At 60.4% G+C, this 56,392-nt stretch carries 52 protein-coding genes (1 of these 52 cut by a window edge); 25 read left to right on the top strand and 27 right to left on the bottom strand.

From position 1 onward, the window contains the following. Nucleotides 1-1,198, bottom strand: the 5' portion of a protein-coding gene (locus EK369_RS14850) for an acyl-CoA carboxylase subunit beta (RefSeq protein WP_127115060.1). 335 nt of this gene lie to the left of the window's left edge; the window shows 1,198 of its 1,533 coding nt (coding positions 1-1,198); the start codon lies at nt 1,196-1,198; its stop codon lies off the left edge, out of view. Nucleotides 1,199-1,384: 186 nt separating this feature from the next. Here EK369_RS14850 and EK369_RS14845 point away from each other — a divergent pair, with 186 nt between their 5' ends. The 3 genes from EK369_RS14845 to EK369_RS14835 all read left to right on the top strand — a co-directional run bounded on the left by EK369_RS14845 (nt 1,385) and on the right by EK369_RS14835 (nt 4,935). Next, nucleotides 1,385-2,599, top strand: a complete 1,215-nt coding sequence (locus EK369_RS14845; protein WP_127115059.1) for a multidrug effflux MFS transporter — start codon at nt 1,385-1,387, stop codon at nt 2,597-2,599. A 75-nt stretch (nt 2,600-2,674) separates the two neighbouring features. Then, nucleotides 2,675-4,075 (top strand): helix-turn-helix domain-containing protein, encoded by a 1,401-nt coding sequence (locus EK369_RS14840; RefSeq protein WP_127115058.1) that lies wholly within the window; start codon nt 2,675-2,677, stop codon nt 4,073-4,075. Nucleotides 4,076-4,119: 44 nt separating this feature from the next. Continuing rightward, entirely contained in the window at nt 4,120-4,935 is an 816-nt protein-coding gene (locus EK369_RS14835) for an alpha/beta hydrolase (RefSeq protein ID WP_127115057.1), read from the top strand. On the opposite strand, the gene EK369_RS14830 is transcribed toward EK369_RS14835, so the two are convergent. Beyond that, nucleotides 4,914-5,156, bottom strand: a complete 243-nt coding sequence (locus tag EK369_RS14830; RefSeq protein ID WP_127115056.1) for an HP1242/YdcH family protein — start codon at nt 5,154-5,156, stop codon at nt 4,914-4,916. The genes EK369_RS14835 and EK369_RS14830 overlap by 22 nt on opposite strands. A 98-nt stretch (nt 5,157-5,254) precedes the next feature. After that, nucleotides 5,255-6,913: a choline dehydrogenase gene (betA, locus tag EK369_RS14825; RefSeq protein ID WP_127115055.1), complete on the bottom strand. Its 1,659-nt coding sequence runs from the start codon at nt 6,911-6,913 to the stop codon at nt 5,255-5,257. A 270-nt stretch (nt 6,914-7,183) separates the two neighbouring features. On the opposite strand from betA, the gene betI reads away from it, so the two are divergent. Next, nucleotides 7,184-7,768 carry a choline-binding transcriptional repressor BetI gene (gene betI / locus EK369_RS14820; protein WP_127115054.1) on the top strand — a complete coding sequence of 195 codons (585 nt, stop codon included), beginning with the start codon at nt 7,184-7,186 and terminating at the stop codon, nt 7,766-7,768. 2 nt (nt 7,769-7,770) lie between these two features. Here betI and EK369_RS14815 read toward each other — a convergent pair whose 3' ends face one another. Both EK369_RS14815 and EK369_RS14810 read right to left on the bottom strand, forming a co-directional pair. After that, nucleotides 7,771-8,676 (bottom strand): DMT family transporter, encoded by a 906-nt coding sequence (locus EK369_RS14815; RefSeq protein WP_127115053.1) that lies wholly within the window; start codon nt 8,674-8,676, stop codon nt 7,771-7,773. 143 nt (nt 8,677-8,819) lie between these two features. After that, the gene (locus EK369_RS14810; protein ID WP_127115052.1) at nt 8,820-9,419 is read right to left on the bottom strand and encodes a LysE/ArgO family amino acid transporter; all 600 of its coding nucleotides are present in this window, start codon (nt 9,417-9,419) and stop codon (nt 8,820-8,822) included. 86 nt (nt 9,420-9,505) lie between these two features. On the opposite strand from EK369_RS14810, the gene EK369_RS14805 reads away from it, so the two are divergent. Beyond that, a complete protein-coding gene (locus EK369_RS14805) occupies nt 9,506-10,390 on the top strand; it encodes a LysR family transcriptional regulator ArgP (RefSeq protein ID WP_127115051.1) in 885 nt (294 codons plus the stop codon). Here EK369_RS14805 and EK369_RS14800 read toward each other — a convergent pair. From EK369_RS14800 to EK369_RS14790, 3 genes are all read right to left on the bottom strand, one after another. Next, nucleotides 10,380-11,585 (bottom strand): oxidoreductase, encoded by a 1,206-nt coding sequence (locus EK369_RS14800; RefSeq protein ID WP_235871435.1) that lies wholly within the window; start codon nt 11,583-11,585, stop codon nt 10,380-10,382. The two genes, EK369_RS14805 and EK369_RS14800, sit on opposite strands and share 11 nt — an antisense overlap. A gap of 73 nt (nt 11,586-11,658) precedes the next feature. After that, on the bottom strand, nt 11,659-11,961 hold the full coding sequence (locus tag EK369_RS14795; RefSeq protein ID WP_127115050.1) for an ArsR/SmtB family transcription factor: 303 nt from the start codon (nt 11,959-11,961) through the stop codon (nt 11,659-11,661). Between the two features lie 144 nt (nt 11,962-12,105). Then, nucleotides 12,106-12,846, bottom strand: coding sequence for a YebC/PmpR family DNA-binding transcriptional regulator (locus EK369_RS14790; RefSeq protein WP_127115049.1), 741 nt, complete (start codon nt 12,844-12,846; stop codon nt 12,106-12,108). Between the two features lie 169 nt (nt 12,847-13,015). Here EK369_RS14790 and EK369_RS14785 point away from each other — a divergent pair, with 169 nt between their 5' ends. Beyond that, complete coding sequence (locus EK369_RS14785; RefSeq protein ID WP_127115048.1) at nt 13,016-13,966, top strand: glutathione S-transferase family protein; 951 nt, start codon at nt 13,016-13,018, stop codon at nt 13,964-13,966. 266 nt (nt 13,967-14,232) lie between these two features. Continuing rightward, entirely contained in the window at nt 14,233-16,005 is a 1,773-nt protein-coding gene (locus EK369_RS14780; protein WP_127115047.1) for an SLC13 family permease, read from the top strand. Between the two features lie 119 nt (nt 16,006-16,124). Here EK369_RS14780 and EK369_RS14775 read toward each other — a convergent pair whose 3' ends face one another. Both EK369_RS14775 and EK369_RS14770 read right to left on the bottom strand, forming a co-directional pair. Continuing rightward, nucleotides 16,125-17,138, bottom strand: a complete 1,014-nt coding sequence (locus tag EK369_RS14775; protein WP_127115046.1) for a type I glyceraldehyde-3-phosphate dehydrogenase — start codon at nt 17,136-17,138, stop codon at nt 16,125-16,127. Nucleotides 17,139-17,310: 172 nt separating this feature from the next. Then, nucleotides 17,311-17,973 carry an SOS response-associated peptidase gene (locus EK369_RS14770; RefSeq protein ID WP_127115045.1) on the bottom strand — a complete coding sequence of 221 codons (663 nt, stop codon included), beginning with the start codon at nt 17,971-17,973 and terminating at the stop codon, nt 17,311-17,313. A gap of 237 nt (nt 17,974-18,210) precedes the next feature. Here EK369_RS14770 and EK369_RS14765 point away from each other — a divergent pair, with 237 nt between their 5' ends. Next, the gene (locus EK369_RS14765; RefSeq protein ID WP_127115044.1) at nt 18,211-19,962 is read left to right on the top strand and encodes a tetratricopeptide repeat-containing sulfotransferase family protein; all 1,752 of its coding nucleotides are present in this window, start codon (nt 18,211-18,213) and stop codon (nt 19,960-19,962) included. On the opposite strand, the gene EK369_RS14760 is transcribed toward EK369_RS14765, so the two are convergent. Together EK369_RS14760 and EK369_RS14755 are read right to left on the bottom strand one after the other, a co-directional pair. Next, entirely contained in the window at nt 19,959-20,264 is a 306-nt protein-coding gene (locus EK369_RS14760; protein WP_127115043.1) for a DnaJ family domain-containing protein, read from the bottom strand. The two genes, EK369_RS14765 and EK369_RS14760, sit on opposite strands and share 4 nt — an antisense overlap. A 63-nt stretch (nt 20,265-20,327) precedes the next feature. Continuing rightward, nucleotides 20,328-21,902: a bifunctional metallophosphatase/5'-nucleotidase gene (locus EK369_RS14755; RefSeq protein ID WP_127115042.1), complete on the bottom strand. Its 1,575-nt coding sequence runs from the start codon at nt 21,900-21,902 to the stop codon at nt 20,328-20,330. Nucleotides 21,903-22,014: 112 nt separating this feature from the next. Here EK369_RS14755 and EK369_RS14750 point away from each other — a divergent pair, with 112 nt between their 5' ends. The 3 genes from EK369_RS14750 to arsC are packed head-to-tail and all read left to right on the top strand — an operon-like array spanning nt 22,015 to nt 23,746. Beyond that, nucleotides 22,015-22,356, top strand: a complete 342-nt coding sequence (locus EK369_RS14750) for a DUF952 domain-containing protein (protein WP_127115041.1) — start codon at nt 22,015-22,017, stop codon at nt 22,354-22,356. Continuing rightward, entirely contained in the window at nt 22,353-23,411 is a 1,059-nt protein-coding gene (locus EK369_RS14745; RefSeq protein ID WP_127115040.1) for a quinone-dependent dihydroorotate dehydrogenase, read from the top strand. The genes EK369_RS14750 and EK369_RS14745 overlap by 4 nt, the downstream gene beginning before the upstream one ends. After that, nucleotides 23,408-23,746: an arsenate reductase (glutaredoxin) gene (arsC, locus tag EK369_RS14740; protein ID WP_206198099.1), complete on the top strand. Its 339-nt coding sequence runs from the start codon at nt 23,408-23,410 to the stop codon at nt 23,744-23,746. The genes EK369_RS14745 and arsC overlap by 4 nt, the downstream gene beginning before the upstream one ends. 141 nt (nt 23,747-23,887) lie before the next feature. On the opposite strand, the gene EK369_RS14735 is transcribed toward arsC, so the two are convergent. From EK369_RS14735 to EK369_RS14725, 3 genes are read right to left on the bottom strand one after another with little or no spacing between them, the layout of a single operon-like run. Continuing rightward, a complete protein-coding gene (locus EK369_RS14735) occupies nt 23,888-25,225 on the bottom strand; it encodes an MATE family efflux transporter (RefSeq protein WP_127115038.1) in 1,338 nt (445 codons plus the stop codon). Continuing rightward, on the bottom strand, nt 25,218-25,730 hold the full coding sequence (locus EK369_RS14730) for a PaaI family thioesterase (RefSeq protein ID WP_127115037.1): 513 nt from the start codon (nt 25,728-25,730) through the stop codon (nt 25,218-25,220). Before EK369_RS14730 ends, EK369_RS14735 begins: the two co-directional genes overlap by 8 nt. Then, nucleotides 25,727-26,152 carry a PaaI family thioesterase gene (locus tag EK369_RS14725; protein ID WP_127115036.1) on the bottom strand — a complete coding sequence of 142 codons (426 nt, stop codon included), beginning with the start codon at nt 26,150-26,152 and terminating at the stop codon, nt 25,727-25,729. The genes EK369_RS14730 and EK369_RS14725 overlap by 4 nt, the downstream gene beginning before the upstream one ends. 116 nt (nt 26,153-26,268) lie before the next feature. On the opposite strand from EK369_RS14725, the gene EK369_RS14720 reads away from it, so the two are divergent. Continuing rightward, a complete protein-coding gene (locus EK369_RS14720) occupies nt 26,269-26,652 on the top strand; it encodes a MerR family transcriptional regulator (protein ID WP_127115035.1) in 384 nt (127 codons plus the stop codon). A 66-nt stretch (nt 26,653-26,718) separates the two neighbouring features. Here EK369_RS14720 and EK369_RS14715 read toward each other — a convergent pair whose 3' ends face one another. Continuing rightward, entirely contained in the window at nt 26,719-27,015 is a 297-nt protein-coding gene (locus EK369_RS14715; protein WP_127115034.1) for an antibiotic biosynthesis monooxygenase family protein, read from the bottom strand. Nucleotides 27,016-27,351: 336 nt separating this feature from the next. On the opposite strand from EK369_RS14715, the gene EK369_RS14710 reads away from it, so the two are divergent. The 7 genes from EK369_RS14710 to EK369_RS14680 all read left to right on the top strand — a co-directional run bounded on the left by EK369_RS14710 (nt 27,352) and on the right by EK369_RS14680 (nt 35,301). After that, the gene (locus EK369_RS14710; protein WP_127115033.1) at nt 27,352-27,753 is read left to right on the top strand and encodes a MerR family transcriptional regulator; all 402 of its coding nucleotides are present in this window, start codon (nt 27,352-27,354) and stop codon (nt 27,751-27,753) included. Between the two features lie 15 nt (nt 27,754-27,768). Next, entirely contained in the window at nt 27,769-29,544 is a 1,776-nt protein-coding gene (locus EK369_RS14705) for an acyl-CoA dehydrogenase C-terminal domain-containing protein (protein ID WP_127115032.1), read from the top strand. 38 nt (nt 29,545-29,582) lie between these two features. Beyond that, nucleotides 29,583-29,795, top strand: a complete 213-nt coding sequence (locus EK369_RS14700; protein WP_127115031.1) for a hypothetical protein — start codon at nt 29,583-29,585, stop codon at nt 29,793-29,795. Nucleotides 29,796-29,817: 22 nt separating this feature from the next. Next, nucleotides 29,818-30,957, top strand: a complete 1,140-nt coding sequence (locus EK369_RS14695; protein ID WP_127115030.1) for an acyl-CoA dehydrogenase family protein — start codon at nt 29,818-29,820, stop codon at nt 30,955-30,957. 275 nt (nt 30,958-31,232) lie between these two features. Further along, nucleotides 31,233-31,871, top strand: a complete 639-nt coding sequence (locus EK369_RS14690) for a glutathione S-transferase family protein (protein WP_127115029.1) — start codon at nt 31,233-31,235, stop codon at nt 31,869-31,871. A 13-nt stretch (nt 31,872-31,884) separates the two neighbouring features. Next, on the top strand, nt 31,885-33,096 hold the full coding sequence (locus EK369_RS14685; RefSeq protein WP_127115028.1) for an acetyl-CoA C-acetyltransferase: 1,212 nt from the start codon (nt 31,885-31,887) through the stop codon (nt 33,094-33,096). 12 nt (nt 33,097-33,108) lie between these two features. Further along, nucleotides 33,109-35,301 (top strand): 3-hydroxyacyl-CoA dehydrogenase NAD-binding domain-containing protein, encoded by a 2,193-nt coding sequence (locus tag EK369_RS14680; RefSeq protein WP_127115027.1) that lies wholly within the window; start codon nt 33,109-33,111, stop codon nt 35,299-35,301. A gap of 179 nt (nt 35,302-35,480) precedes the next feature. Here the strand turns inward: EK369_RS14680 and EK369_RS14675 are convergent, their stop codons facing one another. From EK369_RS14675 to EK369_RS14665, 3 genes are all read right to left on the bottom strand, one after another. Continuing rightward, nucleotides 35,481-36,167, bottom strand: a complete 687-nt coding sequence (locus EK369_RS14675) for a Hint domain-containing protein (RefSeq protein WP_127115026.1) — start codon at nt 36,165-36,167, stop codon at nt 35,481-35,483. Nucleotides 36,168-36,413: 246 nt separating this feature from the next. After that, nucleotides 36,414-37,067: a Hint domain-containing protein gene (locus EK369_RS14670; protein ID WP_127115025.1), complete on the bottom strand. Its 654-nt coding sequence runs from the start codon at nt 37,065-37,067 to the stop codon at nt 36,414-36,416. A gap of 223 nt (nt 37,068-37,290) precedes the next feature. Further along, entirely contained in the window at nt 37,291-38,187 is an 897-nt protein-coding gene (locus EK369_RS14665) for a DMT family transporter (protein WP_127115024.1), read from the bottom strand. Between the two features lie 111 nt (nt 38,188-38,298). Between EK369_RS14665 and EK369_RS14660 the strand changes: the two genes are divergently transcribed. After that, on the top strand, nt 38,299-39,927 hold the full coding sequence (locus tag EK369_RS14660; RefSeq protein ID WP_127115023.1) for an AMP-binding protein: 1,629 nt from the start codon (nt 38,299-38,301) through the stop codon (nt 39,925-39,927). Nucleotides 39,928-40,242: 315 nt separating this feature from the next. Then, nucleotides 40,243-41,253 (top strand): hypothetical protein, encoded by a 1,011-nt coding sequence (locus tag EK369_RS14655; protein ID WP_127115022.1) that lies wholly within the window; start codon nt 40,243-40,245, stop codon nt 41,251-41,253. A gap of 26 nt (nt 41,254-41,279) precedes the next feature. Here the strand turns inward: EK369_RS14655 and EK369_RS22000 are convergent, their stop codons facing one another. Continuing rightward, nucleotides 41,280-42,716 carry an SPOR domain-containing protein gene (locus EK369_RS22000; RefSeq protein WP_206198098.1) on the bottom strand — a complete coding sequence of 479 codons (1,437 nt, stop codon included), beginning with the start codon at nt 42,714-42,716 and terminating at the stop codon, nt 41,280-41,282. 305 nt (nt 42,717-43,021) lie between these two features. Continuing rightward, nucleotides 43,022-43,867, bottom strand: a complete 846-nt coding sequence (locus tag EK369_RS14640; protein WP_127115020.1) for a DUF6920 family protein — start codon at nt 43,865-43,867, stop codon at nt 43,022-43,024. Between the two features lie 137 nt (nt 43,868-44,004). Here EK369_RS14640 and EK369_RS14635 point away from each other — a divergent pair, with 137 nt between their 5' ends. Further along, a complete protein-coding gene (locus EK369_RS14635) occupies nt 44,005-44,619 on the top strand; it encodes a TetR/AcrR family transcriptional regulator (protein ID WP_127115019.1) in 615 nt (204 codons plus the stop codon). 65 nt (nt 44,620-44,684) lie between these two features. On the opposite strand, the gene upp is transcribed toward EK369_RS14635, so the two are convergent. The 5 genes from upp to EK369_RS14610 are packed head-to-tail and all read right to left on the bottom strand — an operon-like array spanning nt 44,685 to nt 49,209. Then, nucleotides 44,685-45,317 carry a uracil phosphoribosyltransferase gene (upp, locus tag EK369_RS14630; RefSeq protein WP_127115018.1) on the bottom strand — a complete coding sequence of 211 codons (633 nt, stop codon included), beginning with the start codon at nt 45,315-45,317 and terminating at the stop codon, nt 44,685-44,687. Beyond that, the gene (locus EK369_RS14625; RefSeq protein WP_127115017.1) at nt 45,314-46,300 is read right to left on the bottom strand and encodes an adenosine deaminase; all 987 of its coding nucleotides are present in this window, start codon (nt 46,298-46,300) and stop codon (nt 45,314-45,316) included. Before EK369_RS14625 ends, upp begins: the two co-directional genes overlap by 4 nt. Further along, nucleotides 46,297-47,508 carry a phosphopentomutase gene (locus EK369_RS14620; protein ID WP_127115016.1) on the bottom strand — a complete coding sequence of 404 codons (1,212 nt, stop codon included), beginning with the start codon at nt 47,506-47,508 and terminating at the stop codon, nt 46,297-46,299. The genes EK369_RS14625 and EK369_RS14620 overlap by 4 nt, the downstream gene beginning before the upstream one ends. Beyond that, the gene (locus tag EK369_RS14615) at nt 47,508-48,812 is read right to left on the bottom strand and encodes a thymidine phosphorylase (RefSeq protein WP_127115015.1); all 1,305 of its coding nucleotides are present in this window, start codon (nt 48,810-48,812) and stop codon (nt 47,508-47,510) included. Before EK369_RS14615 ends, EK369_RS14620 begins: the two co-directional genes overlap by 1 nt. Nucleotides 48,813-48,816: 4 nt before the next feature. After that, nucleotides 48,817-49,209, bottom strand: a complete 393-nt coding sequence (locus EK369_RS14610) for a cytidine deaminase (RefSeq protein WP_127115014.1) — start codon at nt 49,207-49,209, stop codon at nt 48,817-48,819. A gap of 209 nt (nt 49,210-49,418) precedes the next feature. Here EK369_RS14610 and EK369_RS14605 point away from each other — a divergent pair, with 209 nt between their 5' ends. From EK369_RS14605 to EK369_RS14595, 3 genes are all read left to right on the top strand, one after another. Then, a complete protein-coding gene (locus EK369_RS14605) occupies nt 49,419-51,698 on the top strand; it encodes an NADP-dependent malic enzyme (RefSeq protein ID WP_127115013.1) in 2,280 nt (759 codons plus the stop codon). A 296-nt stretch (nt 51,699-51,994) separates the two neighbouring features. Then, nucleotides 51,995-53,887: a propionate-CoA ligase PrpE gene (gene prpE, locus EK369_RS14600; RefSeq protein WP_127115012.1), complete on the top strand. Its 1,893-nt coding sequence runs from the start codon at nt 51,995-51,997 to the stop codon at nt 53,885-53,887. 227 nt (nt 53,888-54,114) lie between these two features. Continuing rightward, nucleotides 54,115-55,329: a threonine ammonia-lyase gene (locus tag EK369_RS14595; protein WP_127115011.1), complete on the top strand. Its 1,215-nt coding sequence runs from the start codon at nt 54,115-54,117 to the stop codon at nt 55,327-55,329. A gap of 30 nt (nt 55,330-55,359) precedes the next feature. Here the strand turns inward: EK369_RS14595 and EK369_RS14590 are convergent, their stop codons facing one another. After that, complete coding sequence (locus EK369_RS14590; RefSeq protein ID WP_127115010.1) at nt 55,360-56,121, bottom strand: NAD kinase; 762 nt, start codon at nt 56,119-56,121, stop codon at nt 55,360-55,362. Nucleotides 56,122-56,392 lie beyond the last annotated feature (271 nt).

Here is a 56,392-nt window from a genome sequence, read left to right as displayed (position 1 = left end):
TGCGAGTGATCACGGTCACTTTCGGCACCGTGGCTTCACCGTAAGCAAACAGGAGCTTCGCGCCGTGCTTGATGACGCCGCCATATTCCTGAGAGGTGCCCGGCAGGAAGCCCGGCACGTCGACCAGCGTCAGGATCGGGATTTCAAAACAGTCACAAAAGCGCACGAACCGCGCCGCTTTGCGCGACGAGTCGATGTCGAGACAGCCCGCCAGCACCATCGGCTGGTTGGCGACAACACCCACGGTCTGGCCTTCAAGGCGCATGAAACCGGTGATGATGTTCTTGGCATAGTCTTCCTGAATCTCGTAGAAATCCCCCTCATCGGCAACTTTAGCGATGAGTTCCTTCATGTCATAAGGCGTGTTGGGGTTTTCCGGCACCAGCGTATCCAGGCTGTCCTCAATGCGACCCGGCTCATCAAAGAACGGGCGCACGGGCGGCTTTTCGCGGTTGTTAAGCGGCAGAAAGTCGACCAGGCGACGCACTTCAGCCAGCGCCTCAACGTCGTTTTCAAACGCACCATCTGCCACGCTGGATTTCTTGGTGTGGGTCGAAGCCCCCCCCAGTTCCTCTGCCGTCACCACTTCGTTGGTCACGGTTTTTACAACATCCGGGCCAGTCACGAACATGTAAGAGGTGTCTTTGACCATGAAGATAAAGTCGGTCATCGCAGGCGAGTACACCGCACCACCGGCGCAGGGGCCCATGATCACGCTGATCTGCGGCACCACACCCGAAGCCATGATATTGCGTTGGAACACTTCGGCATAACCCGCGAGCGAGTCGACGCCTTCCTGAATACGCGCCCCGCCCGAATCGTTCAGGCCGATGATCGGCGCGCCATTCTGAACGGCCATATCCTGAATCTTGCAGATCTTTTCGGCGTGGGTTTCCGAGAGCGAGCCGCCAAACACGGTAAAGTCCTGGCTGAACACATAGACCATGCGGCCATTGATCGTGCCCCATCCAGTCACCACGCCGTCCCCGGCAGGTTTGTCCTTTTCCATGCCAAAATCAGTGCAACGATGCGATTTGAACATGTCGAACTCTTCAAACGAGCCCTCGTCCAGCAGCAGCTCGATGCGCTCACGGGCGGTCAGTTTACCCCGGCCATGCTGGCTGTCGATACGGCGCTGACCGCCTCCAAGGCGGGCGGTGGCACGGCGGTCTTCCAGTTCCTGGAGGATATCTTTCATGGTAAGTCCCCTTTGATTTGGGGCGACACTAAGGGGTCGAGCCCGTGCTGCAAAGCAGAATCCCGCAAATTTGCAAACCCTGGAAAACCACTTGAGTGCGAATTGCAAAACTGCATACAAAACGCGCCGCGACGTAGGCGACACACCCCATAGACATTGTTCGATCCAAAGCGTAGCTCTTGAAGTATGGCACAAGCTTACCAGGCGCGGTTTCTCGATCGCACCACCCCACCACATATCGTGACGTTGATCCTGCTAGCGGGTCTTTCCGCGCTGAGCATGAACATCTTCCTGCCCAGCCTGCCGGGTATGGCCGCCTATTTCGAAACCGACTATCGCGTCCTGCAACTCTCGGTCGGGGTTTATCTCGGGGTGAATGCGGTGCTTCAGGTCCTGATAGGGCCGATCTCGGACAAGGTCGGGCGACGGCCGGTTATTGTTTGGGGATTGGTTCTGTTCCTGCTGGCAACCCTCGGCTGTCTCTATGCGCCGAACGCCACGATCTTCCTGATCTTCCGCATGGCCCAGGCCGCCATTGTCACGGCCATGGTCCTGAGCCGCGCCATCGTGCGCGACGTTGTGCCAGCCGATCAGGCCGCCTCGATGATCGGTTATGTCACAATGGGCATGACCGTGGTTCCGATGCTGGGCCCGGTTCTTGGAGGCGTACTCGAAGCCCAGTTCGGCTGGCACGCCAACTTTTGGATGCTGTTTGCACTGGGCCTTGTAATTCTCGCGCTCAGCTGGGCGGATTTGGGCGAGACGCGCCGCGCCTCGGGCCTCAGCCTCGGTCAGCAGTTCCGCGAGTACCCGGAGCTTCTGCGAAGCCCGCGATTCTGGGGCTACGCGATGGCCTCGGCGCTGTCGTCAGGAGCGTTCTTTGCCTATCTCGGGGGCGCACCCTTTGTGGGAACTGTGCTTTTCGGACTCAGCCCAACCCTGTTGGGGCTCTATTTTGGCGCACCAGCACTTGGCTATTTCTTTGGTAATTTCCTGTCAGGCACATTGTCGGCACGGATAGGGGTGAACCGCATGGTCGAATGGGGGTGCTTGGTGGCTGTGGCAGGCGTCGCAACGTCGATGATGCTGTTTCAGCTCGGTTTTGGCAGCGCCGAAGTATTCTTTGGCTTCATGACCTTTGTCGGAATTGGCAACGGCATGACCATCCCCAATGCAACCGCGGGCGCTCTGTCGGTGCGCCCTCACCTCGCGGGCACAGCCTCCGGGCTTTCCGGAGCGATCATGATTGGTGGCGGTGCGGGCCTGTCCATGTTGGCGGGTGCGCTATTGACGGAAGAAACCGGCGCGCAGCCTCTGCTTTGGATCATGCTGACCACCGGCGCGTTGGGCATTGCAGCCATCCGTCTGGTGATCCTGCGCGAAAAGCGCCTGCCGATTTAGCCACAGGAACGGGGTGACGGCACGAGTTTGCAAAGCTATCTTTGCAAGAGCTAAGTCACGTCACCCGAGGATTCGATGGCCACTCAGAAACTCTATGCCGGAGCCAAACTGCGCGAAATCCGCACCCGCCTGTCCCTGACACAAAAGGAATTCGCCCAGAAGCTCGGGGTTTCCCTGCCCTATCTGAACCAGATGGAGAACAACAACCGCCCGGTTTCAACCACAGTGGTACTGGCACTGGCGCAAGAGTTCGGGCTGGACGTGACTGAGCTCAGTACCGGTGACAGCGAACGACTTGTCAGCGACATGCGCGAGGCCATGGCAGATCCCATCCTGGCTGAAAGCCCCGCACCCTTGGCCGATCTGCGCCTCACGGCCTCGAACGCGCCGGCCTTTGCCCGCGCCTTTCTGGAACTGCACCGCGCCTATCGCCAGACCCACGAGCGGCTCGCCTCGCTTGACGAAGCGTTGGGGCGCGAAGACGTGCAGATGCAGCCCAGCCCCTGGGACGAGGTGCGTGATTTCTTCCATTACTGCGATAACTATATCGATGCTGTGGACCATGCCGCTGAGAACTTTGCCGCGCGCGCTGCGGCCTTGGGCGGCGTGCGCAATGCCGCGATCAGGACCCTGAACGACAAAGGCGTGGCAGTGACGTTCACCGACGAAGACCGCCTGCGCCACTATGATCCCGAAGCGCGCACCATTTCACTGTCAGACCGGTCTGCAACCGAGACCCAGACCTTTCAGTTGCTTCTGCAGATCGCGCTCTTGCAGTCCGACAAACTGCTCGAGGCCACGCTCGACCTCGCCCGGTTCCAGACGGATGCCGCGCGGGCCATCGCCAAGATCGGGCTGGCAAACTACTTTGCCGGGGCCGCGATGATGCCCTATGGCCAGTTCCTCGAAGCCGCGCGGGAAACCCGCCATGATCTGGAAGTGCTGGCCAATCGCTTTGGTGCCTCGATCGAACAGGTGGCCCACCGCCTCTCAACCCTGCAACGCCCCGGCGCCAAGGGCATTCCGTTCTTTTTTGTGCGCGTCGATCAGGCGGGCACCATCACCAAGCGTCACTCGGCCACCCGCCTGCAATTCGCCCGCTTTGGCGGTGCCTGCCCCTTGTGGAACGTACACAGGGCGTTCGAAACACCGGGGCGTTTCCTGCGTCAACTGGCCGAAACCCCCGATGGCGTGCGCTACTTCTCTCTCGCCCGCGATGTTTCAAAGACCGGGGGGCATTATGGCGCGCCCGTGCGCCGCTATGCCATCGCCTTGGGCTGTGAAATCCGCCACGCCGACGCATTGGTCTATGCCGATCACATGGACATATCGACCGCAGAAGCCTTTGAGCCGATCGGCATCTCCTGCCGAATTTGCGAGCGCACCCATTGCCACCAACGCTCGGTGCCCCCGTTGGAGCGGCGTCTCAGCATCGATGAAAACCAGCGCGGCGTGTTGCCCTATGAGGTTGGATAAAAAGATTTGAAGCCTCCGGCGGGGATATTTGAAGCCAAAAGAAGATGCGGGTGTTGGTAAGGCTCTTTGTGGTGCTTCTGGTGCTGGTGTTGGGTACTGTCGTCTTGGGCAGCATGGCAGAGCGCTGGGTGATCTATCCGTTTGACCCACGCGAAGTCTCACCGGAGAATGTCGGCTTGCCGGAGGTGGCCGTGCAAAGGTTGGATATCAATGGCGCGTCACTGGTGGTCTGGGTAGCCGACCCCAAGCGAGGCAAGCCGGTGATCCTGTATTTTCACGGCAATGCGGGCAACCTTGCCAATCGCAAGGGACGTTTTCAGCACTTTCTCAATCAGGGATACGGGCTGATCGCGCCCGCTTATCGCGGCTCCTCAGGCAGTTCGGGCTCCCCGTCAGAAGAGGTCCTGATCGCGGATGCAGCGGCGCTTTATGTAGAACTCGACCTGAGCAAGCGACCTGTCGTAGTCTACGGCGAAAGCCTTGGCACCGCCGTTTCCATCGCCTTGGTCGAGACGCTGGCGGCACCACCCTCCGCCGTGATCCTGGAAGCCCCCTTTACCTCGATCCCGGGACTGGCAGGGCTGCATTACCCGGGCACGGGGTCGCTGGCAGAAAACCTCGACAACACATGGCGCAGCATCGACCGGGCATCGGCGCTTACCATGCCGCTCCTGATCCTGCATGGCACACAGGACGACCTCATTCCTAACGAGATGGGGCGACAGATTTTCACCGCCGCCCCATCGAGGGAAAAAGATTTTCACGCGGTGCAAGGCGCGGGTCATACCGACCTCTGGCGCGCCAGCACCCAAGCGCGCCTCTGGCGCTTTATCGATGCTTACGCTTTGGACTTGAGATAGGCGTAAACCTCATCCTTGACCAAGCCGCGCCGCTTGCGCAGGTCCACCTCAGAGAGTTCCTCGCGAGGTTCCACGTTGGTTTCCGCACGGTGCACTTTGCGGTTCAGGTCATGATAATCGTCGAACAGCTTGGCAAAATGGGCATCCGAAGTTTTCAGTTCGCTCATCAGTGCGACAAATTCTGGGAATTCTTCGGCCAGTTCGTGCGGGACGTGAGACATATGTTGCGCTCCTCTTGTCTAAAGTCGAACCGAGCCTAGCGGGCGTTTGTCTGCCAGTGCTTTGACACGGATCAAACACCTCTGGATTTTGGCATATTTTACCGCTGAGAGGTTTCCCAGTTCGGGTTGAACCAGGGCTCATCGTTCGCCGGTGCCAGCATGCCGCGCCCAAGGATATGATCGCTGGCCTTTTCACCGGTCATGATCGATGGCCCATTCAGATTGCCATTGGTGATACGCGGAAAAATCGAGCTGTCGGCGACGCGCAGATTGTCAACGCCGATGACCCGGCATTCCGGGTCCACAACGCTTTTGGGGTCATCCACGGCCCCCAGACGGCAGGTTCCACAGGGGTGATAGGCGCTCTCGGCGTGCTCGCGGATGAAGCTGTCCAGCTCATCGTCGGTCTGCAACGCATTGCCCGGCTGGATCTCGTGTTTGACAAAAGGCTTCATGGCGTCCTGCTCAAAAATCTCACGCGTGAGCCGCAGGCATTGGCGGAAATCGATCCAGTCCTGCTCTTCGGACATGTAGTTGAAGAAGATGTTCGGCGCAGCCCTGGGGTCCGAGGACGCAAGCGTCACCTCCCCGCGCGATTCGGCGCGCATCGGGCCGGTATGAGCCTGAAACCCGTGCCCCTCGGCCGAGGCCTGCCCGTCATAACGCACGGCGATCGGCAAGAAGTGGTACTGGATATCCGGGTATTTGATCCCGGCACGCGAACGTATGAACCCTGCGCTCTCGAATTGGTTCGAGGCCCCAAGGCCGGTCTTGGTGAACAGCCACTGCGCGCCGATCAATCCTTTGCCGATCAGGTTCCAATACTTGTAGAGCGTTATCGGTTTCTTGCAGGCATATTGCACGTAAACCTCAAGATGGTCCTGCAGGTTCTGCCCCACGCCCGGACGGTCCGCGATGACCTCGATCCCATGTTCGGCCAGATGCGCCGCCGGACCAATCCCGGACAGCATCAACAGCTTGGGTGAGTTCAGCGAGCTGGCCGCCAGGATCACTTCTGCATTGGCACGGATCACCTCGATCTTGCCACCGCGCTCGACTTCGACGCCAACCGCGCGGCCCCCTTCAATAACCACCTTGCGCGCAAAGGCCCGGATCAGTTCGCAGTTCTCACGTTTCAGAGCCGGTTTCAGATAGGCATTGGCCGCCGACCAGCGCTGCCCTTTGTAAACGGTCATGTCCATCGGGCCGAAACCCTCTTGCTGCTGCCCGTTGTAGTCAGACGTCACCGGATACCCAGCCTGCCGCCCGGCCTCGACAAAGGCCGCATGCAGCGGGTTGGTGCGCGGGCCACGGCTGACATGAAGTGGACCATCCTTGCCGCGCCAGTCCGGGTCCCCACCCTGGCCGCTGTCGTGCCAGTGCTCCTGCCGTTTGAAATAGGGCAACACGTCGGCATAGCCCCACCCGGCAGCACCACTGTCCTCCCAGTGGTCATAGTCTCCCGCATGGCCACGCACGTACACCATACCGTTGATCGAGGACGACCCGCCAATCACCTTGCCACGTGGACAGACCAGCCTTCGGTTGTCCAGGTGCGGTTCCGGCAGGGTTTTGTATCCCCAGTCATACATCGACATGTTCATTGGATAACTCAGCGCTGCTGGCATCTGGATAAACGGCCCGGCGTCGGTGCCGCCATGCTCGATGACCAGAACACGCTTTCCGGCCTGCGCCAGACGATAGGCCATGGCGCATCCGGCACTCCCTGCCCCGACAATCACATAATCCGCGTTCATGGCACTACTCCCTGCCCGAAGCCAAATGGGCGCTTGGCCCGCCTGTTTGCCGACCTGCGCCACCGGGTTGATCTACAACGTCGCTTTGGGCGACGGGGCGGGCGGGTGGGCGTTGCCCAAAGCGGCGTTTTGCAGCGCGCCTTGAAGCGGTGACAAACCTCGCTAGCACAGATTTTTCAGATCGAAAATCAATTTCCTAAATGCTCATACAATTTTTTTACCTATGACTTTCGTGTTGCAGCGCCGAAAGCCAGTTGCGACAATGCCCGCATGAGCAGACGGCGTATTCGCGACATCCGGCATGACGAGCTGATCGAGGCCACCATCACGGCGGTCCACAAACACGGCTATGCCATGGTCACCATGACCGAAATTGCCCACGAGGCAGGCTCGACCGCGGCCAGCATCAACTACTATTTCGGATCCAAGGAAAAACTGCTCGAAGCGACGATGCGTCGGCTTCTGTCGCGGCTGAAGACCGCCGTGCTCGAACGCATGCAGGGCATCTCGACGCCGCAAGACCGGCTGATGGCCCTGCTCGACGCCAACTTTGACGACCGGATTTTCACTACCGAGATGTGCTCGCTTTGGGTGCAATTCTGGGGCAATGCGCCCTATGTGCCCTCGCTCGCCCGCCTCCAGAACATCAACCGGGCGCGAGTGACGTCGAATTTCTCGGCCGAATTGCGCGAACTGGTCAGACCGTCACGCCGTGATACAGTCCGCGAAGCGCTGCAAAGCTATATGGATGGCGTCTGGGTCGAGGCGGCGCAGTCGACGGGTCCTCTCGATGCCGCCACCGCGCGCTCCGAAGCCCGTCGCGTTGCCCGTCTGCTTCTGGAAAACGAAGCCTGAGCCTAACCTTTTGTGGCGTTTACATTTGGCGTGAGCTGGCGTCGCTTCAGGACCGCTTCACGCCAGGTGATAAAGCTGATGGCACTGATGATCAAAAGCCCGCCAAGCATCACCCAGATATCCACGCTCTCTCCAAACACGGCCCAGCCCAACAGCACGGCCCAAACCAGTTGCAGAAAGGTTACCGGTTGGGTGACCGTGACCGGGGCAGCGGCAAAGGCCAAAGTCATCGTGTAATGCCCGGCAGTGGCAAAGCAGGCCACGGCAAACAGGATACACAACTCCCAGAACGTCGGCATGACCCAAACCGCTAAAGCCAAAGGCGCAAGGCCGATCGTCACCGTAATCGACAACATCCCCACCACGACAACCGGGCTGACCTCATCGGTCAACTTCTTGGCGGTCAGGTATCCCACGGAAAAGAACAGCGCCGTGAACAACATGGCCACATGCCCCGGACTAAGCTCGCGAAACCCCGGCCGCAAGATAATCACCACCCCCACCAGCGCGATCACAACCGCCAGAATGCGCCGTACGGCCAGGGTCTCTCCCAGAAACAGAGCAGCCCCGATGGTCACATAGACCGGCGTCAAATACCCCATCGCCGTAACCTCGGCCAAGGGGATCTGGCTCATGGCATAGAACCAGCAGACCACCCCCAAGGTGTGCACGAGACCGCGCAGCGAAAACAGCCCCAGCTGGCGTTTGCTCAGGCGCGCGTTCAGGATTGGTCGGATCATGGGCAGCAAAAAGACAATACCAAGGATATAGCGTAAAAAGGCCGCTTCGGCGGCGGGAATACGTCCACCCAGAAACTTGACCAGGGCATTCACCGCCACAAAACAGGCGCCGGTCACCAGCATCCAGAAAACCCCGACCAGGGGGCGGTATGTCTCACCTACAGTCATTGGGGCATTAACACCCTTTCACCTGGCCTTGTCGAGGTGGTTAACAAGTTATCGGCAACGGGGGTTCGACATCATCGGCCTCTGCGGCCACATCGCCCCAAAAACTGGTGCCCGTAGGTCGGACAAATTTGTCCGACCTACCTTCAGCCCAAAACCAGTTTCGCGGCAATCGCCCACATGGTCAGCCCCACAACCACGTCCAGAACCTGCCAGGCGCGCGCACTTGTGAACATCGGCCTGAGCAGCCTCGCACCAAAGCCCAACGAGAAAAAGAACACGAAACTTGCAACGATCGCACCAAGCCCAAAGGCCCAGGGCAGTGCATATTGCGACGAAATCCCCCCCAAGAGCACAACAGTATCCAAATACACATGCGGATTGGCCCAGGTCAGAAGCAGACAGGTTGCCACCGCCGCCTTGAGCGACCCGACCTTGCGCCCGTTTGCATCCAAAGCCTCGCCGCCCCGCATGGCGGCACGGAAGCTCATCGCACCGTAGACCAGCAGAAACGCCGCCCCGCCCCAACGCGCCAAATCCACGGCCCTGGGATAGGCCTCGACCAGGACGCCGAACCCCATGACCCCAGCGGCGATCAGCACAGCATCCGAAATGGCGCAGGTCAGAACCAACGGCAGAACATACTCGCCGCGCAATCCCTGACGCAGAACAAAGGCATTCTGCGCCCCGATCGCCATGATCAGAGAGAACCCCAGAAAAAAACCTGCACCTGCTGCCTCAAACATCCGCGCCTCCATTGGTGTTGCCCTTGCCTACGCAGCCCCGCAGCATTATTCAAATTAAATCATCTCTCATATCATTAGGGCTGCTAATGAAACTGGATTACGGTCAACTACAGGCGCTTGCCGCCATCCTGCATACGGGCAGTTTTGAGGCTGCCGCGTTTGAAATCGGCGTCACTCAATCGGCCATCTCTCAACGTTTGAAAGCTCTCGAAGACCGGGTTGGCGCCTTGTTGGTGCACCGCGGCCACCCCTGCACCGGCACCGATGCCGGACGACGCCTTGCGGCGCATTCGGCGAACATTGCCCTGCTTGAAACGAACCTTGCTGCCGATTTTGAGGCCTTTGTGCCCCCGCGGGGCGCGCCTGTGCGGATCGCTGTCAACGCCGATAGCCTCGCCACATGGTTCCTGTCCGCGCTCGCCTCGGTCGAGGGCCTTCAATACGATCTGATCGTCGACGATCAGGAATACTCTGCCGACTGGTTGCGCCGGGGCGAGGTTGTCGCCGCTGTCACCAGCCATGACCGCGCTGTCTCGGGCTGCGATTGCCACACTCTCGGCCCCTTGCGCTATGTCGCCACCGCCAGCCCGGCCTTTTTCACTAAACACTTCCCGGACGGGGTCACCGCCGAGGCTTTGGCAACCGCGCCCATGCTGCGGTTTGATCGCAAGGATTACCTTCAATCACGCTGGATGGAGGCCAATTTTGGCTGCAAACTCACCCCCCCGAGTCATCGCCTGCCCTCGTCCCAAGGCTTTGTCGAAGCCTGCCTTTTGGGGCTTGGCTGGGGCATGAATCCCGAACTCCTGGTCAAGGACCATATCGAGGCGGGTCGCCTCACCCCGCTCTTGCCCGACGCAACCTATGACACACCGCTCTACTGGCAGTCTTCGCGCCTGCTGGGCGAGGCATTGATCCCCCTGACCCGCGCAGTGCGCCGCGCGGCAGAGCGTTGCCTGCCTAGAGGTTGAACCGTTTCTTCCACCGGAGGCTTCGCATGGCATCTCTTGTGTCATAGGCCTGCAGGGCTTCGGGCAAACCAAGATCAAAGCCCTCTTCGGCATCCTGCCCCAAGGCCGTCATCCGCATTGAGTACCACGCCGTGATCCCCCCCTTGGGCGGCGTTTCAAAACCCGGAAACACCGGATCGCCCCCAGTTTGGCGCAGCCAATCATCCGCAAGGGATGGGTTCAGAACCATCGCCCGCGCCACCCCGACAGCATCCGCTGCGCCCGTTCTCACAGCCTCTGCAGCCTCGGTCCTTGTTTTGAAACCACCGGTCACCATGATCGGAATTGATGTACGCGCCTTTGCCGCGCGGGAAAACTCGACGAAATACGGCCCCGTGCCACGCCCTTCCGAGCTCGAGGCCGCCCCGGGAAAGTAGGTGCCACCGCTGATGTCGATCAGGTCAATCGAGGTCTGATCGAGAAGGTCAACAACCTCCAAGGCATCTGCCTGCGTCAGCCCTCCGACCAATTGATCCGTCGCATTGATCCGAATGCCCACAGGAAAGCTGCGGCCAACTGCGTCACGAACCGCACTGATCACCTCTGCGACGATACGAAACCGGTTTGCCACAGACCCGCCATAGGCATCTGTACGGTGGTTGAAAAGCGGCGAAAGAAACTGGCTGAACAGGAACCCATGCCCGGCATGCAGCAAGACGCCACCAAACCCGGCCTCTCGCGCTATCCCTGCTGACCGGGCAAAGGCCCCAGGCAAGGCGCGGATTTCACCCAGCGACAGGGCCTCGCTAACAAGCCCCGGCACATTCAACGGCGATGGCCCTTTGGGGCGACTGATTCCGTCATACGCCAAGGCACCAGCATGACCCAGCTGCGGCCAAAGATGCGCGCCGTCAGCTGCCCCGCGCAAGGCAAGCGTCTTTAGCGCCGCCATGTCCACCCCGGGCGCAAGCACCAGGTTGCCCGGCTTTTCGGGATAGTCGGGACTGGTCTGCACCTCGCCTATCACGCTCAGCGCAACACCGCCCATGGCCCAGCGCTCATAGAGCCGCGCCTGCTCTGCTGTCGGATTGCCTTCGCCGTCGCCAAGGCTGTCCGACATGGCCGATTTGACAAGACGATTCTTCAGTTGTCCGCCGCAGGGCAGATCCAGCGGTTGCCCCAACACTTCAGCGGCCGACATTTTCGTAACGCTCATTCATCCCTCCATCGCAATATTTCGATATACCGCAAGGCAAAGCCACAAACACGGGGCCCGCCATGCACTCCCGCTACAACATCAGGTCCCTAAAAGCGGCCAGAAAGGCCCGAATCCTGTCTTCGTCGCGCCGATAAAAGGTCCATTGCCCGTGGCGTTCTGACACGACAAACCCGGCCTGTTTCAACAAACCCATGTAATTGGACACCGTGGACTGGGACAGACCCGTCTTTTCCTGGATGTATCCCACGCACACACCTTCCAGGTCTGCATGCTCAGGGAGCGCAGGAGGAAAGTTTGAACGATCCTTGAGCCATTCAAGAATGTCGCGCCGCACAGGGTTGTTCAGGGCCGAGATTTGTTTTTCCAAGTCCATATATCGAAATATCTCGATTTTAGAAAGCATTGTCAAGTGCCAGTCGAAACACCCTGCCCGATAAGCGTTGTTGCTCCATCACACAAAAAAACCGGTGCCTGTTAGGGCACCGGTCTTAACGTCGGCAAACAGATCAAGCGCGTCTTAAAGCTGCTCCATCACCTCGTCCGAGGCTTCAAAGTTTGCCGTCACCCGCTGGATGTCGTCGTCATCTTCCAGCGCGTCGATCAGCTTCATCAGCTTTTGCATGCCTTCAAGATCCAACTCGGTTGTGGTGGTTGGTTTCCACACCAGCTTGGTCGACTCCGACTCGCCCAGAACCGCTTCCAATGCGTTGGAAACCTCGTTCAGATCGCTGTCTTCACACCAGATGATGTGCCCATCTTCCGAGCTTTCCACATCTTCCGCACCCGCCTCGATCGCGGCCTCAAAGATCGTGTCCGCGTCACCGGCACTTGCAGGATAGCTGACCTCGCCCTTGCGCTCGAACATGAAGCCGACCGAACCGGTCTCGCCCAGGTTGCCGCCGTTCTTGGAGAACGTCGAGCGCACGGTTGACGCGGTCCGGTTGCGGTTGTCGGTCATCGTTTCGACAATCACGGCCACGCCGTTCGGTCCATAACCTTCGTAGCGGATTTCTTCGTAATCGTCGCCTTCGCCAGCGGTCGATTTCTTGATGGCGCGGTCGATCACGTCCTTGGGTACCGACTGCGACTTGGCTTCTTTCACCGCCAGACGCAGGCGTGGGTTTTTTTCTGGATCGGGGTCGCCCATCTTGGCCGCAACCGTGATCTCTTTGGAAAGCTTCGAGAACAGCTTTGAGCGCGCTGCATCCTGACGCCCCTTGCGGTGTTGAATATTTGCCCATTTACTGTGGCCGGCCATGTCGTCTCCGTTCGTCCTGATCGTTGCGGATTTCGGCAGTTCTATAGGGCAGAGACCGGGGCGAGGGCAAGGGTTGCAGGCGATTTGCGCACAGCTGCACAGGTGTTCTGCGCGCCCTGGGCTGTTGCCCGCGCCGCAATGCGCTACCTTCAGGACAGAGGAGACGCTCATGGGTGTGATGGTCGAAGGGGTCTATCAGGTCGACGACCCGGCCCCGCAAACTGACGCCGCAGGCCGTTATGAACGCGCCGCCAGCACCATCCGCAATTGGATCACGCCCAAAGGCTCCTACCGGCCCGAACCGGGTCGCTACCATCTCTATGCCGCGTGGAATTGCCCCTGGGCGCACCGGGCGCTTCTGGCCCGCGCTGCTCTCGGCCTGCAGGACGCCATCACCGTCACCTATGCCCTGCCCCGCCGCACACCTCAGGGGTGGGTCTTTGACGCGTCCGGCGACTTTGCCGACACGGAACTGGGCGCGCTTTCCCTGCACGAGGTCTACGCCCGCCATAGCCCCGCCTACACAGGGCGCATCACGGTCCCCGTGCTCTGGGATCGGGAAACGCGGTCCATCGTCTCGAACGAAAGCGCTGACATCCTGCGCATGCTGGGTCAGGCCTTTGACCCCGCCCAGCGCCTCTGTCCCCCGGACAAACTCGAAGACATCGAGCGCTGGAATGCGCTGATCTACCCAACCGTCAACAACGGTGTCTACCGCGCCGGGTTCGCCCGCACGCAAGAGGCCTATGACGAGGCGGTCACAACCCTTTTTGCCACCCTCGACAAGATCGACGCCCACCTTGCCACGTCTCCGGCGCTGGTCGGAGATCACGTGACCGAGGCGGACCTGCGTCTTTTCCCGACCCTCGCGCGGTTCGATGTTGCCTATCACTACGCCTTCAAATGCAACATCCGCAAACTCTCGGACTATCCACATCTCTGGGACTATGCCCGCGCGCTTTACGCCTTGCCCGGCGTAGCCACGACCGTGCGGCCTGAGATCTACAAACAGGGCTACTTCTCGCCCTCCGAGCTGCGCAACCCGCTTGGGATCGTCCCGGCAGGCCCCATAGTTGACTGGAACGCGCCCGCCCAACGATCGCTTTCACTTGCCCCCTGAATTCGGGTGTCATTCTCCCTTAACTGAGTTTCGCGCCCGGCCACGAGGGTGGGCGCAGAAAGACAAACTACCCGGTTCATGCAGCCCCAGTTGCTGCAACACTTTGATAGGTCAGGATCATTTCGCGCCCGCCCTGGGGGGCGTGGTCGGGCGCGAAACGGATCGCAAGCGATCCGCCAAGTATTTGTTCTGTCTGCCCGACCCCAATTTAGCATCCCTGATCAATCCGCCCTTGCAGGAAATGCCAACCCCGCTAACCTGCAGTCATGACGACTGATCAGATCATCCTGTTTTCCCTCTTTGGTGGTGTTTTCGTTCTCCTGCTTTGGGGGCGTTTTCGCTATGACCTCGTGGCCTTTTCCGCCCTGATGCTCGGCGTCGTTCTCGGCGTGGTGGAGACCAAGGACGCCTTCGCAGGCTTCGGCCACCCCGCCACCATTGTTGTGGCGCTGGTTCTGGTCGTCTCGGCGGGCCTCATGCGCTCTGGCGCGGTCTTTTTGATCACCCGCACATTGGTCGACTCAGCCCGTGGCCTCGGCAGCCATATCGCCCTCATGGGCGGAATCGGCGCGGTGCTTTCGGCGTTCATGAACAATGTCGCAGCCCTTGCCCTCTTGATGCCCGTCGACATCCAGACCGCGCGCAAGGCGGGGCGCTCGCCTGCCCTTTCGCTTATGCCGCTCAGTTTCGCCACCATCCTCGGCGGTATGGCCACGCTGATCGGTACGCCGCCCAACATCATCATCGCCGCCATCCGGGGCGAGGCCGTGGGCGAACCCTACAAGATGTTCGACTTTGCCCCCGTCGGTGGCATCACCGCCATTGCCGGGCTGATCTTTGTTGCGCTCATTGGCTGGCGTCTGATCCCGGCCCGCGAGGATGCAGGCAAAAAGGTGTCCGACCTCGACAGCTACATCGCAGAGCTGACGGTCCCCGCCGAAAGCAAGCTCATCGGCCTGCGCCTTGCAGAACTGCAGGAAGAAGCCGACGAAGCCGACGTCGCCCTGATTGGCCTGATCCGCGACGGCAAACGCCGCTATGGTGGTGCCCGCAATGTCAAACTTCAATCCGCAGACGCCCTGATCATCGAGGCCACGCCGGACGCGCTCGACGAGTTTCGCACCGCCCTCAACCTCAACTTCTCCGACGAAAAGCGCGAAGAACATCTCAAGGCGGCAGGTGAAGGTCTCGACATGATCGAAGTCGTCGTGCCCGAAACCGCCCGTATCGCGGGCAAGACCGCGCAGGCGCTTGGCCTCGCATGGCGCCAGGGGTCCGTTCTCATGGGCATCTCCCGCGAGGGCCGCCGCATCACCAGCCACATCCGCCGGACCGAGGTCAAGGCGGGCGATATCCTTTTGCTGCTCGTGCCCAAAAACCGTGGTGCAGACGTCAACGACTGGCTCGGGTGCCTGCCACTGGCGGACAAGGGCTACGTGGTCACCGATAGCACTAAGGTCTGGACGGCCATCGGCCTCTTTGGTGCGGCTGTCCTTGCCGCGTCGCTCGGTCTGATCTACCTGCCCGTGGCGCTTGGCATCGTGGTTGTCGCCTATGTGCTGACCAAGATCATGCCCCTCTCGGAACTCTACGATCACATTGAATGGCCGGTTGTGGTGCTCTTGGGGTCGATGATCCCGCTTGGCGCGGCGCTTGAGGACGCGGGCGGCACCAAACTGATCGCGGATTCCCTTGTCGGCCTCACAGCAGGCATGCCCGCATGGGCGGTTCTGACCGTGCTGATGATCGTGACCATGAGCCTTTCGGACGTGCTGAACAACACCGCCACCACAATCGTCGCCGCCCCTGTCGGCATCCAGATGGCCAATGCGCTCGAGGTTTCGCCCGATCCTTTCCTGATGGCAGTGGCCGTGGCAGCCTCATCTGCCTTCCTCACCCCCATCGGGCACAAGAACAACACCCTGATCCTTGGCCCCGGCGGCTATCGCTTTGGCGATTATTGGCGCATAGGCCTGCCATTGGAGATCATCGTAGTAGCGGTCTCAGTCCCTGCGATTCTGGTCTTCTGGCCGCTCTGACACTGCGTGCGCCGCGTTAACCCGAGGCACCACGGCGGCGCTGTTGGTTCAAAACACCGACGTAATACCGACGTTGTACCGACGTGATACAGATCGCTATTTCCGGTCAAAAAGGGCCGTTAACTTTCGAGTCGCCCTCGGTCTCCCAACAGCCGCGCCATGTCCAGCATCCGGCAGGAAAATCCCCACTCATTGTCGTACCAACCAAAGACCCTGAGCAACCCGCCCACCGAAACCGACGTTTCCGGCCCGGACAGGATCAGCGACTCGGGCCGCATGCGCAGGTCCGTCGACACCAGTGGCTTTTCCGTCCAACCAATCAGATGCGCCTTGTCTGCCTCGTCTTTCAACAGCGCGCGCACCCCCTCCAAGGTGGTCTCGCGATCAGTCTGAATGGTCAGATCAATCGCGGACACACTGGCCGTCGGCACCCGGATTGCCCGCGCCAGAACCCGCCCCGCCAGGTCCGGAAGAACCTTATCTATAAGGCGCCCGGCACTTGTGGTGGTCGGCACCATCGATAGGGCCGCAGCCCTTGACCGGGCCAGATCCCCGCGCGGCTTGTCCACCGTGGGCTGACTGCCGGTATAGCAATGCACCGTGGTCATATGGCCACTGATCAACCCGTATTCGGCATCGAGAATCTTCAACAAAGGCGCCAGGGCGTTGGTGGTGCATGAGGCGTTCGAAACGATGCGGTGATCGCCCAGCTGATCCTCGTTCGCGCCCATCACCAGCGTGATATCCGCCTCATCCGAGGGGCCCGAAATCAGCACCGCGCCCGCCCCGGCGTCCAGCCCGCGTTCCGCAACAGCCCGCGCACCGGCCATGCCAGTACATTCCAACACCACATCAACATGCGCCAGATCCAGATCGCGCAGGTCAGACACCCCGTGAAACGGGATGCGATGCCCGTCGATAATCAGGGCCTGATCTGCGGTCTCGACAACCCCCTTGTAGGTGCCGAAAACACTATCGTATTCAAACAGATAGGCACAGGTCTCCACCGGCTCGATATCATTGATTCCCACGATTTCAATGTCCGGATACCCCCCGGTTTCGAGAATGCGTAGCAACGCCCGCCCGATGCGGCCAAAGCCATTCAGAAAGATGCGAGTTTTGCGTTCAGACATGTGTGCCTCCGGTGTCCTTGAGGCTGTTCTGCCTGATTGGCAGCAAAAAGCCAGCGCATTTTCGTGATGAGCCCCATCACGGGCCCTTCAGAAATCCTTTACTTCTGTGTGGCAGCGTCGGATTTCCAACACCTGGGTGCAACTCTGCGAGAGGTGACAGAGAGCCTGCATTTCAGGTTGGATCAATCGGTTCTATCAACTCCGGACCATGTGCCCGGTTGGAATTGACCGCGCGATCTACCTGATGAAACCGCAACAGATCATCCGGCGCGGCCTGCATCAGGGTTGCCGCCCCATGCCCCTTTTCCCCCAGCCACAGGCCCCAATCCTCGTGGCTAATCACAACGGGCATACGATGATGTATGGCTGACATCGTCCCATTCGCACCGGTTGTGACAATCGCGCAGGTGTCAAAAGGCGTCTCTTCGCCTTCCCAGCTTTGCCAGATCCCCGCCAACGCCAAAGGCGCGTCCGCGTGTATGTACCACGGCCAGCGGGTGCCCTCTTCGTCCTTGGTCCATTCGTAAAATCCGGTCACCGGAATCAGGCACCGCCGCTGACGGCAGGCCGCGCGAAACGCCGGCTTTTCCGCAATGGTTTCTGCGCGGGCATTTATCAAAAGCGGCCCGCCGTCAGTGGCCTTGTACCAATGCGGCAAAAACCCCCAGCGCATCGAAACCAACTGCCGTCCCACATCACCACCCCGCACCACGTGCACCTGCGTCGTCGGGCAGACATTATAGTTCGGAACATCCGGCAAATCATTCGCAGGCGCCGCTGCAAACAACTGCGCCATCGCGTCATTGGGTAAGGTGATTGCAAATCTTCCACACATCATTGCAGCCTAACATTGGCCCGGCGCAAAAGTCGAAAGGTCTTGTTGCAGATGCTCTTCGGTTTCCTCGGCCATCCGAAACTCTGAATGAGCACTTGCGCCATACCTCTACAACAGCTTTGTTTTGCACTGGAAAAAGCCACCTCATTGTGAGACACGGGCGCAAACGTGAACCTAGACCAGAATGAGCTCAATAGTTTTCTCAGCCCCATCTGAAGGCGCGCAAGGAGTTAGACAATGAACATGACACCTGAGCAGATCAGCCAAAAACTCGCAGAACAGTTGCAGGCAGGACAGTTCAACGCAGCCGCCAAGCTCGCCAAACGCGCACTAAAGAAATTCCCAAACACGGCGCATTTGGCAAATGTCGCGGGCACCGCATTGGCAAATGCCGACCAAGGTCGCGCTGCGCTTCAGTACTTTCGCATGGCAGTTCAGTTTGAACCCAATCACGAAGAGTACCAAAACAACCTGGTGCATGCCTACATCGTTGCTGGCTACCATCAAAAGGCTGCGGAGCTTGGGGAAAAGCTTCTCGCCAAGCGCCAAGAGCCTTCAAAACTCTGTCACCTTCTGGCGTTTAGCGCTGAACTGACTGGGCAAACTGAACAAATCATAGCCCACACCACGAGAGGGCTTAACACGGCCAAAGAGTTCCGGGTCCAACTTCTGATAATGCGGGGGGACGCATATGCCAAACGCGAAGAGAACAGCCTCGCCGAAGCTGATTTTCTTTCGGTTGTAGGAGAGGAACCATCACATCATGTAGCAAGGCAACGGTTGATTGGGCTGTATCTAGATACGTTTCGATCAGAAGAAGCCGAGGCACTTCTGAAAGATCCACTATCCTCTGACCCTGACAACCCTACCATCCTGATGGATCACGTCGATATTCTTCTTGCCCTCGGCAAAGTTCAAGAGGCCAAGGAAACTCTATCACGCGTGCGGGACCTACAACCCAACCTCGACACAGCCGTCATAAAGCTCGCAAGCATCGCCAATAAAGACGAACGGCCCTCATTGATCGAGGCCGCTGAGCTTTCCTTGAAGAACCATGCAAAAGGAACAAATCGGTGGTGCCTGCTTTGTCTTACGTTAGGGAACCTCTACTTTGATGAAAAGAACTTCAAAGTGGCAGGGCGATACTTCGAAAAAGCCAACAAAGGCCTTGCTCACCTCTACGTGCATCATCCAGAAGATGAAGAACAACAGTTCAATCAAATCTTGGAGCAGACACCCCCAGGCCCTGCAATCATCAGACAGGTTGGCACGGGGCGACCAAAGCCCATCTTTATACTTGGGCAACCCCGCTCCGGCACAACATTGACCGAAATGGTCCTTTCCACACACCCGAATGTCGTTAGTTGTGGTGAGCTTTCTGCAGTTCGCGATGCCTGGCGCCTAACCTGCAAAAATGGTGATCCATTCGACGCAAAGTCGTTTGAAGATGTGTTTTACTCTCGACTGCCCAAACACGCTGTGGACGCTGACGCGATCGCAGACAAGATGCCTGCCAACTATCGCCTATTAGGTATGATGCTCCATGGCATCCCGGGGGCAAAGATTATCAACCTCGAACGGGATCCCCGCGAAGTTGCGCTGTCGATGTGGCGTCAACAATTCAAAGCAGACTGGATGCGGTTCACCAATGACATGCGGCACATGGCGTTGAGCGCCAACCGTTATCGCCGCTACATCAATCACTGGACGGCTGAGTTCGGTGATCAGTTCATGACAATCAACTACAAGGACGTCGTGGGTGACATCGAACAGGCCAGCAAATCCATGGCCGCGTTTTGCGAGCTTGAATGGGTGCCCGAGATGATGGCACCGCAAAAGAACAAGGCGCAGGTGCGCACCGCGTCCGTCACCCAAGTGCGCGAAGGTGTTCACCAAAAGTCCGTCGGCGGCTGGCGCGCGATGGAAGAGCATATGCAGGGCTTTATCCGCCACCTCGACAAAGATCTTTGGCCAGAGCTCGATCTCTAACGATAGGTTTTGCGGGCGAGGTCTATTCTGGCTTCCATCATCGACATCTCTTTCAGGATGTCTTGGCGGCGCGTGCGATCTCCGGTCTCGCGCAGTTCCTCGCGCAGTCGGGCCAACTCGCGGCTGAGCGAGACGAACTCGGGCACCGCACCGTTTTCCCGGATCAACCGGTTGATCAATGCGTTTTCCGGGTCGTCCACCTTGGGCAAAGGCTTGCCCGCGCCTTCGAGGTTGTCAAAGGCCCCTTCTTCCTCCGCCTCGCGGATTTTCTGGGTGATAAGGTCGATCAACGGATGGTCCATAGGCGCTCCAAAAGAAAACCTCCGCCAGTTTCCCGGCGGAGGCACAAAAGGTCAAGAGACCCCTTATTTCTTGGTGATACGCCCGTCGGTATAGGGCGCATAGGGTGCGTTTTTGGCCATGTACTCGGCGGTCACATCAGCAAGGTCCGGACCGTAGTCATAGGCGTTTTCGGCGCTGCGGAACATCTTGTATCCGTCCCCTCCGCCGCGCACATAGTTGTTCGACACCAGCGTATAGGTGGCCGCCGGATCGATAGGCGCCCAGGCGCCGTCCTTCATCACCATGACGTCCATCACACGACCTTCGTTCGGCGCGACTGAGCTGTCCCAGGTGAATTTCAGACCCGCCACCTGTGGGAAGCGGCCTTTGACTTCTTCCACCTGGCTGACGCCATTCTCCAGTGCGTCGATCACGGTCTGTCCGGAGACCTGGAAGGTCGACAGGGTGTTCTGGAACGGCAGCACGGTCAGCACTTCACCCATGGTCACGTCGCCTGCGTCAATCGACGCGCGCAATCCGCCCGAGTTGGCAATTGCGATGGTCACGCCCTGGTCGGCCACGCGGTCCAGCATGGCGTCCGCCACAAGGTTGCCCATGGCGCACTCTTGCACGCGGCAGACCGCACGATCGCCTTCGATCGCCGCATCGGCCGAGGCCACGACCTGCTGGCGGATTTCCTCAAGCGGCCCGGCCAGTTCGGTGATGCGCGCCTTGGTATCGGCATCCTCGGCCACGGCGGCGTCCATGATGATCGGCTCGCCCTTGGCTTCGGTGATTTCACCGGCGTCGTTGAAAGTCACGTTCAACTCACCCAGAAACTTGCCATAGGCATAGGCCTGAACGATGGCGGTGTTGCCGACCATGGTTGGATACGGGCCCTTGGCCCGATCCGAAGTGTTTGAAAGATAAGTGTTACTATGCCCGCCTACGATCACGTCAACGCCGGTGGTGTTGGCGGCGACGTGCTGGTCAACACCATAGCCTGAGTGGCTGAGCACGATGATCTTGTTCACGCCCATCTCCGTCAGCTTGTCGACCTCGCCCTGTACGGCGGCAACCGGGTCTGAGAAGGTGACGTTGGGACCGGGGCTGGCAAGCTCATCGGTGTCTTCCGGGGTCAGGCCAATAAGGCCGATCTTTTCACCGCCACGTTCGATCACGGTGGATTTCATCAAGGTGTCGGCCAGCAGCTCTTCTTTGCTGACGTCTGCGTTGGACATCAGTACCGGAAAGGTTACCGCATCCATGAAACCGCGCAGCACTTCGGGGCCGTCGTCGAACTCGTGGTTGCCGACGGTCATGCCGTCATAGCCCAGTTTGTTCATCATCTCGGCTGCGGCTTTGCCCTTGTAATAGGTGTAAAACAGCGTGCCCTGGAACTGATCGCCGCCATCCACCAGGATCGAATTGTTCGACCGGGCGCGCGCTTCGGCCACTGCAGTGACAAGCCGCGCTGAGCCGCCAAAGCACTTGCCTTCGGCGTTGCTGTCGGCGGAACAGCCGGAATCATACTTGCTGATCGGCTCAAAGCGGGCGTGAAAATCGTTTGTATGTAAGATAGTTAGCGAATAGTCGGCCATCGCGGCCCCGGCGCTGAGCGCGAGCGTGGCGACACCGGTCATGAAACGGTGAATCATTGGAACTCCCCTGATTTTGATCTTGTTATGAGGGTATGGTGACTCCGATTTGACCGCCGAGTCAAAACTTCTGTTGCTTGACGTCGGGGGCGCGGCGTTGCACATGAAGAACATGCTGATTTTCAAGATTTTCCGGGCCGATGAATGGGCCGAGTTGCGCGCCAAGGGCGAGACCGCTGGCGCGCCGATTGATGTGGCGGACGGCTACGTGCATTTTTCGACCGCGGAACAGGTGGCTGAGACGGCGGCCAAGCATTTCGCAGGCGCGGACAACCTGTTCCTTCTGGGGCTTGAGGCGGACGATCTGGGCGACAAACTGGTCTGGGAACCGTCCCGGGGCGGGGCGCTTTTCCCCCATCTTTACAGGGCATTACGTCTACAGGACGTGGCCTGGGCGCAGCCTTTACCGCTGGTGGACGGCAAACATGATTTTCCGGCGGGGTTGGGCATATGAAACTGCTGGAAACTTTGGGCATGAAGGCGCTGCGGGGCATGGACCCCGAGGCGGCACATGGCTGGGCGATCAAGGCGTTGCAGATGGGCGTGGCCCCTGCCCCCGGACGCCTCACGTCCCCTCGGTTGAAGACAACCTTTGCCGGAATGGAGCTGGCCAACCCGGTTGGCCTCGCGGCGGGATTTGATAAGAATGCCAATGCCTTAGACGGTCTATCCAAGGCTGGCTTCGGGTTCTTTGAGGTCGGCGCAGCCACACCGAGGCCGCAGCCGGGCAACCCAAAGCCACGGCTGTTTCGACTGACCGAAGATCACGCGGCGATCAACCGGTTTGGGTTCAACAATGAAGGCATGGAGGCGATTGCCGCGCGGCTGGCGAAACGGCCCAAGGATGCGGTGATCGGGCTGAACCTCGGGGCCAACAAGGACAGCGAAGACCGCGCGGGAGATTTCGCTAAGGTATTGAAATGCTGTGGAAAATACCTGGATTTTGCGACGGTGAACGTGTCGTCCCCGAACACCGAAAAGCTGCGGGACCTGCAGGGTAAGGCGGCGCTGTCGGCGCTGTTGGCGGGGGTGATGCAGACACGGGATGGGTTGGAGCGCAGGGTGCCGGTTTTCCTGAAAATCGCCCCGGATTTGAGCGACGCGGAACTGGAAGAAATCGCCGAAGTGGCGCTGGAATCAGGGCTGGATGCGGTCATCACGACCAACACCACTCTGGACCGCAAGGCGTTGTCTTCAAAGCATAAAAATGAAATGGGCGGGTTGTCCGGCGCGCCGCTTTTCACCAAATCCACGCGGGTTTTGGCAAAGATGTCAAAGCTGGTGGATGGCAAGATTCCACTGGTCGGAGTCGGTGGGATCGGCACGGCGGATGATGCCTATGACAAGATCTGCGCAGGCGCGTCGGTGGTGCAGCTTTATACGGCGCTGGTGTTTGGCGGCTTGTCGCTGACGGAAGAGATCATCCGGGGGCTGGATGCCCTGTTGGAGCGGGATGGATTTGCCAATGTCGCAGACGCGGTTGGCAGCAAACGGGAGAACTGGCTGTGATCACCATATGGCACAATCCGCGCTGCTCAAAGTCGCGCCAAACCCTTGCGATTGTTGAAGAAAAGGGCGACGTGGCAATACGCAAATACCTCGACGATGCGCCCTCGGAAGCCGAAATTCGCGACGCTTTGGAGATGCTGGGCCTGCGTGCCATCGACATGATGCGCGCGCAGGAAGCCGAGTTTCGCGAGATGGGGTTGTCGCGCACCGATGACGACGACCGGCTGATCGCGGCGATGGCAAAGTGCCCGAAACTGATTGAACGGCCGATTGTCTTTACAAATGGTAAAGCCGCGATTGGCCGTCCGCCGGAATCCGTGCTGGATATCCTGTAAAACGACCAAAATAACCAAGTTGTACATCTTTTTTGGGGGTGACTCTCCAAGTTGTACAAAAGTTTTGTACAACATTGTTCTGCTTCTGTTCGGTTTTCTGTCCCGTGTTGACCGGCTGTTAACCCCACCGTCGCGGTCGTGTTAATCAGCCGTATCCGCAGCGCGCTCGAGCGCCGGGTAGCGCACCATCAGGGTGACCCCACGCGCCACGAATGAGATCAGCAGCGCCAGCCAGAGACCGTGGTTGCCAAAGGGGGGAATCAGGACCAGCACCGCGACCACGTAAATCACCAGGGACACCGCCATCATGTTGCGCATATCGCGGGTGCGGGTGGCGCCGATAAAGATGCCGTCGAGCATCCAGCTGGCGACCCCCACCAAGGGGGCCGCGATCATGTAGGGCAGATAGGCGCGGGCCTCGGACTGGACCTCGGTCGCAGTGGTAAGCAGGTCGATGATGGGGCCGCCTCCAATCGCAAAGATCAGCGCGAGGAGCACCACCATGATGCCACCCCAGAAGCTGCTGAGCCAGGCCGAGCGGCGCAGGTTGGCACGGGCGCGCGCGCCCAGCGCCTGCCCGACCAGCGCCTCAGCGGCAAAGGCAAAGCCGTCCAGCGCATAGGCGGTGATGTGCAGGAACTGCATCAGCACCTGATTGGCGGCCAGGGTGACGTCGCCAAAGCGCGCGCCGAGGAACAGGAAGGACATGAAGATCGCCTGCAGCATGAAGCTGCGCAGCATGATATCGCCGTTGACCGACATGACTTCGCGCAGGCGGGCGCGGTCAAAGATACGGGTCCAGTCGCGCCATGCGGGCTGTTGGAACGCATCGCGGCAGAGCCAGAGGCCCAGCGCAAGCCCGGTCCATTCGGCAAGGAAGGTGGCAAAGGCAACCCCTTCGACCCCCCAGCCCAGGCCCAGCACGAACCACAGGTCGAGCACGATGTTGAGCCCGTTCATCCAGACCTGCAGCAACAGCACCGCACGGGTGCGTTCCAGGGCGATGAGCCAGCCGGTGATGCCGTAGAGGCCGATCATGGCGGGGGCCGAAAAGACGCGGATCTGCATGTACCCTTGGGCGAGGCTTTCGACCTCGGCGCTGGCGGGGGACAGCTGAAAGGCCAAGAGGAACAGCGGGTATTGCAGCGCGATGATCACCGCAGCCCCGGCAAAGCCCAGCATCAGGGCGCGGGTCAGCATGGCCGATACCTCGCCATGGCGCCCTGCCCCGTGGGCCTGTGACGTGAGCCCGGTGGTGCCCATGCGCAGAAAGCCGAACATCCAGTAGAGGCCGGTGAGGATGATCGCGCCGATGCCCACCGCGCCGATGGGGGCGGCCTCGCCCAGCTGGCCAACCACGCCGGTGTCGACCGCGCCGAGAATAGGCACGGTGGCGTTGGAGATCACGATGGGGATGGCAACCTTGAGCACCCGGGCATGGGTTGCGGGTTTGACCTCGGGGATGGGGGTGTCAGCCATCAGCCGGGGCCGGCATCAGGAAATGGCCCGTGGCCTGGGCAAAGAGCTTGCCGCGCTGGTCCTGCCAGGCCTCGACATGCACGCTGGCATAGCGGCGGCCCGAGCGGGTGACACGCGCCCGCGCATAGGCGTCGCGCGGCAGGCCCGAGCGCAGGTAGTCGATGTTGAAGTCGATGGTCTTGGGCAGGCGCGGCAGGTGGCCGACGGCCAGTTCTTCGGTGTCGACGTTGCCGGATTCGATGTCTTCCCACAGCACCGACCAGGCAAGGCCGATGACGGCGGTGGTTTCGAGAAACCCGGCAATGGCGCCACCATGCAGGGCGGGCAGCATGGGATTGCCGATCAGCTTGTCGTCAAAGGGCATGATCGCGGTCAGCTCGTCGCCGCGGCGGTCAAACTCGATCCCGAGGAACTGCACGTAGGGCACGCCATGCACCAGGGAATGCAGGGCGCCGTCGCGGCGTTGCTTGATGACCTGCACGGGTTCGATGCGTTTGCGGCTCATTTGATGCCTCCGACGGTAAAGGCGCCGGCGGCGGTGGCGACGGGGCGTTCACTGTCGTCATCCAGCGCCGTGGCGCGCACGAAGGCAACCGAGCGGGTGATGTGATAGCATTCGGCGCGGGTGCGGATGGTCTGGCCCGGAGTGGCAGCGCGCATGTAGTCGATGCGCAGGTCGATGGTGGCGGTTGTCGCGGGCGAGGCCGGGTGGCTCATCGCCGCGGCACCGCAGCAGGTGTCCATCAGCGCCGAGACCGCCCCGCCATGCAGCACGCCGGTTTCCGGATCGCCGACGATGCGCAGGTCATAGGGCAGCTCCATCACGGCAAAGCCATCACCGATTTCGGTCAGCTTCATGTTCAGCGCCTTGCAATGCGGAATCGCGCTGATGAATTGTTCTGCCATTTTAACTTTGCCGGGGGTCATGGTCTGCTCCGTCGTCCTGTCCGGTCTTTATGATCCGCATTTTGCCGCAACCGCAAGGGGGCGGTTGCACCACGCTGCAAGGCGGCATAGATTTGTGCCCATAGGGAGAATGCCAAATGTCCGAGACGCGTCTGACCTTTAAGGAAATGTGTGCCAAGTTCGACGTGACGCCGAGAACGTTGCGTTACTATGAGTATATCGAGCTGCTGCAGCCGGACCGTGAAGGACGTTCGCGGTACTTTGGCCCGCGCGAGGTGGCACGTATGACGCTGATCATGCGGGGGCGCACCTTTGGGATCAAGCTGGAAGACATCCGCCAGTGGCTGTTGATCTACGAACACGAGGGCACGGCGGCGCAGATGCAGGCCTTTGTCGACATGGCGGACCGTCAGTATGCCGAGCTGGAAGAGCAAAAGCGCCAGCTGGAAGACGCCATGCACGAGCTGAAGACGCTGCGCGATGAAACGGCGGCATCGTTGGAGAAATCCGGGGCGGCCTAATCCTGCTGTCGCAACACAGGCGTGACCCGCCTGCGAGACCGAGCAACTGCTGCGGCCCACGTGGTGTCAAATTTCGACCAGCTCATAGTGTCTGATGGCGCGGAACTCGACCAGATCGGCCTCGGCGGGATCTATGTGGGGACTGTCGTAATCCTCTCCGACAAAATCCTTCAAGGCGTCAAGATCCTCCCAGACCATGACAAAACTGAACTCGCGCGGTGTCTCGTCGCGTGGGGCGCCGGGCAGCACGGATACGAGACCTTGGGTCCTTTTCATCATCGGGATAGCGGTTTCGTAGAAGAACTTCTTGAACTCTTCTTCTTTGCCACGGTGCGTGACAACCTGGAAAATGCGCATAATCATGAGGAGGTCTCCGTTGTTGATCCAACTGACCCGATCAGCGCCTCAATGTTCACAGTATAGCATAGTTTCCTAACCCCGGCCCCTGTTGGCCGAGGTCGTCGGGACAGGGCTGATTCCAGCGCGTTGGGACTTGGCAGGCGGAGCAACCCGCTCATCCCCCTCAGTCACGGCGGCAAAAAACCGCCCAAATGCTGGCGAACCCTCCTTTACCTTGGCAAACACTACGTCAACTTTAAAGTGACGTAGCGTTTTACTTACGTCAACGTAAACCCATATTGTAACCCATGGGGCAAGTTCCAAATTGTCCAGAAGCCGACACCGATGAGGTTGATGATGATGACCGAAGAAACCATGACCATCCGCGAGATGTGCGACGCGTTCGACGTGACGCCGCGCACCTTGCGATTTTACGAAGCCAAGGAGCTGTTGTTTCCGATCCGCGAGGGTCAGAAGCGCCTGTTCACCAAGCGCGACCGCGCGCGGCTGAAGCTGATCCTGCGCGGCAAGCGCTTTGGGTTCAGCCTCGAGGAAATCCGCCAGTTGCTTGATCTATACGACATGGGCGACCAGCAGGCGACGCAGTTGCAGCGCACCTATGAGGTGGCGCAGGCACGGCTGCAGGACATGGAAGAACAGCGCGATGAGCTGAATGAAGCTATCGACGATCTGAAAGAGCAGCTGAAATGGGGTGAGCGTATCATCACCTCGTTCGGTACCGAGAAAAAAGCCGCAGAGTAACTAGGGAAACCACTGATGCCGACCTATACCGCCCCCGTAAAAGACCTCCAGTTTGTCCTGCACGACGTGTTGAACGTCTCGACGCTGGACATCCCCGGCTATGACGAGATGGAAGCCGATTTCACCAATGCCGTTCTGGAAGAAGCCGGCAAGCTGACCGGCGACGTGCTGGCCCCGCTGAACGCTGTTGGCGATCAGGAAGGCTGTCGACTGGAAAACGGTCTGGTCTACACGCCCACCGGCTTCAAGGAAGCCTTTGAGCAGGTGAAAGAGGGCGGCTGGACCGGGCTCGACATGCCCGAGCAATATGGCGGGCAGAACATGCCTTATGTGCTGGGCACCGCCGTGGGCGAGATGTTTTCGGCGTCAAACCAGGCGTTCACCATGTACCAGGGTCTGACCCATGGTGCGGCGGCGGCGATCCTGGCGCATGGTACGGATGCGCAGAAGGACAAATGGCTGCCCAACATGGTGTCCTGCGAGTGGACCGGCACCATGAACCTGACCGAACCGCATTGCGGCACCGATCTGGGTCTGATGCGCACCAAGGCGGAACCGCAGGACAACGGCACCTACAAGATTTCCGGCCAGAAGATCTTCATCTCGGCGGGCGATCATGATCTGGCCGACAACATCGTGCATCTGGTGCTGGCCAAGGTCCCCGGCGGCCCCGAGGGCATCAAGGGCGTGAGCCTGTTCATCGTGCCCAAGTTCCTGGTCGATGACGAAGGCAACATTGGCGCGCGCAACGGCGTGTCGGTGGGCAACATCGAGAAAAAGATGGGCATCCACGGCAACGCCACTTGCGTGCTGAACTATGACGAGGCCGAAGGCTATCTGCTGGGTGAGCTGAACAAGGGCATGCGCGCCATGTTCACCATGATGAACGAAGCCCGTCTGGGTGTCGGCATGCAAGGGCTGTCGGCGGCCGAAGTCGCCTATCAGAACGCGGTGGACTATGCCAAGGACCGCCTGCAGGGCCGCGCCGTGACCGGTGCCGAAAACCCCGATGGCCCCGCCGATCCGCTGATCGTGCACCCTGACATCCGCCGGTCGCTGATGGACCAGAAGTCGTTTGTCGAAGGCGCGCGCGCCTTCATCCTCTGGGGTGCCAAGATGATCGACGAAGCCCATCGCAACAGCGACAAGGACGCCGACGGTCTGGTGTCGCTGCTGACCCCGGTCATCAAGGGTTTCCTAACCGATGAAGGCTATGACATGACCGTCAAGGCGCAACAGATCTACGGCGGCCACGGCTATATCGAAGAGCACGGCATGAGCCAGTTCACCCGCGACGCCCGGATCGCCATGATCTACGAAGGCGCCAACGGCGTTCAGGCGCTGGACCTGGTGGGCCGCAAGCTGGCCCAGGATGGCGGCAAGCACGTGATGGCGTTCTTTGAGCTGGTCAAAACCTTCTGCAAGGACAATGGCGACGACGAGGCTCTGAAGGATTTCATCGAACCGCTGAAGGCTGCGTCAAAGGATCTGCAGGCCGCGGGCATGTATTTTATGCAGAACGGCATGAAGAATCCCAATCACGCGCTCTCGGGCTCGAACGATTTCATGCACCTCTTTGGGCATGTCTGCCTTGGCCTGATGTGGGCGCAGATGGCAAAAGCCGCGACGTCACAACTGGCGGCGGGCGCTGCTGACGCTGCGTTCTACGAGACCAAGCTGGCGACGGGCCGCTACTACATGGCACGACGCCTGCCGGCCACTTCCATGCACCTGGCGCGCATCCAATCGGGTGCCGACACGGTCATGGCGCTGGACGCAGAAGCGTTCTGAGACAGGGCGCAAGCCATTGAAAACAAAAGAGAGGACAGATGCCTAAACGATTTCGGCTGACCCGCCGCACATCCATCGCAATGACCGAGGACGGCTATCGCCGCCTGCGGAGCTTTGCGGCAGAGGCGGGTTTGGACGAAGGCGAGGCGCTGTCCTTTCTGTTCGAGAATTTCGATGCCGTCACCGATGACGAAATGCTGGCCCTGAAGTTGAGACAATTCAATTCCGAGCTGGAAGCGCGCAAGCGTTGAAGACCGGAACAGGAGAGACATGATGACATCTTCTTGGATGAGCGATGAACACCAGATGCTGGCCGAAATGACGGCCAAGTTCATCAATGACGAATGGGCGCCCAAGTTCGACAAATGGCGCAAACAGGGCGAGATGGATCGCGAGACCTGGAACGAGGCTGGCGAGTTGGGCCTGCTCTGTCCCTCGATCCCCGAGGAATACGGCGGGGTTGGCGGCGATTTTGGCCACGAAGCCGTGATCCTGATGGAAAGCAATCGTGCCAACCTGGCCAGCTGGGGGCACGGTATCCACTCCGGCATCGTCGCGCATTACATCCTGGAATATGGCTCGGAAGAGCAAAAACAACGCTGGCTGCCCAAGATGGCCACAGGCGAGATGGTCGGCGCGCTGGCGATGACCGAACCTTCGGGCGGCTCGGACGTGCAGGCCATCAAGACCCGCGCCATCAAGGACGGCAATGCCTATCGGCTTTCGGGGTCCAAGACCTTCATCACCAACGGCCAGCACGCCGATCTGGTGATTGTCGCCGCCAAAACCGATCCCTCGGCAGGCGCCAGGGGCACCTCGCTGGTGGTTGTGGAAACCGCCAACGCCGAAGGCTTTTCACGCGGGCGCAACCTTGAGAAAATCGGTTGCCACGCGGCGGATACCTCGGAATTGTTCTTCGACAATGTCGAGATCCCGCCCGAGAATATCCTCGGCGGCGAAGAGGGTCAGGGCTTTTATCAGATGATGAAGCAACTGGGCCAGGAACGTCTGGTCATCGCCTGCATTGCCCAGGGCTCGATGGAAGGCGCAGTCGAGCGCACGATTGAATATTGCAAGGAACGCGAGGCCTTTGGCGGCCCGATCCTGCAGTTCCAGAACACCCGCTTCAAGCTGGCGGAATGCCTGACCAAGACCAAGGTCGCGCGCGCGTTTCTGGATGAGTGCATCTCGGAACTGATCGCGGGCGAGCTGACCGTCGAAAAGGCGGCAATGGCGAAATACTGGATCACGGACACTCAAGGAGAAGTGTTGGACGAATGCCTGCAACTCTTTGGCGGCTATGGCTACATGCAGGAATATCCGATTGGTGAAATGTGGGTCGATGCCCGGGTGCAACGGATTTACGGCGGCACCAACGAGATCATGAAAGAGCTGATCTCGCGCAGTTTGTAAGCCGAGGGGCCATCGGGAGGGGCAATGTTGGATTTTGAGTATTTTTGGCGAAATGAAGCGGGTGGTCCACCCTGCCATCCGGCGCAGCGATTGCCGGCGGGACAGCAGGGCTTCACCTCGCGCGGCCATCGGCTCTCCAGCCTGTACCGCACCGCCGATGCTCGCGCATTAACCTTAATGCTTGATGAATCCAGCCCTTCATTTCGCCAGAAATACTCCACGGGGGTGCGGGGGTGTGAAACCCCCGCTCCGACAGCAACAACAGGGAGACGCGCATGACCATTAAACTCTATTGCTTTGGAGAAAGCGGAAACAGCTACAAGGCCGCCTTGGCGCTAGAGCTGAGCGGGCTGGACTGGGAGCCGGTCTTTGTCGACTTTTTTGCGGGCGAAACGCGCACGCCGGAATACCGTGCCGAGGTCAACGAGATGGGCGAAGCACCGGTGCTGGTGGACGGCGATTTCCGCACCAGCCAGTCGGGCGCGATCCAGGCCTATGTCACCGAGAAGTCCGGCAAGTTTGGCGGCAAGGACCGGGACGAGAACTACGACATCTTCCGCTGGGTGCTGTGGGACAACCACAAGCTGTCCTCGATGGCGGGGCTGACGCGGTTCCTGATGAATTTCCTGCCCGAAGACAAACGGCCCAAAGATGTGATCGGCTTTAACCTTGGTCGCCTGAAGGCCGCCTATGGCACGCTGGAGGCGCATCTTGAGGGCCGCGACTGGATTGTCGGAGACGGCATCACCAATGCCGACCTCTCGTGTTGTGGATACCTGTTTTACCCCGAACCCTTTGGGTTTGACCGCAGCGAATGGACCAATATCGACCGGTGGCTGTCCAACATTGAGAACACCCCCGGCTGGAAACACCCTTATGACCTGATGCCCGGCAGCCCGGCTGACCGCGCCTGAATAGGAGAAGACTATGACCGAAGCCTATATTTATGACGCGGTGCGCACGCCGCGCGGCAAGGGCCGCAAGGACGGTGCGTTGCACGAAGTGACCTCGGTGCGCCTGTCGGCGACCGTGCTCAACAGCCTGAAAGAGCGCAATGGTCTGGATGGCCACGCGGTCGAGGATGTGGTCTGGGGCAATGTCACCCAAGTGAAAGAACAGGGCGGTTGTCTGGCGCGGACCGCCGTGCTGGCGTCCGATCTGGATGAACGCATCCCGGGTCTGGCGATCAACCGCTTCTGTGCATCCGGCATGGAGGCCGTGAACCTGGCCGCCAACCAGGTCAAGGGTGGCGCAGGTGATGCCTATATCGCTGGCGGCGTGGAAATGATGGGTCGCGTGGCCATGGGCTCGGACGGGGCGGCGGTGGCCGTTGATCCGACCGTGGCGATGGAGCAGTATTTTGTGCCCCAAGGTATCTCGGCGGACATCATTGCCACCGAATACGGTTTCAGCCGGGATGACGCGGACGCATTGGCCGTTGAATCGCAGCGCCGGGCGGCGGCGGCGTGGGAAGACAAGCGCTTTGCCAAGTCGGTCATTTCGGTCAAGGACGTCAATGGTCTGAACATTCTGGACCATGACGAATACATGCGTCCGGGCACCGATATGCAGTCGCTGGGCAGCCTGAAGGCGTCGTTTGAGGAGATGGGCAAAGTGATGCCCGGTTTCGACAAGATCGCGCTGATGAAGTACCCGCATCTGGAAGAGATCAACCACATCCACCACGCGGGCAACTCGTCGGGCATCGTGGATGGCTCGGCTGGCGTGCTGATCGGCAACGCAGAGTTCGGCAAGAAATACGGGCTTAAACCGCGCGCGCGTATTCGTCAGACCTGTAAGATCGGCACTGATCCGACGATCATGCTGACCGGTCCTGTGCCTGCGACTCAGAAAATTCTGGCCGACAGTGGCATGAGCATTGGTGACATTGATCTCTTCGAGGTGAACGAAGCCTTTGCCTCGGTTGTGCTGCGGTTCCAGCAGGCGTTTGATGTCGATCCGGCGTTGGTGAACGTCAATGGTGGCTCGATCGCCATGGGCCACCCGCTGGGCGCGACCGGCGCGATCATCATCGGCACGCTGCTGGACGAGCTGGAGCGCTCGGACAAAGAGGTGGGTCTGGCGACCTTGTGCATTGCATCCGGCATGGGTGCAGCCACCATCATCGAACGCGTGTAAGGAGATAGAAACATGAGCGATTTTAACCTCTCCGTAGACGCGGACGGCGTCGGGATCATCACTTGGGACACGGCTGGCAAGTCGATGAACGTGATGACGGAACAGGCCTTTACCGACCTGAACGCCATCATTGACACGGTGCTGTCGGACGACGCCATCAAGGGCGCGGTCATCACCTCGGGCAAGGAAGGCTCGTTCGCGGGTGGCATGGACCTGAATGTGCTGGCCGAGATGGGCAAGCGCGGTGGTGACTCTCCCGCACAGGGCATGTTTGACGGCGTGATGTCGATGCATGGCGTATTGCGCAAGATTGAGCGCGCAGGCATGGACCCCAAGACCAACAAGGGCGGCAAGCCGATTGCCTGCGTTCTGCCCGGCACGGCGCTGGGGATTGGTCTGGAGCTGCCGCTGGCGACGCATCGTATCTTTGCCGCTGACAATCCCAAGGCCAAGATCGGTCTGCCCGAGATCATGGTCGGCATCTTTCCCGGTGGGGGTGGCACAACTCGCATGGTGCGCAAGATGGGCGCCATGGCGGCCTCGCCCTTCCTGTTGCAGGGCAAGATGGTGGACCCGAAGAAAGCCAAGATGGCGGGCATCATTGATGAGGTCAGCGAAGACCCAATGGCGGATGCCAAGGCCTGGGTTCTGTCCGAGCCGAAGATCGTCAAACCCTGGGACGAAAAGGGTTACAAGATGCCCGGCGGTGAACCCTATCACCCCGCAGGTTTCATGACCTTTGTCGGCGCGAACGCCATGGTCAACGGCAACACATGGGGCGTTTACCCGGCGGCCAAGGCGCTGTTGAGCGCAGTGTACGAAGGCGCGATGGTGCCGTTTGACACCGCGATCAAGATAGAGGCGCGCTGGTTCACCAATGTGCTGATGAACCCCTCGTCGAGTGCCATGATCCGATCCTTGTTCATCAACAAGGAAGCGCTGGAAAAAGGTGCCAATCGTCCTGACGTACCCGATCAACGTGTCAAAAAGGTTGGCGTGTTGGGCGCGGGCATGATGGGCGCCGGTATTGCTCTGGTTTCGGCCAGGGCGGGCATGGATGTTGTGCTGATCGACACCAATCAGGAGGCAGCGGATCGCGGCAAGGCGTATTCGGAAAGCTTCATGGACAAGGGCATCAAGCGCAAGAAGGCGACCGAAGAGCAAAAGACCGCGATGCTGGCGAAAATCAACGCCACCACCGATCTGAACGCATTGGCGGACGTGGACCTGATCATTGAGGCCGTGTTCGAAGACCCAGCCGTAAAGGCCGAGATGACCAAAAAGGTCGAAGCGATCATCCCCGAGGATGCGATCTTTGCCTCGAACACCTCGACCCTGCCGATCACCGGTCTGGCCGAAGCGTCTGTGCGCAAGGATCAGTTCATCGGCATCCACTTCTTCTCACCCGTTGAGAAGATGGCGCTGGTCGAGATCATCAAGGGCAAAGAGACTGGCCCGCGTGCGGTTGCTAAGGCGCTGGACTATGTGCGTCAGATCAAGAAGACACCGATTGTCGTAAACGACGAGCGCTTCTTCTATGCCAACCGTTGTATCATCCCCTATATCAACGAAGGCGTGATGATGGCCGGTGAAGGGGTTGCGCCGCAGCTTCTGGACCATGCTGCGCAGCTCTTGGGCTTCCCTGTGGGGCCGATCCAGCTGGTGGATGAAACCTCGCTTGATCTCGGTGCGAAGATCGCCAAGGCGACGATGGCGGCGATGGGCAATGCCTATCCCAAGTCGATTGCCGATGATGTGACCTTCTGGATGGTCGATGAGGGCCGCTTTGGCCGTAAAGCCAAGGCCGGGTTCTTTGACTATGACGAAAATGGCAAGCGTCTGGGATATTGGAAAGGCTTTGCCGACAAGTTCCCGCGTCTGGAAGAGCAGCCCGACGTGACCGAGGTGCAGCACCGCCTGATCTTTAGCCAGGTTCTGGAAGCGGTCCGCGCGCTGGAAGCAGATGTGCTGGAAGACATCCGCGAAGGCGACGTGGGTGCGATCCTGGGCTGGGGCTTTATGCCGTGGTCGGGTGGTCCGTTCTCGTGGCTGGACATCGTGGGGGCGGCCTGGGCCGCTGAGAAATGTGACGAGCTGACCGCCAAATATGGCGAGCGGTTCACCTGCCCGCCGCTGTTGCGTGAGATGGCTGAGAAGAACCAAAGCTTCTATGGCCGCTTTGGTCAGCAGGCTGCTGCCGCCTGATCTGAAGCAGGTTTCAAGATTTGGAAAGGCGCGCCGTAATGGTGCGCCTTTTCGATTTTTGCCATTTGGCCAAATGGCGCGGGCAGCGGTGGTTGGACACGCGCAAGCGGCCGCAACACTGCGGCGCCAGGTCCGTCAGATGGCACCGCCCGCAAAGCTTCAAGTCACCGGTTGGCCGGTTACGACGCCGCCTTGGGCTGGTCCTGCGCCTGCGCTTGGTCGGCAAGCTCTTCGGTCACGATATTGAGGAATTCAGCCGCAGCAGCGGGCGATAGTTTTGGCAGTCCCGAGGCGCTGGCCGAGGCACTTGCCTCGCCCTCATGAGGGTCAAAGTTGAGCGCGCCCAGAAACGACGGGCAGCAGGCGATGGCGCCGCCGCCAATTGCGACCAGTTCTTCATTTTCAAAGTGCACTTCGTAGAGACGACGGGGTTCTTCGGGCTGGTACAGTTCGATGCCGTTGAAACCTTCGCAGTCAAAACCCGAAACCAAGGCATGGGAATGGCCGGTGATGGCCTGAAAGTCCGCCGAGGCGATGGCCACGAAGGTTTCCCCCTGCACCAGGAGATCCTGTTGATTTCCAAGCGCCCCCATCGGCACCCAGATGGGGCTGACCGATGCCGGGCAGGTTCCGGGTTGCCGCCAGATGTCGCGCCCTTCGATCCACATGACCGGCTGCCAGTCATGTTCGAGGGTCCAGACGTGATCCCCCTTGGCCAGGGTCGCCACGTCGCGCCATCCGTGTTTGGTCAGAATTGTGGTGCCAGCAACAAACCCATCCACACCGCAAGTGGCGCACCCCGCCTCGGTCTTGGCAAAGTCGCAGTTGGGTAATCGGCGTTTGGGTTTATGTTTGGGAAGTGGCATCTGCTCGCCCTTGTTGTTTTTTTGTCCGAATCTGCGGACTTTACACAACCTAACCGAGTAGCTTACCTTACGTCATCTCCAGCAATAGCACAATAAGTGTTCGCCATCGCACAATGATTTTTTGGAATGTTGTCCATCAGCGAAGGCGGTGCTTGGCTTGATTCGCGATTTTCGAATAGGTGCCATGTCAAAAAGAAACGCCCGGAAAGGCATTTCCGGGCGTCTTCTCACATGCATCTTGGGGGGTCAGGCGATTGCGAGGCTCATTTTGTCTGGCTCCTCGCTCATCTCAAGGAGACGAACGGCAACCGCCATGGGCAGCATGTTGTAATTGGTTGCGGCGCCGTATTTCGGCAGGATGCCCGCGCTGACGCCCCAATGGGACTGGCAGAACATCAGCGCGCCGTGGTCGGCAAAGACCATCTGGTCCTGTTCGAACACGGGCAGCACCACTTCGACAGAGCCATAGGGTTCGTGGCGTTCGACACCGTCCAGCACTTCGAGTGCGGCGGCGGGAATGACGGCAAAGGGGTCGCCCCACTGATCGCTGATCTCGTCGCTTTCGATCAGCACGCCCTGATGCGGCATCACCAGGAGGTCATTGCGGTTGCCGATGGTTTCAGCTTCGACGAACAGCGGCCAGAGTGCCTCGGGGCATTGGCCAACGCCGCCCCAGATTTCATCGCGCATTACCGCGGTCACGCGTTGCATGCCGCCGTCAAAGGTCAGCACATCATCCCCGGCGCGCAGGGTCTCAGCAGGATGCCAGCCGTCCTGGGTGGCAACGAGGGTGCCTTCGACCAGGCCGCAGCCAGCGCCCAGCAGCACCGGGTCCTGGAATGTCTGTGTGGGAGGCACCATGCCGGTGCGCATCCCAACCGGGTTGTTCCATCCAAACATGTTGATCCTCTAAGTGTCTGGTGGTTGGATTTAGCAGCCCCTCAATTTGGCTAAAATTCTAAGGAGTCTCTTGGCCTGAAATTGGGTCTTTTTAAGGCACTGTTTCCGAGCGCGTAACAATGCGAATAGGCCAGGTCGAATTGGTCACACATCGACGCCATTCGGCTGGCATGCCCGATAACTCCGTTGTGAGAGCCCGTGAGATTCGCCGCACAGCCCGCTGTCAGGCAGACCGCACCGCGATAATCACGCCGGACCCTGCAATCATGGCAATGCCAAGGATCTGCATCCACCCCAGCCCCTGCCCGAACAGGACAAAGGCAAAGACCGGTGCAAACAGCAGGGCCGAGTATTCAAACACCGCGACATTGGTGGGCTCGTCCATCTGATAGGCCCGGATAATAAGGAAAACCCCGGCCAGCGAACCAAAAGCCTGTAGCGCCACCACGGGCATGATCGGCATCACGTCCAGCGTGGGCGCCAAAGTCAGAAAGTCGTCTCCGGCGATGCTGGCCAGACCAAAGGCCAATGTCACCGCCCCTCCGACCAGCCACATCATCGCCATGTTGGCCCCCAGAAGCGACAGCGCGCTTTCGCCAGCGCACCAGCTGCGGGTGGCAATGGATGAGACCGCGTAGAACAGGCCCGCGGCGATGGGCAACAGCATAGAGAGGCCAAAGCCCGCGCTGCCCGGTTGCAGCACCATCAGGATACCCGCAAAGCCGATAAAGACCGCCGCGATGCGCCAGGGTCCGATGCGGCGGTGCATGACAAAAACGTTGATCAGCAAGACGAAGATCGGAGAGGTAAACAACCCCGCGATGGCCTGGGCAATAGGCATCAGCCCCAGCGCGCCAAAGTAGAGCATCATCGAACAGGTGATGACAATCGAGCGCGCCAGCACCGGTCGCCAGCGGTTCGGGCGCAAGGTGCCAAGCCCCACAAGCGACATCAGCAGCAAGAGCGGAAACATCAGCGTCGAGCGCATCATGAGGAATTGCCAGACGCTGACCGACGCAGAAATCTGGCCCACGAAATTGTCAATGAAACCGATCACCGCCATTGCACTCAGCATGGAAAGCGCTGCGGCAATCGGTCGGTTATTGACGGTGTCGGTCATTTCTGCCTCTAATTGTCAGACAATTGTCGTTTGTGAACGTATTGGGACGTGTCCACAGGGATTAGTCTGTCGTAAAAACGACTTATGCCACAGAATCAAGGGAGGGATCTGATGGGCTGGATGGCTGATGAGACGGGGCTGGACAAATGTGCCGCAAATTTCGTGCCGCTGACACCGCTGTCGCACCTGCGTCGGGCGCGCGATGTGTTTCCGGATGTCCTGGCGGTGAGCTATGGCAGGCACCGCAAGACCTATGCCGAGTATTACGCGCGCTGTAGCCGGTTGGCCTCGGCGCTGATCGGGCTGGGGGTGCGCCCCGGGGACGTGGTTGCCACGCTGATCCCGAACCTGCCCGCACAGGCCGAAGCGCATTTTGGCGTGCCCGCCTGTGGCGCGGTGCTGAACACGATCAACACCCGGCTGGATGCCGACACGGTGGCCTATATCTTTGACCACGGCGAGGCCAAGGTGGTGCTGACGGACCCGCAGTTCATGGACACCGTCGAGGCGGCGCTCGGGATCATGCAAGGCCCTGCGCCTGTCATCATCGAGGTGGCGGACGATCCCGCAGGCTATCACGCCAGCGGCAAGTACACCGAATACGAGGCGCTGCTGGACGGCGGCGATCCGGGTTTTGAGTGGATCATGCCCGAGGATGAATGGGAGAGCCTGTCGCTGAACTATACCTCGGGCACCACGGGGCGGCCCAAGGGGGTGGTCTGTCATCACCGCGGGGCCTACATGATGACCATGGGCACGGTGATCAGCTGGCGCATGGTGCTGCATCCGGTGTTCATGGCGATCGTGCCGCTGTTTCATTGCAACGGCTGGAACCACACATGGATGATGCCGCTGATTGGCGGCACGCTGGTGTGCTGCCGCGATGTCACGGCTCAGGCCATCTACAACGCCATCCACTACGAGGGTGTGACGCATTTTGGCGGCGCGCCTATTGTTTTGAACATGATCGTGAACGCGCTGGACGAAGAGCGCCGCACCTTTGAGCACCGGGTTGAGGTCTTTACTGCGGGCGCCCCCCCTGCCCCGGCCACATTGGCCAAGATCGAGGAGCTGGGGTTCAACGTCACACAGGTCTACGGGCTGACCGAAACCTATGGGCATGTCACCGAATGCCTGTGGAAAGACGACGAATGGGGCACATTGGACAAGGCAGATGTGGCGGCGGTCAAGGCGCGCCAGGGGATCGCGCTGCCGCAGATGGAGCACATCACGGTGATGGATGAGAACATGCGCCAGGTGCCGATGGACGGGGTTACACAGGGCGAGATCGTCATTCGCGGCAACTCGGTCATGAAGGGCTATCTCAAGAACCCCGAGGCGACGGCAGAGGCGTTCAAGGGCGGCTATTTCCATTCCGGAGACATCGCCATTCAACACCCCGATACCTATGTGCAGATCGCCGACCGCGCCAAGGACATCATCATCTCGGGCGGCGAGAACATCTCGTCCGTCGAAGTCGAAGGCGTGCTGATGGCGCACCCGGCGGTATCACTGGCCGCCGTGGTCGCCAAACCGGATGAGAAATGGGGCGAAGTGCCCTGTGCCTTTGTCGAGCTCCTGGAAGGGCAAAGCGCCGACGAAGCCGGGATCATCGCCTTTTCCAGAGAAACACTGGCCGGGTTCAAGGCGCCAAAGCGCGTGGTGTTCCAGGAATTGCCAAAAACATCGACCGGCAAAATCCAGAAATTCGAGCTGCGCAAGGTGGCCGCAAAACTGTAAGCGGGGTTGGGGGCCAGCCCCCGCCCTGAGCAAGCTCAGGACTCCCCCGGGATATTTTTGGCCAAAAGAAGCCGGGGCGCGCCGCCAAGCCGCAAGGCCGGGGCGCGTCTTCTCGCCTCCTCACCTGCACCGCGAAGAGGTGTTGGCACGTTAAGGTTAATGCCCCTGTGCTTCTTTTGGCCAAAAATATCCCGGGGGGAGCAGCGTCTTTGACAAAAGACGATGTGGGGGGCTGGCCCCCCTTGGCGGATTGCCCCCGAATGCCTGCCCATGTTATCTTTGATGAAACAGAGGCAGAGCAGCCCGTCATCACCCATGACAGCACTTGAGAAATACGACAGAATCGAAGCCAGCGCGCTGTGGCGCGCCCGCGCGGATTCGCAGCGCCGCGAGGTGATTATCTCGATTGGCGATGCCTCGCTGACCATTGCCGATATGCAGGACAGGCCGCTGGCGCATTGGTCCCTGCCCGCGGTCGAACGCGCCAACCCCGGGGAACGCCCTGCCATCTATCACCCCGACGGTGACCCCGGCGAGACGCTTGAGATCGCCGCTGAAGAGGCTCAGATGATCGAGGCCATTGAAAAACTGCGCATGGCCATACGGCGTGGTCGCCCAAAACCTGGGCGGCTGCGCCTTGTGACACTGGTCACATCCGTTCTGAGCGTGGCGGCGCTGGCGGTGTTCTGGCTGCCGGGTGCGATTTTGACCCACACGGTTGCCGTGGTGCCCGAGGTCAAGCGGCAGGAGATCGGTCTTGGGCTATTGCAGCAGCTGGAGCATCTGACCGGCAAGCCCTGCGCCGACATTCTGGCGACCCCTGCCCTGGCACGGCTGACCGAGCGGCTGGAGGCGCGCACGATCGTGGTCGTGCGGGACGGGGTGCGGGATACGCTGGGGTTGCCGGGAGGGACGATCCTGCTCAATCGCGCGGTGATCGAGGATCATGAAGAGCCGGATGTTGCCGCGGGATATGTGATTGCGCAGCAGGTGGAAGCCCAGTTGGTGGACCCTTTGCGCATGATGCTGGAGCAGTTGGGGCTTGTGGCGAGTTTCCGGCTGTTGACGACCGGCGAACTGCCCGAAAGCATGCTGCGGGCCTGGGCCGAAGACATGCTGTTGGTGCCCCATGCCCCCCTGGAGGCGAGCCGGTTGTTGGCGGCGTTTTCCGAGAAAGGCGTCAAGTCCACGCCATATGCCTATGCGCTGGATGCCTCGGGCGAGACCACGCTGGAGCTGATCGAGGCAGACCCCTTTGTGACATCGCCCCGCCCTGTGCTGAGCGATGGTGACTGGGTGGCGTTGCAGGGAATTTGTGGCGGCTAGTAGCGGCTGGACGAGGCGCTTCGCACTTAGCGCACGAATGCGTCGGAATAGCCTGCGCGGCGGACCTTGGTCACGGCGCGATCTGCGCTGGCCGTGTCGGCAAACGGCCCGGCGAGCACCATGCGATAGGTTTGGCCATTCTTGTCATACTTGCCGATCTTGACCGGCATCCCGAGGCCACGCAGCTTGTGGGCGGTGCTCTGGGCCGCTGCGCGGTCGGTGTAGGTGGCGGCCTGAACATAGTTCTGACCCGAGACGCGCAGGGATTTCTCGGGTGCTGCGCTTTTGGTGGAGATCACCGGCGCCGCTGCTGCCGGAGCGGCGGCGGGGGATGATTTGGTCGAGATCACGACGGCGGTCGGCGCATCGTCGCGCACACGGCGCGGCACTTTCTGCGTCCAGATCGCATCAGTTGCGGCCTTGCCCTCAAACGTCATGACGGCACGCTGGGGGTTCAGGCGGCCGTCGTCAAAGACCCGGACATAGCCGTCGGGCACCGTGGTGTCGTTCAGAGCGTATTGGTAATTCTGATACAGATGGCGCGGGATCACGCGCACGGTCGAGGCAACATCGCCTTCGCGCACAATGGTGCCCGGCGCGGGGGCATAGGGCGCGGACAGGCTGGCGCCCTGACGGTTGTAGATGATGCGGGGCGGCGGGGCGGTCGGATTGCCGGTGCCGGGGGTATACGGCAGCTCGCTTTGCGGGCCGCAGCGTACCGCGCGGCTGCCCTGAACGCCGCCGCGACAGGGGGCATCAAAGCCCGACTGGCGTGGTGTGCCATCCAGCGTACGGCGCGTGTTGCTGGTGGTGGTGGTTGTCGGTGCCGTTGTGGTGGTCGTTGTGGTGGTCGGGGCCTTGGTCGTCGTCGTGGTCGTGGGCTTGGGCGCGGGTGCCGCAGTGGTGGTGGTTGTGCTGGTCGTAGGCGGCTTGGCCCACCAGGGTGTCTTGGTTTTTGTCGTCGTCGTGGTGGCCGGAGCAGCGGCCGTGGTTGTCGTGGTGGTGGCCTTGGGTTTGGCCGCGGTGGTGGTCTGCGGCTTGGCCTTGGGCTTTGCGGCTGTCGTTGTCGTGGAGGTCGTTGCGGCCTTGGGCTTGGGTTTGGGCTTGGGTTGTGGTGCTGCGGCGGCGGTGGAGGTCTCCGGTGCGGCGGGTTGAATGACAACCACGTTCTTGTCGAGTTTCTGGGCCGAAGCCGTGGTCGGCGCGGCGTTGGGATTGGTTGGCTTGTAGCCGCAGACCACCTTGCGGTCGCGGGTCATGCGCGGCACCCAGGTTATGTTGCCATCGACACCCGCACGGATATAGACGCAGCCCTTGCTGTCGACATATTGCTTGCCCTTGTAGGACGCCGGCGGAAACTCGTTCGGTGTCTCTACGTTTTTCAGGGATTGGGCGCGTACATTGGCCGCCAATCCCAAAGACGCCGCAATCACAGAGATCGCGATAACTCTGGTCAGTTTCATTTTGCCCCCACAAGATGTAGGGGTCAGTCTAGACGCAAAACTCTATATGAGTAAACACCGCATAGATGTAATTCCGCATCTAATTTGCCCGTGACTTGCGAATTTTCCCGCAGCCCCGGTGGCCCTAAGAATGCCGATCACCGCCCGGTGCAGACGGTGATGACCCCGTTGGGACGGTCTGTTGTGGGCTCAAAGTTGACGCAGGCCAAGGTCACGGGAACGTTGGTTTTTTTGATCCACTCGGGGTCCCCGCCCTGGAAAGGCATCACCACGCGTCAGCTTTGAGCCCTTGGGTTTTTGCACCGCTACTGGAACGAGATGCTGGTGAGGTTTGCGTCAAAGAACGGGTAGACCTGCCCCCCGGCGGCCCGCGAGATCGTAAAGCTGTGCGGGATCATCATATTGCCCACCGGCTGGTAATCGGCGCGGGTGACGTGTTCGCCCGAGCCATGGTAGGGCGTGTCGAGGTCACCGTCCTGCTCTGCGGAGAGATAGGTGATCTGCCCTTCGGCGTTAAAATGAAACAGCATGTCTGCGGCCAGCCCGTCGGCGCGAATGACCGCGCGCGCGGTCAGATCATCGACGGGTTCCCAGGTCACGTGACCGCCGGGCAGCAAAGCCTGCGGGTAAAGCGGACTTTCCAGAAGCCAGCGCCGCAGGGAAATCCGATTGAGGTCATCCGACGCTTTTTCATCGACCACGGTGAGTGTCGACATGATCTTGGCCTTCATCTCCATCTCGCCTTGGGCAAAATAGTCGTAAGCCCGCGCCCATACTCCCGGCAGGATCGGTGTCGTCGCTGAGAACATCAGCGCAGGTGCGCCAATCGCGACCACCTGCTCAGCGGTGGTGGGTTCAAAATGCTCGGTCAGAGGGCGGCGAAAGTCACCCGCGGCCTCGAGGCGCACGGTGGCAAATGGCGGGACAGGGCCACGGAAGGTGTAGTCGAAATAGCGCTGCACCGGAGCCGGGAGTGTTTCGTTGGCGACCGCATCAAATCGCGGTGCAGGTGAGCTGGCAGCGAGGTCCATCACCCGCGCGCGAAAGGCCCGAATGTCGCGTTCGGTCTGGGCGGATTGATACCAGACCATCCCCGCCAACAGCAAAACAGTCAGCCCGATACCATAGGCAACATAGCGCAAAATCTTCATCCTCAGTCTCCTTTTCCGGCACGTGCCTCTGGGAAGGGCCGCGCAATTGAGCAAAGTGGGTACACGTGTGTACACCTATTGCAGAGAGCGGTACATGCGTGTACGGTTGAGGTCAAGAGAAAACTGGACACAGCGACATGAGCGACGAAAAACAACTTCAGCGACGCAGGCAGATCGAAGCGGCTGCGTTGGACCTCTTGGCGGAAAAAGGCTATCGCAGCACCAGTATGTTGCAGATCGCCAAGCGCGCCTCGGCGTCCAACCAGACGCTATATGCGTGGTACGGCAACAAGCAGGCGCTGTTCAAAGAGATCATCGAGGTGAATGGCCGGGCGGTGCGGCAGTTCCTGGAGTCCGCATTGCAAGAGCAGTCGGACCCGATTTCGGCGCTGCAATCGCTGGGCATTCACCTGTTGCGGTTCACGTCGGACGACAAGGCCATCATCATGAACCGCGCCGCGATCATTGATGCGACCGAGACCTGTATTCTGTCGGAGGCAATCGACAAGATTGGCCGCGAAGAGGTGTTTTCCATGATCTGTGCGCTGATGCGCGATCTGGAAGACCGGGGGCATTTCGAGCTGGATCAGGGGCCAGAGGATGCGGCTGGCACCTATATCAGCCTGCTGTTTGGCGAGATGCAAATGCGTCAGGCCCTGGGCGCCATGCCCGCACTGTCCGAGGAAGACATCAAAGCCCGCTCCACGCGCGCCTTTGAACTGACTTGTCGGCTCTACGCGCGAACGGGCTAAGTCGCGGGCCCTAGCAAGGGATCGCGACCGGGCGACACAGGTCGCCCGGTTGCGCGGGTGGCGGTTTACTTGGTGCCGAACATGCGGTCGCCCGCGTCGCCCAGGCCCGGCATGATATAGCCTTTTTCATTCAGCTTTTCGTCGAGCGAGGCGGTGACGATCGGCACGTCGGGGTGCGCCTCTTTCATGCGCTGCACACCTTCGGGGGCGGCGAGCAGGCACAGGAAACGAATGTCCTTGGCGCCCTGCTCTTTCAGGAGATCAATCGCGGCAGCCGAGGAATTGCCGGTGGCAAGCATTGGATCGACGGCGATGACCAGGCGTTCATCAAGCTCCGACGGGGCCTTGAAGTAGTATTGCACGGGCTTCAGGGTTTCCTCGTCCCGGTAGAGGCCGACAAAGCCGACGCGCGCAGAGGGCACCAGTTCCAGCATACCGTCCAACAGGCCATTGCCCGCGCGCAGGATCGACACCAGCGCCAGTTTGCGGCCATCCAGCACGGGCGCGTCCATTTCCTGCATCGGGGTCTGGATACGCTTGGTGGTCATCGGCAGTTCGCGCGTGACCTCATACGCCAGAAGCTGGCTGATCTCGCGCAGTAGGCGACGAAACTCGGCGGTCGAGGTTTCGGTCCGGCGCATCAGCGTCAGTTTGTGTTGCACAAGCGGGTGATCGACAACGGTCAGGTGATCCATCAGGCAGACTCCAGTTTTTCTTTTACGCGCGCCTTTGTGTCGGCGTCACAGAAGGCCGCGTCAAGGGCGGTTTGATTGAGGGCGCGGAAATCATCCTCGTCCCAGCCAAAGGCCGAGGCCAGCATGTCATATTCGCGGCTCATGGTGTTATGGAAAAATGGCGGGTCGTCAGTCGAGACCGTCACTTTGACGCCTGCATCGCGCAGGCGCGCGATCGGGTGGCTGGGCAGGTCCGGGTAGAGACCGAGGAAGACGTTTGAGCCGGGGCAGCATTCCAGCGTGATCTGGCGCGCGGCGAGTTCCTGGACCAGTTTGGTGTCCTCGATGGCGCGCACGCCATGGCCGATGCGTTCGACGTTGAGGTCGCGGATGGCTTCCCAGACAGACTCGGGGCCACCGAATTCGCCAGCGTGGGTGGTCAGGCGCAGCCCCGCCTCGCGCGCCATGTCAAAGGCATAGGCAAAGTCGCCCTGATGCCCCTGCCCTTCGTCGCCACCCATGCCAAGGCCAACAATCCAGTCGCCTGCGGTTTCGGCCGCGCAAAGGGCGGCGCGCTTGGCTTTTTCGGGGCCGAAGTGGCGCACCGGGGTCACGATGCCGCGCAGGATGATGCCAAAGTCACGCTCGGCCTGATCGGCGGCTTCGCGAATGGCGTGCAGGTATTCTTTCCACGCCGCCACATCGCCGCCGCCGCAGAAATCGGGGCTGAGGAAGCTTTCGGTGTAGACGACGCCATGGCGCGCGCTTTCTTCCAAAATGGCGCGGGTCAGGCGGGCGAAATCCTCGGGCGATTGCAGGACCGAGGTGGCAGCCTCGTAAACCTGCAGGAAATGCACGAAGTTCTCAAAGGCATAAGAGCCATCATCGGTAAAGATGCGGCTGAGGTCGATTTTCTTTTCAAACGCCAGCTGCCGGATGAACGCGGGTGGGGCTGCGCCTTCGTGGTGCAGGTGCAATTCGATCTTTGGCAGGTCCGCGACGCTCATAGAAAACTCTTTCCGGGTCCATGTGAAGGCACCCCAAGATGGGCCGCCACGCTGGCTGCCACATCCACCATTTCAATCAAACCGGCATTGCCCGTGCCCCTGCCCGCGCAGAGGACCGGCACACGTTCGCGCGTGTGGTCGGTTCCGCTCCAGGCGGGGTCATTGCCATGATCGGCGGTGATGAGCAACAGGTCGTCGGCCTGCAACTTGGGTAAAAGCCTGCCAATCTCGGCGTCGAACCATTCGAGGTGGCGCGCATAGCCCGAGATGTCGCGACGGTGGCCGTATTGCGTGTCGAATTCGACAAAATTGGCGAAGGTCAGGCTGCCCTCTTCGGCCTCATCGACGAGGCGGTGAAGATGGAGCATCAGATCGGCATCCGCCCCTTTGACGTTGTCGGCGATGCCAGTCATCGAGAAGATATCGCCGATCTTGCCAATACCGTGCACTTTGCGCCCGGCGTCCTGCACCCAGTTGGTCAGCACCGGCGCAGGTGGCAGGATGGCGAAATCCTTGCGATTGGTGGTGCGGGTAAAGCCTGTTTCGGCGTCGCCGACAAAGGGGCGCGCGATGACGCGGCCCACTTTGCGCTCATGCAACATCGGCGCGAGGGTTTTGCACACATGCAAGAGGCGATCGAGGCCGAAATGCTCTTCGTGGGCGGCGATCTGGAACACGCTGTCGACGCTTGTGTAGCAGATCGGTTGGCCGGTTCTGACATGCTCAGCCCCAAGCGCGTCGATGATGGCCGTGCCCGAGGCGTGGCAATTGCCCAGAATCCCGTCAGTCCCGGCAATATCGCAAACCCTTGCGGTGACATCTGCAGGGAACGCGGGCTCTGTGTTGGGGAAATAGGTCCAGTCCCAGGGCACCCGCAGGCCTGCCAGCTCCCAATGGCCTGACGGTGTGTCCTTGCCAAGGCTGCGCTCGGTCGCCGCAGCCCAGAAGCCGGTGGGCGTGGCGTCCAGTCCGGGTGTTTCATCGCCGCTGGCCAGACGCGTGGCCGCGCCAAAGCCGAGCGCGTCGAGATGGGGCAGCCTTATCGGCCCTGACCGGCCCTCTTCGGCCTGACCCGCAGCGCATCCTTGGGCGATATGGGCCAGCGTGTTGGCGCCGGTGTCCGGCAGGGTGCCGTTGAAGAACTGATCCGCGTCCGGTGCACCGCCGATGCCGACGGAATCCATGACGACGAGAAAGGCGCGGGGCATCAGCGGATCCTCTCATGCACGAGGGGGGGCAGATCGGGGGCGGTGGGGCTGATGGTGATCGCGGCCAGCGCCGTTTGCGTTGCGGCGCGGGCGTGTTCCTCGCGCGCGGCGTGGATGCGCAAAAGCGGCTGGCCCTTTTGCACCTTGTCCCCCAAGGCCACGACTTCGGAAAAGCCGACCGAGGGGTCAACCACGTCGCTTTCGACCTGACGGCCCCCGCCAAGGGCAACCACGGCAAGGCCGAGGGCTTCGCCGTTCATGGCGGTGATGTAGCCGCTTTCGGGGGCGGGCACCTCGCGGATCACAGTGGCCTCGGGCAGGAAACGTTGCCAGTTTTGCGTGAACTGCACAGGCCCGCCCATGGCAGCAACCATGCGGCCAAAGTGGTCGGCGGCAGTGCCGTTCTGCAGAACTTCGACCATCTTGGCGGTCCCGGCCTCGATATCCGGTGCGAGGGCGGCATTGGCCAGCAACACACCACCAAGCGCAACCGAAAGATCGGCCAGCGCGCCGCCCTTTTGCCCGGTCAGAACCTCCATGCACTCCGCCACCTCAAGCGCATTGCCAAGAGAGGGCGCCAGGGGTTGGTTCATGTCCGAGATCACAGCACTTGTGGGGCATCCGGCAAGGTTGGCGGTGCTGACCAGCGACTCGGCCAGCGCGCGGGCGTCGTCGAGCGTTTTCATGAAGGCCCCGGAGCCGAGTTTGACGTCCAGCACCAACCCCTGGAGCCCGGCGGCGAGTTTTTTGGACAGGATCGACGCGGTGATAAGGTCGAGGCTTTCGACCGTGCCGGTCACGTCGCGTATCGCATAGAGGCGCTTGTCAGCGGGCGCGATTTCCGCACTGGCCGAGACGATTGCACAGCCTGCGGTATCGACGATCCGGCGAAACTGGTCTTCGCTGACGCCGGTATTGAGGCCGGGAATGGCCTCCATCTTGTCCAGAGTGCCGCCGGTATGACCCAGCCCACGGCCCGAGATCATCGGGACATAGGCCCCGGCAGCGGCAAGCGCGGGCGCAAGGATCAACGAGACACAGTCCCCCACCCCGCCGGTGGAATGCTTGTCGAGCACCGGACCATCGCAGTCCCATGTCAGCGTGTCACCGCTGTCGCGCATGGCCAGCGTCAGGGCCACACGACCCTCTTCGCCCAGGCCCTGCAGGCAGACGCCCATGGTAAAAGCTCCGGCCTGGGCGTCCGAGACCGCGCCATCGGCGAGACCGTTGGCAAACCAGGACAGTTCTTGGGCCGTCGGGATGTCTCCCAGACGGAGTTTCGCAATGATCGCGCGGGCGTCCATGAGGTCAGGTGTTCTCCATGTGGTGTTCCCCAAAGGCACCGGGCAAGAGGTCGGCCAAGGTGATCTTTTCCTCCACGCCGTCCAGATTGGCCATGGTGATGGCAACGTCACCGGTGCCGAACTCCGATAGCTTCTGGCGGCATCCGCCGCAGGGCGGCACCGGATGCGGGCTGTCGGCGACCACGTAGACTTCGGTCAGGCGGGTTTCACCGGCGGCAACCATGGCGGCAATGGCCCCGGCCTCGGCACAGGTGCCCTCGGGATAGGCTATGTTTTCCACGTTGCAGCCCGCGTAAACCGTTCCGTCCGCCGAGCGTATGGCCGCCCCCACCTTGAAATTGGAATACGGGGCGTAAGCATTTTCGCGCACGGCAAGCGCGGCTTTCTGCAGGCTCATGGAATCCTCCTGTCCGGGGTCGGGCCGCAGACGCGCCCCTCAGATTAATTGTATCTTCGCGCGGCAATCTCCGGCAAAATCACCCCAGAACAGTGCGACCGGAGACAATTTTTTGCAAGGGGAGATAACCTGAGGTCAATTCGCCCCATTTCCATCCGGAGAAATGTAGTTTAACACTAAACTAACTGCTTATTTGAGAGTTCCGAACCATGTCCGACACGCCCAAGAACACCCTGCGCGAAGCTGCCCTGTATTATCACGAATACCCCAAGCCCGGTAAACTGGAGGTGCGCGCCACCAAGCCGCTGGCCAATGGCCGTGACCTGAGCCGCGCCTATTCCCCCGGTGTGGCCGAGGCCTGTATCGACATCAAGGCAGACCCCGCCAACGCATCGCGCTTTACGGCGCGCGGCAATCTGGTGGCAGTGGTGTCGAACGGCTCGGCGGTTCTGGGGCTGGGCAACATCGGCGCGCTGGCCTCAAAGCCGGTGATGGAAGGCAAGGCCGTTCTGTTCAAGAAGTTCGCCAATATCGACTGTTTTGACATCGAGGTGGACGAAAGTGACCCGGAAAAGCTGGCGGATATTGTCTGTGCTCTGGGGCCGACGTTCGGGGCCATCAACCTTGAAGACATCAAGGCGCCGGATTGTTTCATTGTCGAGAAACTGTGCCGCGAGCGGATGAATATCCCGGTGTTTCACGATGACCAGCACGGCACGGCGATTGTTGTTGGCGCGGCGGCCACCAACGCCCTGCGCGTGGCGGGCAAGACCTTCGAGGACATCAAGATCGTCTCGACCGGCGGCGGGGCGGCGGGCATTGCCTGTCTCAACATGCTGCTGAAGCTTGGGGTGAAACGGGAGAACGTCTGGCTGTGTGACATCGAGGGTCTGGTGTACAAGGGCCGCACCAAGGATATGACCCCGCAAAAGGAAGAGTACGCGCAGGGCACCGAGCCGCGCAGCCTGGACGAGGTGATTGACGGCGCGGATATGTTCCTTGGCCTGTCAGGACCGGGTGTGCTGAAGCCCGAGATGGTGGCGAAGATGGCCAAACAGCCGATCATCTTTGCGCTGGCCAACCCGACGCCGGAAATCATGCCCGAGCTGGTGCGCGAAGTGGCGCCGGACGCGATCATGGCCACGGGGCGCAGTGACTTTCCCAACCAGGTGAACAACGTCCTGTGCTTTCCCTTCATTTTCCGCGGCGCGCTGGATGTCGGCGCGACCGAGATCAACGACGCCATGCAACTGGCCTGTATCGATGGCATTGCCGAGCTTGCCCGCGCCACCACCAGCGCCGAGGCGGCGGCGGCCTACAAGGGCGAACAGCTGACCTTTGGGCCCGAGTATCTGATCCCGAAACCTTTTGACCCGCGTCTCGTCGGCGTTGTGTCGGCCGCGGTCGCAAGGGCGGCGATGGAAAGTGGCGTGGCCACGCGCCCGATCCCGGACATTGACGCCTATGTCCAGAAGTTGAACCAGTCGGTGTTCAAGTCCGCGCTGTTGATGAAGCCGGTCTTCGAGGCGGCCCTGGTCGCCAAGCGCCGGATTGTCTTTGCCGAGGGCGAGAATGAGCAGGTGCTGCGTGCCGCCCAGGCCATTCTGGAAGAGACCACAGAAACGCCGATCCTTATCGGTCGTCCGGACGTCATGGCAGCGCGCGCCGAACGGTTTGGCCTCAAGATACGCCCTGACGCGGATTTCGAAGTGGTGAACCCGGAAAACGACCCGCGCTATCGGGACTATTGGGGCACCTATCACGAGATCATGCAGCGTCGCGGTGTGACACCGGATCTGGCCAAGGCGATCATGCGCACCAACACCACGGCCATCGGGGCCGTCATGGTGCATCGCGGCGAGGCCGACAGCCTGATCTGCGGCACCTTTGGCGAGTACCGCTGGCACCTGAACTACGTCAATCAGGTTCTGGGGGATCACGAGCATGCCCCGCATGGGGCGCTGTCGCTGATGATCCTGGAAGATGGCCCGTTGTTCCTGGCCGACACCCATGTCTGGTCCCTGCCCTCGCCTGAGCAACTGGCGATCATTGCACAGGGTGCTGCGCGTCATGCAAGACGCTTTGGCGTGGAACCGCGCATCGCCTTCTGCTCGCAATCGCAGTTCGGCAATCAGGCCGAAGGCTCCGGCAAACGCCTGCGCGAAGCAATTGCTATGCTGGACGCGGTAGATACGGATTTCGAATATGAAGGCGAAATGAATGTGGACGCCGCATTGGATGAGAGTATTCGCGCCCAGCTCTTGCCGGAAAACCGCCTGACAGGTTCTGCCAACGTGCTGATCTTTGGTCACGCGGACGCGGCCTCGGCCGTGCGCAACATTCTCAAGACCAAATCCGATGCCCTGCCGGTGGGACCTATTCTGATGGGCATGGGCAACCGGGCGCACATTGTGACACCGTCGACCACCGCACGGGGATTGCTGAACATGGCGGCCATTGCTGGAACACCGGTGGCGCATTACGGGTAGGTCAAGTGCTTGGGGGCCAGCCCCCAAACCCCCGGAGTATTTTTGGCGAAATGAAGAGGGGGCGAATCTCGCCTCCTCTTTTTTGTTTTGCAGGAAATTAGTTTGCAGTTTTGCAAAACCTCACATCTTTCCAGAAAAGTGGCGGATTTAGGGGGTATTTGCAAAACTTTGCAGGCAGAAACGTGCCTAACCTGCAAATTTTTCGCGATAATCTGACGCGGCGTCGCGAAAGAGGCTTGCCGCAAAGCCAGACCGTTGCGTAACACCTTAACAACGGATTTTGGAGGAGTTCAGAGATGTCCTATCAAGAGGTTTACCAAGGCTGGAAAAACGACCCCGAGGGGTTCTGGATGGAGGCTGCCCAGGCGATTGACTGGGACCAGGCCCCGTCAAAGGCGCTGTTTGACAAGGGGGACAACCTCTACGAATGGTTTGCCGACGCCAAGGTGAACACCTGCTGGAATGCGGTTGACCGTCATGTCGAGGCAGGACGGGGTGAACAGACCGCGATCATCTATGACTCGCCCATCACTCACACCAAGCGCGCGATCTCGTACATCGAGCTGCGCAACCGGGTTGCATCCCTGGCGGGCGCGTTGCGTGCCAAGGGCATCGAGAAGGGCGACCGCGTCATCATTTACATGCCGATGATCCCCGAAGCGCTGGAGGCCATGCTGGCCTGCGCCCGTCTGGGGGCCGTGCATTCGGTGGTGTTTGGTGGTTTTGCCGCCAACGAGCTGGCGGTGCGGATCGACGATGCCAAGCCCAAAGCGATCATTGCAGCCTCTTGCGGGCTCGAGCCGGGGCGCGTGGTGCATTACAAACCATTGCTGGACGGCGCGATTGATTTGGCTGAGCACAAGCCCGACTTTTGCGTGATCTTCCAGCGCGAACAGGAAGTGGCGCATCTGGAAGAAGGGCGCGACTATAACTGGCACGGGTTCCAGTATGGTGTTGAGCCAGCCGAGTGTGTGCCGGTTGAGGGCAACCACCCTGCCTACATCCTCTATACCTCGGGCACCACGGGACAGCCCAAGGGCGTGATCCGTCACACCGCCGGTCAGCTGGTGGCGCTGAACTGGACCATGAAGAACCTCTATAATGTCGATCCGGGTGATGTGTTCTGGGCCGCGTCGGATGTGGGTTGGGTCGTGGGGCATTCCTATATCTGCTATGCGCCGCTGATCCACGGCAACACCACCATTGTGTTCGAGGGCAAGCCCGTAGGCACGCCGGATGCGGGCACCTTTTGGCGGGTGATTTCGGAGCATAACGTCAAGTCGTTTTTCACCGCGCCGACCGCGTTCCGTGCGGTGAAACGCGAAGATCCGACCGGTGAGTTCGTCAAGAAATACGACCTCGGCTGTTTGGAGCAAGTGTTCCTGGCGGGCGAACGCGCCGATCCCGACACCATCGTCTGGGCGCAGGACCAGCTGCAGGTGCCGGTGATTGACCACTGGTGGCAGACCGAGACCGGCTGGGCGATTGCCGCGAACCCCGTGGGCATCGAAGAACTGCCGATCAAGCTGGGCTCGCCCACGGTGCCGATGCCGGGCTATGACGTCACCATTCTGGACGACGCAGGCCACCCGGTTAACCCAGGTACGCTGGGCGCGATTGCGATCAAGCTGCCGTTGCCTCCGGGCACATTGCCGACACTGTGGAACGCCGAAGAGCGGTTCAAGAAAAGCTATCTCAACACCTTCCCCGGCTACTATGAGACGGGAGATGCGGGCATGATGGACGAAGACGGCTACGTCTACATCATGGCGCGGACCGATGACGTCATCAACGTGGCGGGTCACCGCCTGTCGACCGGAGGCATGGAAGAGGTTCTGGCCAACCACCCGGACGTGGCCGAATGCGCCGTGATCGGTGTTGCTGACAGCCTGAAAGGTCAGATGCCCGTCGGCTTCCTGTGCCTTAATGCCGGAGCGGATCGCGACAACGGCGAGGTGGTCAAGGAAGTTGTGAAAATGGTGCGCGAAAAGATCGGCCCCGTGGCAGCGTTCAAGCTGGCCGTTGTGGTGGACCGGCTGCCCAAGACGCGCTCGGGCAAGATCCTGCGCGGCACCATGGTGTCGATTGCCGATGGCACCGCGTGGAAGATGCCCGCGACCATCGACGATCCGGTCATTCTGGACGAGATCACCGTGGCGCTGCAATCTCTGGGCTATGCCAAGGGTTAAGCTCTTGTGAGAGCATGATTATCGCAAAGGCCTCGCCATTCCGGCGGGGCCTTTTCCCTTTGACACGACCACAGGCGTCATAGCCAGGGCGGGCTTTATCCTGATGCGGCACACCACGGTATCCCGAAGATTTCATTGACTTTTTTGCCCACGCCGCGAATACCGCAGTGCAACTGGCCTGTCAGTGACAGGCTTGAATGCGCACATTCATGAACGGGAACGCTCACATGGCTTTGACGCCCAGCCTGATCCAGTCCACCTATACGGCAATCCAGTCCGCGACGGTACAAACGCCGCTGGTCCATGCCGCGCGCCTGTCGATGCAACTGGGATTCGACCTGTATCTTAAGCTTGAGAATCTGCAGCACACCAACGCGTTCAAGGCGCGTGGGGCGCTCGCCAAGCTGTTGACGCTGGATGCAGAGGAACGCAAGGCCGGGGTGATCGCCTGCAGTGCGGGCAATCATGCCCAGGGCGTGGCCTATCACGCGACGCGGCTGGGGATTCCTTCGGTGATCGTGATGCCCGAGGGCACGCCATTCAACAAGGTCAAGCGCACGGGCGACTTTGGCGCCGAGGTTGTCCTGCATGGCAAGGGGTTTGACGAGAGCGTGCAATTCACGCTGAACATGGCGCGGGACAAGGGGATGGTGTTCATCCACCCCTTTGACGATCCGGTGGTGGCCGCCGGACAGGGTAGCATTGCGCTGGAAATGCTGTCGCAAGAGCCCGGACTGGACTCGATTGTTGTTCCAATCGGCGGCGGTGGGCTGATCGCGGGAATCGCGGTGGCGGCCAAGGCGTTGAAGCCCGAGATTGAGATCATTGGCGCACAGGCCGAGGCCTTTAACGCGGTGGACGCCCATATGAGCGGCGTTCAGGTCAGCATCGGCGGCTCGACCCTTGCCGAAGGGATCGCCGTACGTGAGCCGTCCGAGGCCAACCTTGCCATCATCCGGCAGTCTGTGGATCACGTGGTGTCGGTGTCCGAGGCCGAGATCGAAGAGGCCGTGTTTGACCTCTTGTCCCATGAAAAGCTGGTGGCCGAAGGGGCCGCGGGTGCGGGATTGGCCGTGATCCGCAAGAAAGCGACTGACTTGCAGGGCAAGAAAGTGGGGCTGGTTGTCTGCGGCGGCAATATCGACTCGCGGCTGCTGTCGACCCTGATCCTACGCGGGCTGGTGCGTGACGGGCGCATCACGCGGCTGACCTTTGAGATTGATGATACACCAGGTCAACTCTCAGAGATTTCGCGGATCATTGGCGACGCCGGGGCCAATGTGATCGAGGTCATTCACCAGCGCATGATGCAGACCGTCGCCCTGAAACAGGCCGAGTTGGAAGTGGTGATCGAAGCACGCGACTTGCAGCACGTGACAGCCATCGTAGGCCGGTTGCGCGACGCAGGCTACAAGCTGCGCACGGACAACGACCTGATCTAGGCCCGCTTTGACGTCCCTACCCTGGCGGCCTCAGACGAATTGCTCCCGAATAAGCCGTTCTTCCAGACCGTGACCCGGGTCGAACAGGATGTGGTGCTGCACGCCCATTTCTGAACGGATTTCGACAGAACGCACGTTGCGCACTGCGCGGCTGTCGGCTTCGGCCATCACGGGGCGTTTTTCCGGATTGATAATCTCGAACCGCACGCGCGCCGATTTGGGCACCAGCGCACCACGCCAGCGACGTGGGCGAAAGGGGGCGATGGCAGTGAGCGCCAGAACGTCAGACCCGATCGGCAGAATCGGCCCGTGGGCGGAATAGTTGTAGGCCGTCGATCCGGCGGGCGTGGCGATCAGGGCGCCGTCACAGACCAGTTCTTCCATGCGCAAACGACCATCAATCGTGATCCTTAGCTTGGCGGCCTGCGGCCCGGCGCGCAGGACGGACACCTCGTTGATGGCAAGCGCCTCGTGAACCGAGCCGTCCATGCAGGTGGCCTGCATCGACAGCGGGTTGATGACCTCTTCTTCGGCGGCCTCAAGCCGCTCCATCAGGTCGGTTTCAGAGTATTCGTTCATCAGGAAGCCGACCGTGCCCCGGTTCATGCCATAAACCGGCGCATCAAGCGGTTGCGTGCCATGCAGGGTTTGCAGCATGAAACCATCCCCCCCAAGCGCAACGATAACGTCCGCCTTTTCGGGCAGGGTGTCGCCGTAACGCGCCACCAGCGCAGCGCGGGCGGTCTGAGCTACGGGCGCTTCGCTGGCCAGAAAGGCGATTCTCTTGGACATGTGCGGTCCCGATTCCTGTTTCCTAAGGGTGTCATTCTGTTTCCGATGGAAACACATCTCTACCGAAGGTGCCAGAGGGGACGTAATGACAGAGCTTAGGGTCGCATTCGGGCCTTTTACACTAGGGGTGTTTCCTATAGGAAAGCCGCCAACTTGAACCCTGATCTGGAGCAAATTCCATGACTGAAACGCGCGATCCCGGTTTTTTCACCGAGTCTCTGTCCACCCGCGACCCTGAGCTGTTTGGCTCGATCACTGATGAGCTTGGCCG

Source organism: Shimia sediminis (assembly GCF_003990645.1).
Classification (GTDB): domain Bacteria; phylum Pseudomonadota; class Alphaproteobacteria; order Rhodobacterales; family Rhodobacteraceae; genus Shimia; species Shimia sediminis.
Note: the sequence above shows the minus strand (reverse complement) of the source record. Positions and strands in the feature narration are given on the sequence as shown.

Bases quoted from the DNA above. Each gene is read 5' to 3' on its own strand.
- EK369_RS14845 (WP_127115059.1), top strand. From the start codon at position 1,385: ATGGCACAAGCTTACCAGGCGCGGTTTCTCGATCGCACCACCCCACCA.
- EK369_RS14840 (WP_127115058.1), top strand. From the start codon at position 2,675: ATGGCCACTCAGAAACTCTATGCCGGAGCCAAACTGCGCGAAATCCGC.
- EK369_RS14835 (WP_127115057.1), top strand. From the start codon at position 4,120: ATGCGGGTGTTGGTAAGGCTCTTTGTGGTGCTTCTGGTGCTGGTGTTG.
- EK369_RS14830 (WP_127115056.1), bottom strand. From the start codon at position 5,156: ATGTCTCACGTCCCGCACGAACTGGCCGAAGAATTCCCAGAATTTGTC.
- betA (WP_127115055.1), bottom strand. From the start codon at position 6,913: ATGAACGCGGATTATGTGATTGTCGGGGCAGGGAGTGCCGGATGCGCC.
- betI (WP_127115054.1), top strand. From the start codon at position 7,184: ATGAGCAGACGGCGTATTCGCGACATCCGGCATGACGAGCTGATCGAG.
- EK369_RS14815 (WP_127115053.1), bottom strand. From the start codon at position 8,676: ATGACTGTAGGTGAGACATACCGCCCCCTGGTCGGGGTTTTCTGGATG.
- EK369_RS14810 (WP_127115052.1), bottom strand. From the start codon at position 9,419: ATGTTTGAGGCAGCAGGTGCAGGTTTTTTTCTGGGGTTCTCTCTGATC.
- EK369_RS14805 (WP_127115051.1), top strand. From the start codon at position 9,506: ATGAAACTGGATTACGGTCAACTACAGGCGCTTGCCGCCATCCTGCAT.
- EK369_RS14800 (WP_235871435.1), bottom strand. From the start codon at position 11,585: ATGAGCGTTACGAAAATGTCGGCCGCTGAAGTGTTGGGGCAACCGCTG.
- EK369_RS14795 (WP_127115050.1), bottom strand. From the start codon at position 11,961: ATGGACTTGGAAAAACAAATCTCGGCCCTGAACAACCCTGTGCGGCGC.
- EK369_RS14790 (WP_127115049.1), bottom strand. From the start codon at position 12,846: ATGGCCGGCCACAGTAAATGGGCAAATATTCAACACCGCAAGGGGCGT.
- EK369_RS14785 (WP_127115048.1), top strand. From the start codon at position 13,016: ATGGGTGTGATGGTCGAAGGGGTCTATCAGGTCGACGACCCGGCCCCG.
- EK369_RS14780 (WP_127115047.1), top strand. From the start codon at position 14,233: ATGACGACTGATCAGATCATCCTGTTTTCCCTCTTTGGTGGTGTTTTC.
- EK369_RS14775 (WP_127115046.1), bottom strand. From the start codon at position 17,138: ATGTCTGAACGCAAAACTCGCATCTTTCTGAATGGCTTTGGCCGCATC.
- EK369_RS14770 (WP_127115045.1), bottom strand. From the start codon at position 17,973: ATGTGTGGAAGATTTGCAATCACCTTACCCAATGACGCGATGGCGCAG.
- EK369_RS14765 (WP_127115044.1), top strand. From the start codon at position 18,211: ATGAACATGACACCTGAGCAGATCAGCCAAAAACTCGCAGAACAGTTG.
- EK369_RS14760 (WP_127115043.1), bottom strand. From the start codon at position 20,264: ATGGACCATCCGTTGATCGACCTTATCACCCAGAAAATCCGCGAGGCG.
- EK369_RS14755 (WP_127115042.1), bottom strand. From the start codon at position 21,902: ATGATTCACCGTTTCATGACCGGTGTCGCCACGCTCGCGCTCAGCGCC.
- EK369_RS14750 (WP_127115041.1), top strand. From the start codon at position 22,015: ATGCTGATTTTCAAGATTTTCCGGGCCGATGAATGGGCCGAGTTGCGC.
- EK369_RS14745 (WP_127115040.1), top strand. From the start codon at position 22,353: ATGAAACTGCTGGAAACTTTGGGCATGAAGGCGCTGCGGGGCATGGAC.
- EK369_RS14735 (WP_127115038.1), bottom strand. From the start codon at position 25,225: ATGGCTGACACCCCCATCCCCGAGGTCAAACCCGCAACCCATGCCCGG.
- EK369_RS14730 (WP_127115037.1), bottom strand. From the start codon at position 25,730: ATGAGCCGCAAACGCATCGAACCCGTGCAGGTCATCAAGCAACGCCGC.
- EK369_RS14725 (WP_127115036.1), bottom strand. From the start codon at position 26,152: ATGACCCCCGGCAAAGTTAAAATGGCAGAACAATTCATCAGCGCGATT.
- EK369_RS14720 (WP_127115035.1), top strand. From the start codon at position 26,269: ATGTCCGAGACGCGTCTGACCTTTAAGGAAATGTGTGCCAAGTTCGAC.
- EK369_RS14715 (WP_127115034.1), bottom strand. From the start codon at position 27,015: ATGATTATGCGCATTTTCCAGGTTGTCACGCACCGTGGCAAAGAAGAA.
- EK369_RS14710 (WP_127115033.1), top strand. From the start codon at position 27,352: ATGACCGAAGAAACCATGACCATCCGCGAGATGTGCGACGCGTTCGAC.
- EK369_RS14705 (WP_127115032.1), top strand. From the start codon at position 27,769: ATGCCGACCTATACCGCCCCCGTAAAAGACCTCCAGTTTGTCCTGCAC.
- EK369_RS14700 (WP_127115031.1), top strand. From the start codon at position 29,583: ATGCCTAAACGATTTCGGCTGACCCGCCGCACATCCATCGCAATGACC.
- EK369_RS14695 (WP_127115030.1), top strand. From the start codon at position 29,818: ATGACATCTTCTTGGATGAGCGATGAACACCAGATGCTGGCCGAAATG.
- EK369_RS14690 (WP_127115029.1), top strand. From the start codon at position 31,233: ATGACCATTAAACTCTATTGCTTTGGAGAAAGCGGAAACAGCTACAAG.
- EK369_RS14685 (WP_127115028.1), top strand. From the start codon at position 31,885: ATGACCGAAGCCTATATTTATGACGCGGTGCGCACGCCGCGCGGCAAG.
- EK369_RS14680 (WP_127115027.1), top strand. From the start codon at position 33,109: ATGAGCGATTTTAACCTCTCCGTAGACGCGGACGGCGTCGGGATCATC.
- EK369_RS14675 (WP_127115026.1), bottom strand. From the start codon at position 36,167: ATGCCACTTCCCAAACATAAACCCAAACGCCGATTACCCAACTGCGAC.
- EK369_RS14670 (WP_127115025.1), bottom strand. From the start codon at position 37,067: ATGTTTGGATGGAACAACCCGGTTGGGATGCGCACCGGCATGGTGCCT.
- EK369_RS14665 (WP_127115024.1), bottom strand. From the start codon at position 38,187: ATGACCGACACCGTCAATAACCGACCGATTGCCGCAGCGCTTTCCATG.
- EK369_RS14660 (WP_127115023.1), top strand. From the start codon at position 38,299: ATGGGCTGGATGGCTGATGAGACGGGGCTGGACAAATGTGCCGCAAAT.
- EK369_RS14655 (WP_127115022.1), top strand. From the start codon at position 40,243: ATGACAGCACTTGAGAAATACGACAGAATCGAAGCCAGCGCGCTGTGG.
- EK369_RS22000 (WP_206198098.1), bottom strand. From the start codon at position 42,716: ATGAAACTGACCAGAGTTATCGCGATCTCTGTGATTGCGGCGTCTTTG.
- EK369_RS14640 (WP_127115020.1), bottom strand. From the start codon at position 43,867: ATGAAGATTTTGCGCTATGTTGCCTATGGTATCGGGCTGACTGTTTTG.
- EK369_RS14635 (WP_127115019.1), top strand. From the start codon at position 44,005: ATGAGCGACGAAAAACAACTTCAGCGACGCAGGCAGATCGAAGCGGCT.
- EK369_RS14625 (WP_127115017.1), bottom strand. From the start codon at position 46,300: ATGAGCGTCGCGGACCTGCCAAAGATCGAATTGCACCTGCACCACGAA.
- EK369_RS14620 (WP_127115016.1), bottom strand. From the start codon at position 47,508: ATGCCCCGCGCCTTTCTCGTCGTCATGGATTCCGTCGGCATCGGCGGT.
- EK369_RS14615 (WP_127115015.1), bottom strand. From the start codon at position 48,812: ATGGACGCCCGCGCGATCATTGCGAAACTCCGTCTGGGAGACATCCCG.
- EK369_RS14610 (WP_127115014.1), bottom strand. From the start codon at position 49,209: ATGAGCCTGCAGAAAGCCGCGCTTGCCGTGCGCGAAAATGCTTACGCC.
- EK369_RS14605 (WP_127115013.1), top strand. From the start codon at position 49,419: ATGTCCGACACGCCCAAGAACACCCTGCGCGAAGCTGCCCTGTATTAT.
- prpE (WP_127115012.1), top strand. From the start codon at position 51,995: ATGTCCTATCAAGAGGTTTACCAAGGCTGGAAAAACGACCCCGAGGGG.
- EK369_RS14595 (WP_127115011.1), top strand. From the start codon at position 54,115: ATGGCTTTGACGCCCAGCCTGATCCAGTCCACCTATACGGCAATCCAG.
- EK369_RS14590 (WP_127115010.1), bottom strand. From the start codon at position 56,121: ATGTCCAAGAGAATCGCCTTTCTGGCCAGCGAAGCGCCCGTAGCTCAG.